Below are 55714 nucleotides of genomic sequence, written 5' to 3'. Positions count from 1 at the left end.
GGACGTCCTGGAGATGTCCGTCGACGAGCGCGCCCGCGCGGGCCTGTTCCTGGCGATGCAGTACCCGGTCGAGGTCCCCGGCGTCTCGGTCTCCAACTTCCTCCGTACGTCCGCCACCGCGATCCGCGGCGAGGCCCCCAAGCTGCGTACCTGGGTGAAGGAGGTCCGGGAGGCCATGGAGCGCCTCAACATGGACCCGGCCTTCGCCGAGCGCAACGTCAACGAGGGCTTCTCCGGCGGTGAGAAGAAGCGCCACGAGATCCTTCAGCTGGAGCTGCTCAAGCCGAAGATCGCGATCCTCGACGAGACCGACTCCGGCCTCGACGTGGACGCCCTGCGGGTCGTCTCCGAGGGCGTCAACCGGGTCCGTGAGAGCGGCGAGGTCGGCACCCTGCTGATCACCCACTACACGCGCATCCTGCGCTACATCAAGCCCGACCACGTCCACGTCTTCGCGGCCGGCCGGATCGCCGAGTCCGGCGGCCCCGAACTCGCCGACAAGCTGGAGAACGAGGGCTACGAGGCATACGTGAAGGGTGGCGCATCCGAGTGACTCAGCTGCCGGGCCTCCTCACTGTGCCCAATCTCCTGGGCGAGGCGCTCCGCAAGGACTTCCCCATCCTGGACCGCACGGTCCACGACGGCAAGAAGCTTGTGTACCTGGACAACGCGGCGACCTCGCAGAAGCCGCGCCAGGTGCTGGACGCCCTGAACGAGTACTACGAGCGCTACAACGCCAACGTCCACCGCGGTGTGCATGTGCTCGCCGAGGAGGCCACGGCGCTGTACGAGGGCGCGCGCGACAAGGTCGCCGAGTTCATCAACGCGCCCAGCCGCGACGAGGTGATCTTCACCAAGAACGCCTCGGAGTCGCTCAACCTCGTGGCCAACATGCTGGGCTGGGCCGACGAGCCCTACCGGGTGGACCACGAGACCGAGATCGTCATCACGGAGATGGAGCACCACTCCAACATCGTGCCGTGGCAGCTGCTCTCGCAGCGCACGGGCGCGAAGCTGAAGTGGTTCGGCCTGACCGACGACGGCCGCCTCGACCTGTCGAACATCGACGAGATCATCACCGAGAAGACGAAGATCGTCTCCTTCGTGCTGGTGTCGAACATCCTCGGCACGGTCAACCCGGTCGAGGCGATAGTGCGCCGTGCGCAGGAGGTCGGCGCGCTCGTCTGCATCGACGCCTCGCAGGCCGCGCCGCACATGCCGCTGGACGTGCAGTCGCTCCAGGCCGACTTCGTGGCCTTCACCGGCCACAAGATGTGCGGCCCGACCGGCATCGGCGTGCTCTGGGGCCGGCAGGAACTCCTTGAGGACCTGCCCCCGTTCCTGGGCGGCGGCGAGATGATCGAGACCGTGTCGATGCACTCGTCGACCTACGCTCCCGCGCCGCACAAGTTCGAGGCGGGCACCCCGCCGATCGCGCAGGCGGTCGGTCTGGGCGCGGCCATCGACTATCTGAGCGCGATCGGCATGGACAGGATCCTCGCCCACGAGCACGCGCTCACGGAGTACGCGGTCAAGCGTCTGACGGAGGTCCCGGACCTGCGGATCATCGGCCCGACCACGGCCGAGGACCGGGGCGCCGCTATCTCCTTCACGCTGGGCGACATCCACCCGCACGACGTGGGCCAGGTACTGGACGAGCAGGGCATCGCGGTCCGGGTCGGTCACCACTGCGCCCGTCCCGTCTGCCTGCGGTACGGAATTCCTGCGACCACACGAGCGTCGTTCTATCTGTACTCCACGCCGGCCGAGATCGACGCTCTGGTCGACGGTCTGGAGCACGTACGGAACTTCTTCGGCTGAGGGGCGTGCAAAAACGGTGAAGCTGGACTCGATGTACCAGGAAGTCATCCTGGACCACTACAAGCACCCTCACGGGCGTGGTCTGCGGGACGGCGATGCCGAGGTGCACCACGTGAACCCGACGTGCGGCGACGAGATCACTCTCCGGGTGAAGTACGACGGCTCGACGATCCAGGACGTGTCGTACGAGGGCCAGGGCTGCTCGATCAGCCAGGCGAGCGCCTCCGTGCTGAACGACCTGCTGGTCGGCAAGGACCTCGCGGACGCGCAGAAGATCCAGGAGACGTTCCTGGAGCTGATGCAGTCCAAGGGCAGGATCGAGCCCGACGACGCGATGGAGGAGGTGCTGGAGGACGCGGTCGCGTTCGCCGGTGTCTCCAAGTACCCGGCCCGGGTGAAGTGCGCGCTGCTGAGCTGGATGGCGTGGAAGGACGCGACGGCCCAGGCGCTGGGTTCCGAAGCCGCTGAGAGGAAGACGGCATGAGCGAGACCGTTGAGATGAAGCCGGCCTCGGAGGAAGAGGTCCGCGAGGCGCTGTACGACGTCGTCGACCCCGAGCTGGGCATCGACGTCGTCAACCTGGGCCTGATCTACGGCATCCACATCGACGACGCGAACATCGCGACGCTCGACATGACCCTGACGTCGGCGGCGTGTCCGCTCACCGACGTCATCGAGGACCAGGCCAAGTCCGCCACGGACGGCATCGTGAACGAGCTCCGCATCAACTGGGTGTGGATGCCGCCGTGGGGCCCGGACAAGATCACCGACGATGGGCGCGAGCAGCTGCGGGCGCTCGGCTTCAACGTCTGAGACCACCCGCTCCGCAGGATTTCGGCGGCCCCCGGCATTGTGCCGGGGGCCGCTTTCCGTTCTCCCGCCCTACCCCCGGCGTTGTGTACAACCGTACGCAACGATGTGTACTCTTGTACACATGGGATTTCTTCTGCTCGTGGGAGCCATCGTGGCCGAGGTCGGTGCCACCACCGCGATGAAGTACAGCCACGGTTTCACCCGGCTGTGGCCGTCGCTGATCACCGCGCTCGGCTACGTCGTGGCGTTCGCGCTGCTCGCGCAGACACTGAAGACGGTGTCCGTGGGGACGGCCTACGCGATCTGGTCCGGCGCCGGGACCGCCGCGATCGCGGTCATAGGACTGCTCTTCCTCGGTGAGGGGATGAGCATGACGAAGGCCGCCGGGATCGCACTGATCGTCGTCGGCGTGATCGTGCTCAACCTGGGAGGCGCACACTGATGGCCCGTCGCTACGACCCCGAGCGCCGCCAGCGGATCATCGACGCGGCGATCCGGGTGGTCGGGGCGAAGGGGATCGCCGGGCTGAGCCACCGTTCGGCGGCGGCCGAGGCGGATGTGCCGCTCGGGTCGACGACGTACCACTTCAAGACGCTGGACGAGCTGCTCGTCGCCGCGCTGCGCCAGGCCAACGAGGGCTTCGCCAAGGCGGTCGCCGAGCGCGGCGCGCTCGCCGACCCGGCGACCGACCTGGCCGCCGAACTCGCCGCGCTGCTCGGCGAGTGGCTGGCGGGCGAGCGGACGGGGGTGGAGCTGGAGTACGAGCTGTATCTGGCGGCCCTGCGTCGGCCCGCCCTGCGTCCGGTGGCCGCGGAATGGGGGGACGGGATCGCGGAGTTGCTCGCCCATCGCACGGACCCCGTCACGGCACGCGCGGTGGTGGCGCTGATGGACGGCATCTGCCTCCAGGTCCTGCTGACGGACGCCTCGTACGACGAGGAGTACGCGCGGGACGTGCTGGCGCGGGTGCTCGCCCCCGGGGTGGGCGTGACGGGCCGGCCGTGACCGGGTGGCGGCGGCGGGGCGGCGGTGGCGGAGTGGCTGTGATCGGGGTGGTGGCGGCGGAGTGGCCGTGACCGGGTGGCGGCGGCGGGGCGGCCGTGGCGGAGTGGCTGTGACCGGGTGGAGACGGCGGGGCGGCGGTGGCCGGGGGGCGTGACCGGGTGGCCGTCGCGCGTGCGCGCCCGGCACCTGAGACGCCCCGCCGCTGGTTGGCACCCGTGGGCGTGTGGCGGTTAGGTTGCCCTCATGACCGATACGACTGCTTCCCGTACCACCGGTGCCGTGGCCGCCGGCCTCGCCTCCATCGCCGCCGACGGCACCGTGCTCGACACCTGGTTCCCCGCGCCCGAACTCTCCGCCGAACCCGGACCGGCCGGTACCGAGCGGCTGGACGCCGACCGCACCCGCGCCCTGCTCGGCGAGCACGGAGTCGCCGCGCTGGTCAAGGACGGTGTGCGCAACGTGGAGATCGTCGCGGTCCGTACGGTCATCTCCTCGCTGGACGACAAGCCGCTCGACACCCACGACGCCTATCTGCGGCTGCACCTGCTCTCGCACCGCCTGGTGCGGCCCAACGGCCAGAACCTCGACGGCATCTTCGGCCTGCTGGCCAACGTCGCCTGGACCTCGCTCGGCCCGGTGCCGGTCGACACCCTGGAGACGGTCCGGCTCGCCGCGCGCGCCCGTGGTCTGCACGTGAGTGTGTTCGGCGTGGACAAGTTCCCCCGGATGACCGACTACGTGGCCCCGTCGGGCGTCCGGATCGCCGACGCCGACCGGGTACGGCTCGGCGCCCACCTCGCCGCCGGTACGACCGTCATGCACGAGGGCTTCGTCAACTTCAACGCCGGCACGCTCGGTACGTCGATGGTCGAGGGCCGTATCTCGCAGGGGGTGATCGTCGGCGACGGTTCGGACATCGGCGGCGGCGCCTCCACCATGGGCACGCTGTCCGGCGGCGGCAAGCAGCGGGTCGCCATCGGCGAGCGCTCACTGGTCGGCGCCGAGGCCGGCATCGGCATCGCGCTGGGCAACGACTGCGTGGTGGAGGCGGGCCTCTACCTCACCGCGGGCACCCGCGTGACCATGCCCGACGGACAGATCGTCAAGGCCCGCGACCTCTCCGGCGCCGACAACATCCTCTTCCGCCGCAACTCGGTCACCGGCACGGTGGAGGCCCGCCCGAACAACGCCGACTGGGGCGGCCTGAACGACATCCTGCACAGCCACAACTGACCCTCCCGGTCCCGGCCCGCGGCCCCTCGTCGCGTCTTTCCGCCGATCGTGACGATCACTTAAAAGGACTACCGTCCGTTACTTCCGGGCCCGTTCGGCCGATGAACCGGTGAACCGGTGTCACTGGGGCCGACCAGCCGCCCGACGGGTGGCGAGACGAGGGGCTGAGGAATGACGGACGAGCGGGCCAGGGGTGCGGCGCGGTGGGCGACGGGGACGGTCGCCGTCATGGCGGTGTGCTGGGGAGCGGCCGGGACCGCGCAGGCCGACGAGACCCACACGGGGTCCCACAACGGGCCGCGGATCGGGCTCGTCAACCTGCATCTCGGGCAGGTCGACGACCCGATGGAGGACGTGCTGGAGCACTTCCGGCTGACCGGTGACGAGCACGTCGAGGAACACACCACCGGATGAGCACGGTGAGGGGCCCCGTACCGCGGTTCGCGCGGTGCGAGGCCCCTCACCGATTTCCCGGTTCGTTCCGCCCGGCAGGCATAGTGGCGGGTGGCCGCGGGCGTCACCAGGGACGAGGGGGCCGGCAGGGGTCGGCCCCGGGGACGAGAAGGTGACGATGGATGCCGAAGCACAGGAGAACTTCCGGCGGTTCGTGGCGAACCGCTCCTCCGCCCTGCTGAAGACGGCCGTGCTGCTCAGCGGCGGCGACCGGCACGCGGGGGAGGACCTGCTTCAGAACGCGCTGATCAAGGCCGCCGGACGCTGGCAGCGGATCGACGAACCCGAGGCGTACGTACGGCAGATCCTGTACCGGCAGCAGATCGGCCGCTGGCGGCTGAAATGGCCGCGCAGGGAGCTGACCGTCGCCGAACCGCCCGAGCACGGGAGCTCCGCCGACGCCACCGCCGGTGCCGAACTGCGGCTGCTCGTGCGCGACGCCCTGGCCCGGCTCACCCCGCGCCAGCGGGCCGTGCTGGTCCTGCGGTACTTCGAGGATCTGCCCGAGGGCGAGGTCGCCCGGGTGCTGGGCTGTTCCGTCGGCACCGTGCGCTCCACCACCCATCGTTCCCTGGCCCGGCTGCGCACCCTCGCGCCCGAGCTGGGCGCCCTCGCCCCCGCCATGGGTCGGACGGCTACCCAACACCCGCGCCTGGAGGTGCAGCAGTGAACACCGAGCAGCTTGTGCGTGACGTGCTGCGGGAACAGGCCGACGGACAGGCCCCCGTGGGGCCCGGCTTCGCCGACCGGGTCCTCGCCGTGCGCCGGCGTCGCCGTGGCCGCCGCGCCGCCGGTGCCGCCGTCGCCACCGCGGTGGCGGTGGTTGTGGCGGTCGGCGTACCACTGCTCGACTCCGGCCGTGACGACGTACGGCCCGCCGGAGTCGTCCGGCAGAAGGACCTGCACGCGCATCCCGACCAGGCGCCGCCCCGTGAGCAGATCGCCGCCGGGCGGGCGGTCCTCGCCGCGTACTACACAACCGCGCCGGTCCCGCAGGCCGGCGGGACGGCCGTGCTCACCCATACGTACTGGCTGCTCGACCCCTCGACCGGCCGGTACGAGAAGGACGACCGGTGGGCCTTCGTCGCCGTCGCACCCGGTGCGCGGACGGCCGCCGTCCTGGAGCGGGGCCTTCCCGCCCGCCGGGTCGGGTTGCTGGACCTGGCGACGGGGGAGGTCGAGCGGTGGATCGCCGTGGAACGGGGTGTGGGAGGGCTGGCGTTCTCGCGCGACGGGAGCCGGCTGCTCGCCACCACCTACACCGGGCACCCCGACCTGCTCGACAAGCCCACCGTCGCGGGGCAGGACTGGACGCCGCGGTTCGGGCGGTCCAGCCGTACCGGGTTCCTCGTCCTCGGGCTGCGGGACGGTACGGCACGGTGGAGCGCGGTGCCTGCCGGGACGGACATCAACTCCCGGGAGGACTTCGCCTTCGCACGGGACGAGCGGCACGTGTACGGGCGGGTCGTGGGGGAGAAGGACGGGCTCCAGCAGTACTACGACCTCGCCGGGAACAAGGCCGCGCCGCCGCTCGGCGAGCGGTATCTGAGGTCGGACGTCGGGGCCCGGCTCTCCCCGGACGGCACGCTCGCCGCGGGCGGCCTGTTCCGGGAGCCGGCCGGGACGTCGTACTCCGAGATCCTCGACCCGGACACCGGCGAGCGGATCGCCGAAGTGCGCGGGGCCCAGCTGCTCGCCTGGGCCGACGAGCGGCGGCTCGTCGCGTGGGAGCGGGATCCGGCGTCCGAGGCGTACCGGGGGCGGCTGGTCCTCGTCACGGTCGGCAGCGGCAAGGTCGTGCCCCTCAGCGGCTACCGCGAGGAGACCGGGCTCTACCGGCAGGACTGGCAGCCGGTGTTCACCACCCGGTGAGGGGGCCGGTGTCCGACCGGCCCGCCGGGCTCAGGCGGACACCAGCTCCTCGTACACCCGCCGAAGGCCCTCCTGCGCCTCCTGACGGGCCGCCCGCAGTGGTGCCCGCACCGGACCCGCCGGCAGTCCCAGGTCGTTCAGGAGGGCCTTCGCCGTGACCGAACCGGGCAGCCCGGCGGACATCATCGCCTCGATCAGAGGGGTCGCCGCCCGCTGAAGCCGGGCCGCCTCCGCGGTGTTCCCCGCGTCGAAGGCGTCGAGGACCGCGCGGAGGTGGTCCGGGACGACGTTGGCGACCGTGCTGACAAAGCCCGCGCCGCCGACCGCGTACAGGGCGAGGTTGTGCTCGTCGCAGCCCGCGTAGTACGCCAACTCCGTGCGGGACAGCACCTTCTGGGTCGCGAGGAAGTCGTAGCCGCAGTCCTTGACGGCGACGATCCTCGGGTGCGCGGCGAGCCGGATCAGGGTGTCCGGCTCGATCCGGGTGCCGGTGCGGCCCGGGATGTCGTACAGCACGACCGGCAGTCCGCAGCCGTCGGCCACCTCCAGGAAGTGCGCCTCCACCGCGTCCTGCGGGGGCCGGCTGTAGTACGGCGTCACGACCAGCACCCCGTCGGCGCCCGCCTTCTCGGCGGCGACGGCCAGTTCCACCGTGTGCCGGGTGTCGGACGTGCCCACACCCGCCACCACCGTGCCCCGGCCGCCCACCGCCTCCCGTACGGCCCGCACCAGTTCCGCCTTCTCGGTGTCCGACGTGGTCGGCGACTCCCCGGTGGTCCCGGACAGGACGAGGCCGTCGCACCCCCGCGCCACCAGGTGGCCGGCGAGCCGCTGGGCGCCGTCCAGGTCCAGCGCGCCCGACTCGGTGAAGGGCGTGACCATCGCGCACAGGGCGCGGCCGAAGGGAGCGGAGTTCGTCATGGTGGGTAGTGTCGGCCCGACAACCGTGAAGCTCCACTTAAATCTTCTACGAGATACTCGTTATCTCTGCTACGAGGTGGTCGTTGGTCGGCCTCGGAGGCCCTATGTCCAGGTACCGCCCCGATGGGTCACCATGTCCCGGACGGACCACCAACCACCGGTCATGGGAGGCGTTATGAAGCTGGGCAGGGCACTCGCCACCGGAGTCGCGGAGGAGCGGCCGCCCGTCGCGGACGCGGAGCTCGAACTTCCCGACGGGATCAAGGAGTTGAAGGCCCCCGAAGAGGTGCCGGCCGAGCGATGAGACTGCGGCTTCCCGAGGAACGCCCGACGGAGCCGCCGACCGGATACAAGATCGCCCACCCGCTGCTGTCCCAGGACGGCACCCGGGCCGGGTTCACCGGCGTGTCGCTGGGCGGCGCGCTGCCGTACGGAGTGCTGGCCGACGCGTCCTGCGTCTACGGCCTGCGCCACGCGGCACCGCACCGCCGCTGCGACTGCGGCTTCCACTGCGTGCACGACCGCACCGTGGCCGAGGCGCTGCTGTGCACGGCCGAGCACCGGGCCGCCATGCTCCTCGAAGTCACCGTGCTCGGCCGGTACATCCGCTTCGAGCGCGGCTTCCGCTACGCCCGCCAGCGGGTGCGTACGGCGACCGTCGGGCCGTGCGCGTGCGGCGCGGTCGCCTCGGCGCTCGCCGACGCCGGCTGGGGCCGGCCCGGCTGGTACGCCCTGGCGCCCACCTGCGCGGGCTGTCTGCGCGGCCGTACGTCCGTCTCGCTCGCCGGGTTCGCGCGGCTGGCCGGCGAGCGGCTGCGGGTCGTCGCCGGGCGGGCGGGGGCGGTGGCGCGGGCCGGGGTCACGGAGTCGGGCGGTGAGTTCGACGTACCCGAACTCGCGGCGGAGGCCGCCCTGTTGCAGGCGCGGCTCGATTGGTTCCAGGCGCAGCTCGCCCGGCTCGGGGAGCGGCGCGACGGCAAGGGGGCTTGACCTGAAGTTTGGTTGAGGTCGGAGGGTGGTCGCTGTCCGCACGTGACAGCGACCAGGAGGCCCGTCATGACCCGCCGTACCGATGCCCACCCCGACCTCGTCCGGCCGGAGGCCGGGGCGCCCTTCTTCAGCACCTGGCGCCTGGGCGCACCCGAACGGCAGCGGCAGGCGGTCGAGGCCGTCGCCGCCGCCTGGGAGCGGCGCCCGTGGCCGACCGGGCGGCTGCTCTCGTACCACGTGTACACCGGGCACGACGGCAGCACGCTGATGCACCACTCGCAGTGGGCGGACGAGCGGGCCTACGAGGGGTTTGTGAAGACCCGGCGCCAGGAGACCGTCGACGAGATCGACACCGCGGTGCCCGGGATCGAGCGGCTGGGGCTCGACCGGTACCGCCGCTACCGCAGCCAGGAGCGCCCCGCCGGTGACCGCCGGGTGCCCGGTCTGATCGTCGCCGTGCGGATCGAGTTCGAGCAGGGTGCCGCCGCGCGCCGGCGGGAGTGGGTCGATCTGGTCCTGACGGCCCTCGCAGGTGACGAGGAGGGCCATCGCGGGCTGATCTCCGCCCACTTCCACCTCTCGCAGGACGGTACGCACGTCCTGAACTACGCCGAGTGGGAGGACGACGCGGCCTATGACGCCGCGCTCGCGGCGCCCGGCGACGGTGTCGCCTCACCGAACGAGCAGTGGGCGCGGGTGCAGTCGTATGCCGGGGTGAAGGGGTTCACGGCGGCGCGGTACCGGCATGCGCTGGGGCTTGTGCCGGAGTGACGGCCGGGGCCGAGACGGCCAGGAACCGAGACGGTCGGGAGCTGATCCGGCCTCCGGTCGGGAGCTGATCCGGCCGGGAGCCGGCCGAACACTTCAACCGTCTGGACAAAAAAAGTGTTCGGTGGGATGGTGGACCCATGCTGGACGTCACCGTGATCGAGGACCCCGAAGCAGCGGCCGTCAGCCTGGACCCCGTCCGGGCCCGGCTGCTGGCCGAGCTGGCGGCGGGACCCGCGTCGGCCGCCATGCTGGCCGGCCGGGTCGGACTGCCCCGCCAGAAGGTGAACTACCACCTCAAGGCGCTGGAGCGGCACGGCCTGGTCGAGTTGTCGGGCGAGCGCCGCAAGGGCAATGTCACCGAGCGGCTGATGCGGGCGACCGCCGCGTCGTACGTCATCTCGCCGCTCGCCCTGGCCGCCGTGCAGCCGGACCCGGACCGGTTCCGGGACCAGTTGTCGGCGCGCTGGATGCTGGCGCTCGGCGCTCGTCTGGTGCGCGACGTCGGCACGCTGATCACCGGCGCGGCCAGGGCCCGCAAGCGGCTCGCGACGTTCGCGCTCGACGGCGAGGTGCGGTTCGCCTCCGCCGCCGACCGGGCCGCGTTCGTCGAGGAGCTGACGGCGGGTGTCGGCGCGCTGATCCGGAAGTACGACGCGCCGGACGCCGAGGGCGGCCGGGAGCACCGGATCGTCGTGGCCGTCCATCCCAAGGTCAGGGACGAGCCCGTGCCGGAGACGGCCGGGGACCCGGCACCGTCGGAACCGGTCACGTCCCGGCCGGCGCCGGAACTCGGCCAGTAGCCCCGAGCTTCCGTGACCCCGTAACCCCACAACTCCGTAACCCCATAACCCCGCAAACCCGTGATCGGGTAGTCCTGAGGAGCCCACCATGTCCAAGGAATTCGAGATCGTCCGCGAGTACGAGGTCGACGCCACGCCCGAGCAGGTGTGGGAGGCGGCCACGACCGGTACCGGCGGCTGGCTCTGGCCCATGGACCCGCCCGAGCCGCGGGTCGGCGGCAAGGGGCCCTTCGGGTCCGAGATCGTCGCCTGGGACCCGCCGCACCGGTACACCAACCGCGTCGCGGACATCGACAGCAACGCCGGACAGACCCTCAACCAGCTCGACTACACGATCGAACCGCGCGACGAGGGCCGCCGCGCCTGGGTGCGGTACGTGCACAGCGGCATCTTCGTCGACGACTGGGACAACCAGTACGACGGCGCCGACAAGCACACCGACTTCTACCTGCACACCCTGCGCCAGTACCTGACCCGGTTCGGCGGCCGGCCCATCACCGCCTTCACCACCTTCGACGGCCCCGGGGCGGCCGGCGCGCCGGACGCCCTGGGCGCGGTGGAGCGGGCCCTCGGCCTCACCGCGGACACGGCCGAAGGCGCGCGCGTACAGGCCGAGGGCCCCGACGGCCGGCCCCTCGACGCGGTCGTCGACTACCACAACGAGTACTTCCTCGGGCTGCGCACCGAGGACGCCATGATCCGCGTCTTCGGCCGCAACCACTGGGGCCACGTGGTCGGCATGTCGATCCACGCCTTCGCGCCGGACGCCGACGCGAAGGCCCTCGAAACGGGCTGGCAGGGCTGGCTGAACGGGGTGTTCAGCCGGTCCTGAGATCTGAGCCCTGAGCCCTGAGACCTGAGCCCTGAGCCCTGGGACCCGCGTACTACGGGCGGAAGCGCAGGACCTGCGGGTCGTGGTCGCTGATCTGGTCGTTGAACTCCGCGTTGATGTGGACGCTGTCGTACTCGAAGTCGCAGTCGCGGCGGATCGACGGGCTGATCAGGATCTGGTCCAGGGTCTGGCTGTTGCCCTGGAAGACGTAGGAGTAACGCTCGCTCCTGGGCAGGGACTTGACCGCCGACCAGAGTTCGCCCCTGCCTTCGAGCAGGTCGACCGTGTCGGAGAACTCGAAGTCGTTGATGTCGCCGAGGGTGACGACGTCCGCGTTCTTCTGGATGGCGAGCAGGTCCTTGACGAAGGCGTTGACGGCCGTCGCCTGCTGGTGGCGCTGCGTCTCCGAGCTGCGCACCGGCGGCTGGGTCGCGGCCGTCAGACCCTGGTCGCCACCCTTGGACGCGAAGTGGTTCGCGATCACGAAGACCGTCTCGCCGCGGAAGACGAACTCGCCCGCCAGCGGCTTGCGGCTGTTCGTCCAGGCCGGGTTGGCCGGGTCGACTCGGCCGGGGGAGACGGTGAGGGCGGCCTTGCCGCGCACCTTCGTCACACCGACGGCGGTCGTCGCGTCGCCGCCCGCGCGGTCGGTGAAGGAGACCCGCTCCGGGTTGAAGAGGAACGCCTGGCGGATGTTGCCGCCCGGCTCACCGCCGTCGGCGTTGTTCACCGGGTCGATCGAGCGCCATTCGTAGGCCGGGCCGCCCGCCGCGACGATCGCGTCCGTCAGCTTCTTCAGCGTCTGCTCGGCGGATACCGTGCCGTCGTTCGTGGCGCCGTTGTCGTCCTGGATCTCCTCCAGGGACACGATGTCGGGCGACTGGAGGTTGTGCACGATCGCGGCGGCGTGCTCCTCGAACGTGGCGTCGGACGGGTCGAGGTTCTCCACGTTGTACGTGGCCACCGCCAGCTCGCCGCGCTGCTGCCGGTCCGTCGTCTCGCGCTCCAGGCCGCCCTGCTTCAGCGCGCCGAGCTGGTTCGCGACCAGCGTGTAGCCGCCGAACTGGTTGTAGTCCAGCGGGCCCGCCGTGGTGCCGGTGAGGGTGTCGCCGACGTTGGCCTTCGGGAAGTCGGCGGCCGCGCCGAGCGACTGGATCTGGATGCGGCCGGTGTTCTGGGCGTCGTAGGAGCCGTAGACCGAGCCGCCGGAAGCGCTGCGGTTCTCGTGCGGCTTCACCGTCACCCACAGCTCGGTGTACGGGTCCGTGGCGCCGACCACCCGGGTGTTGGCGACCCGGACGTTCATGCCCTCAAGGGACTCGTAGTAGTCCAGGGCGTACTTCGACGGGCGCAGGGTCAGGCCGTTGATCGAGCCGTTCGCCGCCGGGTCGCCGGCCGGCGCGTAGCGCGAGGGCACCGAGCGGCTGTCGATCACCTTCGCCGCCGGGACCGCGTTGCCGCTGGACAGCACGGTGACGACCGGGCGGGTGATTTCGGTCAGCGCCTGGTTGCCCGAGGACGTGCCGCCCGGGACGTACTCGCTCACCGTGCCGGAGACGGTCACCGCGTCACCGACGGCCACCTTCGGGACGGACGAGGTGAAGACGAAGATGCCCTCGCTGGTGGCCGGGTCCTTGTCGGCGTCCGGGTCCTGGATCCAGAAGCCTCTGGAGGAGCCGTAGCCGCGGACGCCGGTGACGATTCCGGTCACGTCCGTGACCTGCTGGCCGGCGTACGGCGAGGTGCGGGTCGAGCCCTGGATGTCGTGCACCCGCACCGAGTCCGCGTGGGCGGGCGACGTGAGGGCAACGGTGGACGCCGCCGAGCACACGGCGGCGACGGTGAGCGCGGCGAGGCGCGCGGAAGACTTGCTCGGCAAGGGAGATCCCTCCGGGGACATACGTGGGCGCCGGGACGTGGGGGAACGGAACAGACGTGATCACGACCGGTGGGGCGGACGTTGACGCGCGTAGAAACCGGTGGGCCGCCCCCGTCGGGGCACAGCTGTCCGCCCGGTTTCTACGCGCGTCAATCTCCTGCCTGGTCAGGGAAGTTGTCAAGGTTTCGGCCATGGACGGCAGCTGTCCGGGAGATGAACCGGGCGGCATGGGTCGATATCCGTCTAGGCTGAGCCGCGTGTCCGGGTGTCGTGTCCCAGTGGCGTACGGCCGTCGTGTGCCGCGTCCGAGCGGGCCACGGCCTTCGCAAGTGCCCTGCTAGGAGTACCCCCGATGTCAGACAGCTCCCCCCTGCCGCCGGTGCGGCCGACCCCCGAAGCGGAGCTGGCGCGCGACGCGCTGTCCACCCCCCTGTTGTCCCGGGCCGTCCGGCTCGCCCGCTGGGCCGGACCCGGCACCCGGGTGGACGCCGGCGGCGGACTCGTCGAGGCGCAGCTCCCCGCGGCGGCCGAGGCGCTGGCCCTGACCGGCGACGACGCGGCCGCCCTCGCGAGCGAGGCCTGGCGGGTCGCCGTGGACACCGGGCTCGTCGAGATCAACGACGAGGGCGAGGGCACCGACGAGGACGAGGGCGAGGGCACCGTCACCGCAGGCGAGGAACTCGCCCTGCTCACCTCCGGCGCCCCGCAGGACGTCCTCGGTGTCTGGCTGGCCGCCCTGGAGACGGTTCTCGCCGACGCCAGCGTCCCCGACCTCGACGACCTCGTCGGCGCCCTCGACGAGGGCGGCACCGTCGACCTCTCGCAGCTCGACTGGGACCCCGAGGCGGAGGCCGACTTCCTCGACGGCGTCCTCGGCAACCTCTACCTGCTCGCCGTCAGCGAGGAGGGCCCCGGCGACGAACCCGTCCCGCTGCCCGCCCTCGCCGCCTCCGTGATCGTCCCCAGCGACATGGGCGAACCCACCAACGACGTGCTGGAACAGGTCTCCGACGCGATGATGCGCCTCGACGACCAGTTCCGGCTCCTCGAACCCATCGGCCTCGTCGCCTACCGGCCCGTGGACGAGGCCCTGATGGCCGACGCCGACGAGGAGCCCGCCGCCCCCGTCGACGACACCGACGTCTCCCGCTACGGCATGGTCCGGCTCACCCCCCTCGGCCTCTACGGCCTGCGCGCACGGCTGCTGGAGAGCGGTGTCGACGCCCCGGCCGTCGGTGACCTCAGCGACAAGGGCGCCGACGCGCTGCTCGACGGCACCGCCGCGTTCGGGCCGCGCGCCGCCCGCGCCGAGACCGAGCAGTGGCTCGCCCGGCACGAACCCCTCGCCGCCGCACGGGAGTTGCTCGCCGCCGCCCGGGGCGGCGACGCCGGGGCACCCCTGCGCAGGCTGCGCTGCCAGCAGGCGCTCTCCCTCGTCGGGGGCCAGGCCGAACCCGCCCTGCGGGAGGTCCTCGACGACCCGGAGCTCGGCGGCCTCGCCCGGGTCTGGCTCACCGAGAACGGCGCCACCGACGTACCGCCGCCGTCCGAGGCGATGGTCTTCTGGCTGACCGTCGACACACTGGCCGCCCAGCTCGCCGCCGAGGGCAACTCCGAGGAACTGCGCGATCTGGTCGCCGGGCTCGCCGAGCAGCACAGCGGCTTCTTCGCCGCCGCCTGGCGTGTCGAGCACCCCGCCACCGCCGACGTACTGGAGGCGATGGGCCGGCTGCACCCGGACAAGCGGATCGCGAAGGAGGCCCGCAAGGCGGCGTTCAAGGCGAGGTCACAGCAAGGAGGCTGAGGTCAGCGCGTTGAAACCTGTGAACGGTGTGTTCCTGTCAACGGCGTCGGACGGATTACGGCAGGGGCCACGGGGACGTAACCTGCCGTTCAACTCCAGTTGAGCACTGGGGCGAACGGTGTCAACCGTCGACGTACGCCGGCCTCCGAACAGTCCCCCCACCCGTCACAGGAGACAGCATGTCGCTCACCCGCAGAGACTTCACCGCGACGTCCGCGATCACCGGCGCCGGTGTCGCGCTGGTAGGCACCGTCGGTGCCCTCGCCACCGCACCCGGCGCCCTCGCCGCCGAAGAGACCGCGGCGGGCGAGGAGGGCACCGAGGGCACGGAGGGTGCGGGCGGCGGGATCGGATACGGGCCGCTCGTTCCCGACCCGGACGGACTGCTCTCCCTGCCCAGGGGGTTCAGCTACCGGGTGGTCACCTACAGCGGCAGGACCACCCTGGAGACCGGCGAGACCACCCCCTCCAACCACGACGGCACCGCCGCCTTCCCGGGCCGCCGCGGTTCCACCCTTCTCGTCAACAACCACGAGATGAAGGGCCCCCGCACCGGCTGGGCACGCCCCGTACCGCTCACCGAGGGCCTGGTCTACGACCCGGCCGCGGCCGGCGGCTGCACGGTCGTCGAGGTGCACCGGGACAACGTCGCCGAGTGGGTCGGCATCGCCGGCACCTCGCAGAACTGCGCGGGTGGCAGCACCCCGTGGCACACCTGGCTGACCTGCGAGGAGACCGAGGACCTGGCCGGCCAGAACGGCATGACCAAGGACCACGGCTACGTCTTCGAGGTCGACCCCGCCGACACCCGTGCCAACCGCGACCCCAAGCCGGTCAAGGCCTTCGGCCGCTTCGCGCACGAGGCCGTCGTCATCGACCCCAGGTCCGGCCACGCCTACCTCACCGAGGACGCCGACACCCCCAACGGACTGCTGTTCCGCTGGACCCCGCCGCAGGGCTTCCGGCACGGCCGCGGCCGGCTGCGCACCCTGGCCGACACCGCGGGCGGGTTCCAGGCCGCCAAGTGCTTCGACTCCGGCGGCAAGTTCGTCGACGACCTGTCCCGCGCCACCAGGATCGGCACCGTCTACGGCGTCGACTGGATCGACGTCCCGGACCGCGACGCCCGGACCACGTCCATCCGCAAGCAGTTCACCGACAGCCAGGTCACCCGCGCCCGCAAACTCGAAGGCATGTGGTGGGGCGACGGCGGCGCCTACGTCGTCTCCTCCTACGCCCGCGCGGAGAGCCCGGTCCAGCACGACGGCCAGGTCTGGTTCTACGACCCCAAGCGCCGCACCCTGACCCTGAAGATCCGCTTCGGCGTCAACCCGGACCCGGCCGCCGGCGGCCACGACGCCCCCGACAACATCACCGTCTCGCCCTACGGCGGCGTCATCCTCGCCGAGGACGGCGAAGGCCTCCAGCACCTGATCGGCGCCACCGACAGCGGCCGCACCTACCCGATCGCCCGCAGCGAACTGAACCTCGGTACCGAGGAGGCCCCGCAGTACAGCGAGTTCGCCGGCGTCACGTTCTCGCCCGACGGCAAAACCCTCTTCGCCAGCATTCAGACGCCCGGAGTCATGTTCGCCATCACCGGCCCCTGGAAGCGGCAGCGCCGGTAACTAATTCACTCGCCCGGCCTCGGCCGCGCCTCCTACAGTGAGATCAGAACGTCACGCACCTCCCGGTGCGATGGCGGCGGTTACTTCTTTTGCAGAGAATCCGACACCGCCGCCGACCTGATCTCGGGAGGCGCAGCTGTGGGGTGGGTGCCCGGTGCGAAGGCAGCGGTTACTTCATTGGATCGAACGGTTGCGGGTTCAAATCCCGTCATCCACTTCTGGTGGATGTAGCTCAATCCGGAAGAGCATTCGGATAGTCCGCCGCCGATCCCTGATCTCGGGCACCCACCCTTTGCTGTGTCTTCCTCCGTAATGTTTCTGAATTCGGGGGGAATTCACCATGGCGCGATTCAACACGCGTGCGGCGCGGGCCCGTCCCACGTCCCGCGTCACCTCCACCGGCCAGGTCCTGCGCACCTACGAGGGCGGCCTCGGCCACGCCCGCGACGCGCGCTCCGAACTTTTCCTGCTCGCCGTCGCCAACTTCGTCTCCCAGCAGACCTTCTACGAGACCGGCCACGACCGCGACGACCGGTTCGCGCGGCTCGTCCGCGAGCTCGCCGTGACCGACCCGGCGTGGACGGCCGGCCTGCTCGGCTGGCTGCGCGGCGCGGGCAACCTGCGCACGGCCTCGGTCGTGGGCGCCGCCGAGTACGTGAAGGCGCGCCTCGACGCGAGTGCGACCGAGGGCCCCTCGAACCGGCGGGTCGTCGACTCCGTACTCCAGCGGCCCGACGAGCCCGGCGAACTGCTCGCGTACTGGACCGCGCTGTACGGCCGCAACGTGCCCAAGCCCGTCAAGCGCGGCATCGCCGACGCCGCGCGCCGGCTGTACGGCTCCAAGTCGCTGCTCAAGTACGACACGGCGTCGAAGGGTTACCGCTTCGGCGACATCCTCAACCTGGTGCACGCGTCGCCGGACCCCGACAAGGCCTGGCAGGGCGAGCTGTTCCGGTACGCGCTGGACCGCCGGCACCACCCGGACACCGCCGTGCCGCCCGCGTCGGACCGGGTGCTGAGCGCACACCGCGAGCTGATGGCACTGCCCGTCGGCGAGCGGCGTGCCGTCGTTACCTCGGAGGGCGGCGCCGAGCGGCTCGCGGCGGCCGGGATGACCTGGGAGGCGCTGGCGGGCTGGTTGCAGGGTCCGATGGACCGGGCGGCCTGGGAGGCCGTCATCCCGTCCATGGGCTCCATGGCCCTCGTCCGCAACCTGCGCAACTTCGACGAGGCCGGGGTCTCGGACGAGGTGGCCGCGCGGGTCGCGGCGCGGATCGCGGACCCGGCGGAGGTGGCACGGTCGCGGCAGTTCCCGTTCCGCTACCTCGCCGCGTACCAGCACGCCCCGTCGCTGCGCTGGGCGTACTCGCTGGAGCAGGCGCTCGGCCACTCGCTGGCCAACGTGCCCGCGCTGCCCGGCCGGACCCTCGTCCTGGTCGACCGCTCGGGCTCGATGTGGTCGCGGCTGTCCGACCGCTCGGAGCTCAACCGGGCCGACGCGGCGGCGATCTTCGGTACGGCGCTCGCGCTGCGGGCGGCGGACGCGGATCTCGTCGAGTTCGGCACCACGAGCCGGCGCCTCGACTTCGGCCGGGGCGAGTCGGTGCTGAAGATCCTGGGCCGCTTCGGCGACCTGGGCGGCACCGACACCACCAGCGCGGTCCGCGCGCACTACCGGGGGCAGGACCGGGTGCTGATCGTCACCGACGAGCAGTACGCGTTCAGCCACCACGGCGACCCGACCGAGCAGGTCCCGCAGAACGTGCCGGTGTACACGTGGAACCTGGCCGGCTACCGCGCGGGCCACGGCCCGTCCGGAACGGGGAACAGGCACACGTTCGGCGGTCTCTCGGACGCGGCGTTCCGCATGGTGCCCCTGCTGGAGGCCGCCCGCGACGCCGACTGGCCGTGGGAGCACTGACGGCGTTCGGCCAATGGCCGGGGCCCACGGCCCGCACCTCACGGGGGTGCGGGCCGTGCTCCTGTCGAGGGCGGGTATCTGTTCCGCGTCTTCCTGTTCCGCGTCCGCGCGGTCGGTCATGCGGTCCAGAAGCGGACCACGTCATCGGTGACCTGCACGAACTGCCGTGCACCCGGGTGGTAGTGCGTGGGGGAGAAGTCGGGAACGGTGCCCAGAGGCTTTCCCTCGGTCGGGTCCCAGATCGCCAGCTCGGTGTCACCAGAGCTGAAGAGGCGGGTGCCGTCGCTGAAGAAGTGCCCGGCCGGACCCTCGAAGGAAAGGAGTTCCAGGACGACGGGCGCTTGCGGCGGTTCGCTCTGGCCGGTTCGACTGATATCGAAGATCCGTGCCCCGGGTCGCATGTCACGCTCGTCGTGGCCGAGGACCCCGACGGCGATCCGGGTCGAGTCGATCCAGGTCATGGCGTGATTCCAGTAGTCCCCACGGTCGCAGACACTGACCCGGCTCGGACCGTCCTCGGACTCCCAGACGTTGCCCTCGATCCACCGGTCGAGATCCCACACCACGGGGATTCCGATCGGATGCCATGCCCAGCCGTCGTCCAGGATGCGCTTTCCGTCGGGGCTCACGTACAGCGCACCGTGGAAGTAGTCGAGGTAGTGCTCCGGCGGCGCGCTTTTCGCGTCCAGGTACTCGGGGGACGGGCGATCCGTCAGCAACGCCCCGGTCTGCGGGTCCGACACATCCAGCCGGTTGCAGGCCGTGCGGTGGATCACGACGCAACGCCCACGACTCCGCGTGAACTGGAGCGAGAACGGAACGGTCTCTTCCTCCTCGCCGTCGTTGTCCAGCTCCAGAGTGATCGCGCCGGTCCGGAGGTCCACCACCTGGCCATAGCGGCCGTGGTCGTTGACCACCGCGGCGAACATGCCGTCGTGGGAGGCATGCAGATGCCTGCGGACCCCGAAGGAATCGGTCCATGGCTCGCGATGGGACTCGTCCCAAGCCGTGGTGGCCCCGACGGCCTCGTGACTACCGGCTGCCATGTCCCACCGGGTGATCGTGTCATCCTCGCCCAGCGCCAGCCACACGGGCCGATCACTGTCACGCACCGGCGCCAGATCGGCGACAGCACCCAAATCGGATGGCACCTGGATCTCACCGACGACGTGCTGGTCACCGAACACCGCTTCCCCCGCTCCTCCAACAACCGAACTGCGAGCCTATCCAGGCTGGTTCACGGCCCGCCTCCACTATTTGACGTGTGGCGCCCCGCCCTGGTGGGTGTCCGCTCCCCGGTAGGGTGCGGGGACGGTCCCCGGTTGTGAGGAGTGGCTGGATGGCGCAGGTCAGGTCCATGCGCGCGGACGCCCGGCGCAATCACGAGCGGTTGCTGAAGGTGGCGGCAGAGGTCTTCGCCGAGCAGGGCGAGCGCGCTTCGCTGGACGAGATCGCCAAGCGCGCCGGGGTCGGCTCCGGGACCCTCTATCGCCATTTCCCCACCCGGCACGCGCTGCTGGAGGCCGCGTACGTGGGGCGGATCCAGGCGCTGGGGGCGCGGGCCGACGAGATCGCGGTGGAACTGCCGCCCGGTGAGGCGCTGGTGGCCTGGCTGGGGGAGATCGGGCTGGGGATGATCCAGGTCGGGGGGTTGAAGGCGTTGCTGGGGTCGGCCGTGACGGACGGGGACTCGTTCGCGGCGACGGTGTGTGGGGTGACGGTGCAGGCGGCTGCGGAGAAGTTGGTGCGGGCGGCTGTCGCCGAGGGGAGTCTGCGGGGGGATGTGTCGGGGGTGGAGGTGCTCCGCCTCGCCCATGGGCTCGCCACGGCGTCGGAGCTCGGGGGCGGCCGTGACCTGGCGCGATACCTGCGCCTACTGATGGAGGGCCTACACCCGGGGTAACCCCCGACACCCCGCACCGTCACAACGGCGCCCACCCCCCAAGGCGCGCGAGCACCTGCCCGCCCGGCCCCCACCGGCACGACGGCAGACCCCCCTCCAGGGGCGCGGGGAACTGCGCGCCAAGCCCCCACCGGCCCGCACCGGCACGACGACGGACGCCCCTCCAGGGGCGCGGGGAACTGCGCGAACGACCACGACGACGCCGCACCGTCACGACAACCGTCACCCCCAGGGGCGCGGGGAACTGCGCGACAAGCCACGACGGCGCCGCACCCGACACACTTCCCGGCGTGGGGGCTGGACCGCGGGGCGTTGCGCAGCCCGGCGCGACGGGGTGCCGCCGCGCCCACCCGTGCCGCCCCAGCGGCACAACTGCCCGCGGCGGCGGTGGGTGAGCGGGAACCGCCTCCGGTCGGCACCGCCCCAGCGGCACAACTGCCCGCGGCTACGCGAATACGGCTGCCCGCGGCGGCGGTGGGTGAGCGGGAACGGCCTCCGCGGCACAGCTGCCCGCGGGTGCGGCTGCCCGCGGCGGCGGTGGGTGGGCATCGCCCTTGTGCGCGGCTGTCCGGAGTGGTGGGGTCAGGTCACAGCGCCTGGGCCGCCGGCTTGACCATGTTTCGGACCGTGCGGGCCTTCACGAAGTCGCCGATCGCCGTCATCTCCCACTCGCCGGTGAACTGACGGATGAGCTTGGCCATCAGCACCCCGGTCTGCGCCTCCGCGTTGGTGAGGTCGAACCGGACCAGCTCCTCACCGCTCGCCGCGTCGATCAGCCGGCAGTACGCCTTCGCGACCTCCGTGAACTTCTGCCCGGTGAAGGAGTTCACGGTGAAGACCAGACCGGTCACCTCCTGCGGCAGCCGCCCGAGATCCACGGTGATCACCTCGTCGTCGCCCCCGCCCTCACCGGTGAGGTTGTCGCCGGAGTGCCGGATCGAGCCGCCCACGATCTGGAGCTTGCCGAAGTAGCAGCTGTCGATGTGATTGCGCTGCGGCCCGTACGCGATGACCGAGGCGTCCAGGTCGATGTCCTTGCCGCGGTACGCCGGCTCCCAGCCGAGGCCCATCTGGACCTGGGAGAGCAGCGGGCGCCCGCCCTTGACCAGGGACACGGTCTGGTTCTTCTGGAGGCTGACGCGGCCCTTGTCGAGGTTGATCTTCCCTGCGCCGGGCGCGGCGGCCGGCGGGGCCGGGGGCGCGGCGGGCGCCGGCGGAGCGGCCAGCCGCGGGTCCACCGCAGGGGCGGGCGGCGCGACGGGCGTCTGGAGCGTGGGCGTGGGCGCGGCGACCGGCTGCGGCGGCGCGACCGGCGCGGCCGGTTCCTCGACCGTGACGCCGAAGTCGGTGGCGATGCCGGCCAGGCCGTTGGCGTAGCCCTGGCCGACCGCGCGGGCCTTCCAGGCGCCGTTGCGCAGATAGATCTCCACCACGACCAGTGCCGTCTCGCTGCCGAGCTGCGGAGGCGTGAAGGTGGCCAGCACGCTGTTGTCGCCGGCGTCGCGGATGGTGGCCGTGGGCTCGACGCCCTGGAACGTCTGGCCTGCCGCGTCGGGGCTGGCGGTGACGACGATCTTCTCGATGCCCGGCGGAAGCGCGGCCGTGTCGACGGTGATCGCGTCGGGGGCGCTGCCGCCGCCCGAGCGATAGGTCACGCCGGGGCCGTTGGGCTGGTTGTAGAAGATGAAGTCGTCGTCGGAGCGCACCTTGCCGTCGGCGGTGAGCAGCAGGCCCGAAACGTCGAGCCGCACCGGGGCGGCGACGTCCACCGTCACGCGCGCGGCGGGAAGAGGGATGTTCGAGCCGGGGGTCATAGCTGTCATGACCCGTGAACGAGCGAGTGCGTTTTACCGTTCCCTTACCAGACGGCCGATCGGGTCATCCCCGGTCGCGGCGCGCGCACCGCGTCCGCCGGGCCGTCGCCTCCCCGATCGGCAACGGGGAGGCGGCGGCCCGGAACCCGGGGTGTGCCCTACGGCACGACCACGATCTTCCGGCCGATGCCGGACGCGAACTGGTTCAGTGCCTGCGGGTACTGCTCCAGGGGCAGCCGGTCGCTGATGAAGACGTCCGGGTCCAGGACCCCGTTCGCGAACAGCTCCGCCGCGCGCTCGAAGCTGTGCAGCACGGCCATGGAGCCGGTGATGGTGATCTCCTGGTTGTAGATCCGGTACGGGTCGATGGTGACCCGGGTCGCGTAGTCGGCGACGCCGAACTGGAGGAACGTACCGGCCTTGGCGACCCGGTCCAGGCCGTCCTGGATCGCCGCCGCGTTGCCGGTGGCGTCGACCACGACGTCCCAGCCCTGCGGTCGCTCCAGTTCGTCGGCGCTGGTCGCCGCCGCCGAGACACCCAGCTGCTTGGCCGTCTCCAGCCGCCCGGGGTTGAGGTCCACGACGTCCACGCTTGCCGCGCCGGTGCGCTTGGCGAGCTCCAGCATCATCAGGCCCATGGTGCCGGAGCCGTAGATCAGCACATGGGCGCCGAGGCGGGACTGGAGGACGTCGTAGCCGCGTACCGCGCAGGACAGCGGCTCCACGAGGGCCGCGTCCGCGGTGCGGATGTGCTCGGGGAGCTTCACGCAGTTGGCCACGGGGGCGACGGCGTACTGGGCGGCGCCGCCCGCGGTGGTGACGCCGATCGCCGCCCACCGTTCGCACAGGTTGTTGTGGCCGGAGCGGCAGTAGCGGCACTCGTAGCAGTACAGGGAGGGGTCGACCGCGACCTGGTCGCCGGGGGAGACCTCGGTGACCTGGGTGCCGACGGCGACCACCTCGCCCGCGAACTCGTGCCCCGGCACGATCGGCAGCTTGGGTGCGAACTCGCCCTGGAGGATGTGCAGGTCGGTGCCGCACAGGCCGCACGCGGCGACCTCCACGACGACCTCGCGCGGTCCCGGCGTCGGGTCCGGGACCTCGGCGACGACGGCCCGGCCCACGGACTCGATGACGGCGGCCTTCATTTCACGGCTCCCAACGACAGGCCCTGGACCAGTTTGTCCTGGGCGGCGAACCCCGCGGCGAGCACCGGCAGGGAGATCACGAGGGACGCGGCGCACACCTTCGCCAGGAACAGGCCCTGGCTGGTGATGAAGCCGGTCAGGAAGACGGGTGCCGTCTCGGCGACCACTCCGGTCAGCACCCGGGCGAACAGCAGCTCGTTCCAGCTGAAGATGAAGCAGATCAGGGAGGTCGCGGCGATTCCGGGGAGGGCGATGGGCGCCACGACACGTACGAGGATGGTCGGCAGGTTCGCCCCGTCGACCCGCGCGGCCTCGATCACCGCGATCGGCACCTCGGACAGGAACGAGTGCATCATCCAGACCGCGATCGGCAGGTTCATCGAGGTGTAGAGGATGACCAGCAGCCAGATGTTGTCGAGCATGTCGGTGTTCTTCGCGAACAGGTAGATCGGCAGCAGGCCCGCCACGACCGGCAGCATCTTCGTCGACAGGAAGAAGAACAGGACGTCCGTCCACTTCTTCACCGGCCGGATGGACAGGGCGTACGCCGCCGGGAGGGCCAGCAGCAGGACGAAGAGCGTCGACGCCAGCGAGGCCACGGTCGAGTTGATCAGCGAGGGCCAGGGGCTGGCGCCGCCGCCGGCGCCGAAGAACTCCCGGTAGCCGTCCAGCGTGAGGGCGGCGCCGAAGGACGGCGGGTTGGTCGCGGCGTCGGTCTCCGAGTGGAAGGACGTCAGCGCCATCCAGGCGATGGGCAGGAAGAACAGGATGCCGATCACCCAGGCCACCAGGCCCAGGCCGATGCCCTTGCGCTTGCGGACGCGTACGGCGACGGAGCTCATGCGCGGCCCACCTCCTCGCGGAACAGGGACGACACCACGCGCAGGGCGAAGGTCGCGATGATGATGGAGCCGATGACCACCAGGACGCCCGCGGCCGAGGCGAGGCCGTTCTCGTGGGCCTGGTAGAAGCTCTGGTAGACGGTGTAGGGCAGGTTCGCGGTGCCCAGGCCGCCGGACGTGATGGTGAAGACCGCGTCGAAGTTCTGCACGATGTAGATCGAGCCGAGCAGGGCGCCCAGTTCGAGGTAGCGGCGCAGGTGCGGGAGCGTCAGGTAGCGGAAGATCTGCCAGTCGCTGGCGCCGTCGACGCGGGCCGCCTCCATCTGCTGCTGGTCGCGGCTCTGAAGGCCGGCCAGCAGGATCAGCATCATGAACGGCGTCCACTGCCAGACCAGGGCCGCCTCGACCGCGAGCAGCGGGGTGTTGGAGATCCAGTCCGGCTGGGGCCCGCCGACGTAGTGCAACAGGCCGTTGAACAGGCCGTATTCGGGGTTGTACAGGACGTGCTTCCACAGCAGCGCCGCCGCCACCGGGACCACCAGGAACGGGGCGATGAGCAGGGTGCGGACCACCCCCCGGCCCTTGAACTTCCGGTCGAGGAGCAGCGCGAGGACCAGACCGAGGACCAGGCTGGCCAGGACGACCGCGACGGTGAGCAGGACCGTGGTCCACACCGACTGGCGCAGGTCGGAGTCCGTGAGGACCTGGGAGTAGTTGTCGAAGCCCGTGAAGCTGCGGGCGTCCGGGTACAGCGAGTTCCAGTCGAAGAACGAGATGACCAGGGTCGCCACGAACGGCAGCTGGGTCACCACGATCATGAAGACCAGGGCCGGCATGAGCGGGGCGCGGGTCGCCCAGGCGCGCATGCGGTTCGACTGCGGGGGTTTGCTCGTACGCACGGAGGGTGCGGCCACGGGGGCCGTGGTGGTGGCGCTCATCGTCCCTCGTACTCCTCGGAGATCTGCTCGGCGAGCTGCTGGGAACGGTCGAGGGCCGCGTCGACGGACTGGCGTCCGGCGATGGCCGCGCTGATCTCCTGCGAGACCTTGGTACCGAGGTCGGTGAATTCGGGGATGCCGACGAACTGGATGCCGGGCGCGGGGCGCGGCTGCACACCGGGGTCGTCCGGGCGGGCGCCCTCGATGGCCTCCTTCGTCATCTCCTGGAAGGCGGCGGCCTCCTGGCGGTAGTCCGCGTTCTCGTACGTCGAGGCGCGCTTGCCGGCGGGCACGTTGGACCAGCCGATCTCGTCGCCGACCAGCTGTTCGTACTCCTTGCTGGACGCCCAGGAGACGAACTGCCAGGCCTTGTCGGGGTTGCGGGAGGCGTTCTGGATGCCCCAGGCCCAGGTGTAGAGCCAGCCGGAGGACTCGGTCTCCTCGACGGGGGCGGGCGCGTAGCCCATCCTGCCCTTCACGGGGGAGCCCTCGGCCTCCAGGGAGCCGGCCGCGGAGGTGGCGTCGTACCACATGGCGACCTTGCTCTGGGTGGTGTTGTTCAGGCACTCGGCGAAGCCGGCCTGCGGGGCGCCGGACTCGCCGTGGTCGCGGACCAGGTCGACGTAGAACTTCACGGCCTTCTCCCACTCGGGGGAGTCGAGCCGGGCCTTCCAGTCCTGGTCGAACCAGGTGCCGCCGAAGGTGTTCACGACGGTGGTGAGGGGGGCCATGACCTCGCCCCAGCCGGGCAGTCCGCGCAGGCAGATGCCCTTCATCCCGGACTCGGCGCCGTCGAGCCGGGCGGCGAGGTCGGCGACCTGCGTCCAGGTGGGGTTGGCGGGCATCGTCAGGCCCTCCTTCTCGAAGATGTCCTTGCGGTACATCAGGAAGGACGACTCGCCGTAGAAGGGCTGGCCGTAGAGCTTGCCGTCGTCGCCGGTCAGGGACTGGCGCATCGGCTTGAGGATGTCCTGCTCGTCGTAGCCCGGGTCGTCGGCGACGTAGGAGTCCATCTCCTTGAGCCACTCGTTGCGGGCGTAGATCGGTATCTCGTAGTTGGACAGGGTGGCCACGTCGTACTGGCCGGCCTGGTTGGCGAAGTCCTGGCTGATCTTGTCCCGGACGTCGTTCTCCGGCAGGACGGTGAAGTTCACCTTGATGCCGGTGTCCTTCGTGAAGTGGTCGGCGGTGAGCTTCTGCAACTCCACCATCTGCGGGTTGTTCACCATCAGTACGTTGATGGCGTTGCCGCCGGAGCCGGATCCGCCCGCTCCAGCCCAGCAGCCGGAGAGCAGCGGGGCGGCGAGCAGCGTCCCTGCGGCGGCCATGGCGAGCGATGCTCGCGGCCTCCGTCGGCTCTGGGTTCGCATGGTTCGCTCCTGAGGATATGGGGACATAAGGGGCGCTGCGGGGGATGGGGTGGCGCCCCTCGGGGAGGGAGGGTGAGTCGGGACGGTGGATGTGCGGGGCTCAGACCCGGATGACCTGTGGGCCGAGCAACGAGTAGCGGTGTGCCTCGGTGGTCGGCAGCAGCGTGCTGGTCACGATCGCCTCCAGGGAGCCGACCTCGGCGAACCGGCAGAAGCTGACCGCGCCGAACTTGGTGTGGACCCCCGCGAAGACCACCCGCCGCGAGGCCCGCACCGCCTGTGCCTTGACCTCGCTGACGGCCGGGTCGGGGGTGGTCAGGCCGTGCTCGCGGGAGATGCCGTTGGCGCCGATGTAGGCGAGGTCGACGACAAAGCCGGCCAGCATCTTCGTCGTCCAGTGGTCCACGGTGGCCAGCGTCCCGGAGCGGACCCGGCCGCCGAGCAGCAGCACGGAGAAGCCCTCGGCCTCGGCGAGCGCGCCCGCGACCGGCAGGGACGCGGTGACCACGGTCAGTGGCCGGTCCCGCGGCAGCGCCTCCGCGATGAGCTGGGGGGTGAAGCCCTCGTCGACGAAGACGGTCTCGGCGTCCCCGAGCAGCTCCGCCGCGGCCGACGCGATCCGGCGCTTCTCGGGCACATGGCTGGTGGCGCGGAAGGCGAGGGTGGTCTCGAAGCCGGCGCTCTCCACGGGGTAGGCGCCGCCGTGGGTGCGGCGGACCAGGCCGTGGTCCTCCAGGGCGCGCAGATCCCGCCGTACGGTCTCCTTGGCCACGCCCAGTTCGTCGGCCAGCGCGGTGACGTCGACCGAGCCGGCCCGGCGCGCCGCGAGCACGATCTCGCGCTGGCGCTCCTCCGCCGTCCTCGCCGTCATTGGCGACACCTGCCTCTGGTCGAACCGGTCCTGCCCGTTCGGGCCCGGTGGAGCCCTTGGAGGATGTTCTACAGCGGCCGTGCGACACTCACCAGGTCTGTTGGCGGCCCGATACTGCCCGTATACGCCCGGTTGCCGCCGCGTGTGCCCGTCTCGGACCTGGGCCGTTGCCCCGCGTGGTGTGAGATCGGGCGGCTCGCGCGCCCGAATACGCCGGAAGGCGGGCCCGTTCGGTGCCCGCCTGCCGTTGATGGTGCTCCGAGGGGTGCCGCCGTCAGTACGGCCAGATCGGCGGGTCCGTCACGAAGTGGCCGCCCAGGTAGGCGTGCGCCTCGTTCTCCGGGTCCAGCTCGCCCTGGTCGGCGACCAGCTTCGCGGCGAACGGCTCGGAGTCGTCCTGCGGCTCGTAACCCAGCTCCCGCGCGGAGGTCAGGTCCCACCACAGCCGGGTGTTGGCGGAGGAGCCGTAGACGACCGTGTGGCCGACGTTCTCCGCGGTCAGGGCCGCGTGGAAGAGCCGGGCGCCGTCGGCGGGGCTCATCCACACCGAGAGCATCCGCACACTGGCCGGCTCGGGGAAGCAGGAGCCGATCCGGACCGAGACGGTCTCCAGGGCGAACTTGTCCCAGTAGAACTGCGCCAGGTCCTCGCCGAAGGACTTGGACAGGCCGTAGAGGGTGTCCGGGCGGCGCGGTGTGTCGATCGGGATCAGCGTCTCCTGCGCGTGCGGCGCGGGGCCGTGCGGGCGGGGTGTGTAGCCGACCGCGTGGTTCGAGGAGGCGAAGACGATCCGGGGGACGCCCTCCTCGCGGGCGGCCTCGTAGAGGTTGTAGGTGCCTTCGAGGTTGGCCCTGAGGATCTTGTCGAAGGAGGATTCCAGGGAGATCCCGGCGAGGTGGATGATCGCGTCGACACCCCGTACGGCCTCGCGCAGGGCGTCCTTGTCGGCGAGGTCGGCGGTGATCGCGTCCGGCTCGCCCTCCACGGGCCGCACGTCGAGCAGGCGCAGTGTGTAGCCGTGGGCGGGGAGCAGGCCCCGCATCAGGGTGCCGAGTCCGCCGGCTGCGCCGGTGAGCAGAACGGTGCGGGGAGCGGGCATCCTCGGGTCTCCTCGATTTCATCGAACGCATGCGTAGACAGCATTCACATTCATGGACACGCTAAAGATCTGTGGTGCTCTCCGTCAAGTGTCACGCGCGCTCGGCGAATCCGCTGGTGTGTTGGGGGTTGACGACCTTGACCGGCCCCGGTGGGTCGCTTTAGCGTGAACTTGTTCAGAACCATGGACGCAGATCATGAATATGGACTTGGGAGAGTGCCCGTGACGACAGCGCCCCTCGCCGCCCGCCTCAGTGCCCCCAGCGGGCCGCTGTTCTTCCCCGTCACGGCCTACGGCCCCGACGGCACGCTCGACCTCGACGTGTACCGCACCCATGTGCGGCGCGGCGTCGAGGCCGGGGCCGCCGCCGTCTTCGCCTGCTGCGGCACCGGTGAGTTCCACGCGCTCACCCCGGAGGAGTTCGAGACCTGTGTACGGGCGGCGGTGGAGGAGACGGCCGGACGGGTGCCGGTCGTGGCGGGCGCCGGCTACGGCACCGCCCTCGCCGTGCGCTACGCCCGGCTCGCCGCCGGCGCCGGCGCGGACGGGCTGCTCGCCATGCCGCCCTACCTCGTCGTCGCCGGGCAGGAGGGACTGCTGCGGCACTACCGGGAGATCGCCGCGGCCACCGACCTGCCCGTCGTCGTCTACCAGCGCGACAACGCCGTCTTCACCCCCGAGTCGGCCGTCGAACTGGCCCGCACCGACGGGATCATCGGCTTCAAGGACGGGCTCGGCGACCTGGACCTGATGCAGCGGATCGTCAGCGCCGTACGCCTGGAGGTCCCCGGCGAGTTCCTCTACTTCAACGGCCTGCCGACCGCCGAGCAGACCCAGCTCGCCTACCGCGGCATCGGCATCGACCTCTACTCGTCGGCCGTCTTCTGCTTCGCCCCCGAGATCGCGCTCGGCTTCTACCGCGCCCTCGAAACCGGCGACCTCGGTACCGCCCACCGCATCCTGGACGGCTTCTACAAGCCGTTCGTCGAACTGCGTGCCCAGGGCCGCGGCTACGCCGTCTCCCTGGTCAAGGCGGGCGTCCGGCTGCGCGGCCTGGACGTCGGCGAGGTGCGGCCGCCGTTGCACGAGCCGACCGAGGAGCACATCAAGCAGCTCGCCGAGATCATCGAGCGCGGCCACGCACTCCTTGAGGAGGGCGAGTGACGGCGTCCGCCTTCGTCTACCCCTGGGACGTCAACGGCGACCCCGGGGCCGCGCCGGCCATCGCCGGCCTCGGCGTACACCGGGCGACCCTCGCCTCCGCCTACCACTCCACCCGCGCGCTGACCCCCCGCCACCCGCGCCACCGCGTCGTCACCGCCGCCCACGCGGCCGTGCTCTACCCGCCGGGTGACCAGTGGGCGGGCCGCGAGCTGCGCCCGTACACCGCCGGCGACTGGGCCCCCGGCGACGCCTTCGGCGAGGCCGCGCAGGCCCTCACCGGCGCCGGTCTGGAGGTGTACACCTGGGTCGTCCTCGCGCACAACTCCCGCCTCGGCGCCGAACACCCGCACACCTCGGTCGTCAACGCCTACGGCGACCGCTACCCCTGGGCGCCCTGCATCGCCCAGCCCGCCACCCGCGCCTACCTCGTCGACCTCGCCGCCGAGGCCGCCGTACGGCCCGGCGCGCAGGGCACCGAACTGGAGTCCCTCGGCTGGTACGGCCTCGCCCATCTGCACGCCCACGACAAGATCGGCGGGGTCGGGCTCGGGGACGCGGGCCAGTACCTGATGTCCCTGTGCTTCTGCGCCGCCTGCCGCGCGGGCTACGGCGAGGAGGGCCTGGACGCCGACGAGCTGGCCGCCGCCGTGCGTGCCGGGCTGGAGCCGGTCTGGCGGGGCGCGCCCTCGGACGGGGCCTGGGCGGGTGTCGAGAAGCTGCTCGGCGGGGCCCCGGCGACCGCCACGCGCGCGTGGCGCGACCGCACCGCCCGCACCCTCCAGGAGGCGGCCGTCGCGGCCGTCCGCGCCGCCGCCCCGGCCGGCTTCCGGATCCTGCTGCACGCGGACCCGGTATCCTACCACTGCGGCGCCAACGTCGGCGTGGACCCCGCGCACATCCTCTCCGTCGCCGACGGTGTGGTCGTGCCCTGCACGGGCGGTGCGGGCCTGCTCACCCCGTTCGCGGAGCACGCGGGACCGGACACCGTCCTCGCCGCGAACTTCACGGTCGTCTCCGGCATGGGCGGCCACCCCGCCCACCTCGCCGAGGACGCGGCCCGCGCCCGGGACCTGGGCGCGACGGAACTGCGGCTCTACCACGCCGGACTGGCATCGGACGCAGACCTGACGGCGGTACGGGAGGCCCTGCGGGCGGGCTGAGGCGACGGCGGGGCGGAGGCACTGCGCGCCGGGGACTTGGCGACGCGTTGAGGCCGGTCGCTTGCGGGTGGGTGGGAGCGGTTTGCGCAGTTCCCCGCGCCCCCTAGAGGGGCAGCGTGCGTCCGCATGCCGGGTGCGGTCCGGTGAGGGCTGGTCGCGCAGTTCCCCGCGCCCCTGGGGGGTCCGCCGTGTGCCACTGCGGGCCCGGCGGATCGTCGGCTGTGGGTGTGGCGCTGCGGGTGGGCTGAGGGGGTGGCGGGCTGTTCGGGGCGTGGCGGGTCGGCCGGGGGTCGTGCGGGAGGCGTTGCGGGCCCGCTGAGACACCGGCGGCCGCGGGGCTGCTCGCGTCACGCCGGAACGCCGGCCGGGGGCGTGCCGCTTCGGCTCAGCCGGAGTGCCGTCGCCAGTAGGGCCGGGCCGAGGATCAGCAGCAGCGTGGCGTACGGCACGGACTCCACCAGGGCGGCGCCGGCGGCCAGGCCGAGGACGTTCGGGGCGAAGAGCAGGGTGCTCGCGGTCGCGGCCGTACGGCCGAGGAGCGCGTCCGGCACCGTGCGCTGCACCGCCGTGAGCGCGGCGATCAGCACACACGGCAGCCCCGCCCCGATCGCCGCGCTCGACACCAGCGCCACCACGTCGTACGGCACCGCCCGCAGCGCCACCGCCACGCCGGTCAGCGCGATGCCCGCCGCCGCGAACCGGACCTCGCCCAGCCGCCGCAGCCCCGCCCCCGACGCGAGACCCACCGCCACCGAACCGGCGCCCTGCACCGCCGCCAGCACCCCGGCGAACGCGGGAGCCCGGCCGAGCCCCTCGACGACGGCGTACACCAGCGCCCCGTTCACCCCCGCGCACAGCATCGTCGTACCGCCCGCCAGGACCAGCGGCCGCAGCCGCGGATGGGACCACACCCGGCGCGCGCCCTTTACCGTCCGCGGCCACCAGCCCGCCGCGGGCCGCTCCGGGCGCCCCTCGGGCACCCGCAGCCCCGCGCACAGGACCGCCGCGACGGCGAACGTCACCGCGTCCAGCACGGCCACCCCCGCCCCGCCGTACACCGCGTACAGGCCCGCTCCCGCGAGCGGCGCCGTGAGTTTCATGCCCTCCGTGGCGGTCATCCGCAGCCCGTTGAAGTCGCCGAGCAGCTCCGGCCGGACCACCCCGGCGACCAGGGCCGCCTCGGCCGCGTCATGGACGACACCGGCGGCGCCGTACGCGAACAGGACCGCGAGGACCAGCCACACCTCCGCCGCCGAGTCGACCGTGACTAGGACCGGCAGCAGGCCTGCCATCAGCAGGTTCACCCCGATCAGCAGGGGCCGGCGGCGGACCCGGTCGGCGAGTGTGCCGAGCAGCGGGCCCACGAGCGTCGGCGCCCACATCGCCAGCAGGCACAGCGCCGCGAGACCGTCCGAGCCGGTCAGCTCCTTCACCCACACCCCGGCCGCCAGCCACAGCGCCGACGTGCCGAAACCGGAGACCACCACCGCGGCGAGATACCGGCGCGCGTTGCCGTCCCGCAGGACGCGCGGCGCCGTCCAAGTCGTCGTCATGCCTGGTCATGCTGGTGCTAAGGCGGGGGCGCGGGGATCGGGCAGATGCCCTACGGCGGGTGGGAGGTGCGGGCCCCGAGGGCGCGCGGTCTGAGGTCCGCCCACGTGTGTGATCGGCGTATCCGCAGGACGATGGGAGAGCGGGCGGGGTCACCCAGGGAGGCTGTGCGATGGACTGGACCCTTGAGCTGATCGTCGTGCCGGTGACCGACGTGGACCGGGCCAAGCGGTTCTACGCCGAGCAGTGCGGTTTCCGCGCCGAGATCGACGCGGAGTTCAAAGGCGGGCGGTTCGTGCAGCTCACCCCGCCCGGCTCGCGGTGTTCCGTGGTGCTGGAGAGCGGGATGCCCGCGTCGCCGGGGCAGCCGGCCATGGCGCCGGGTTCCCTCCGGGGCCTCCAGCTGTGCGTCACGGACATCGAGGCGGCCCGCGCGTTCCTGATCGGCCGGGGTGTCGAGGCCGGGCCGGTCCGGCACGTCGGCGACTCCGGCTGGGCGGAGGGCCGCGGCGAGGACGTCTGGAACTCCTTCCTCTTCTTCAGCGACCCGGACGGGAACGGGTGGGTGGTGCAGGAGGCGCCCACGCCCCTCGCCGAGCGCTGAGGGCCAAGCGACGGGGGCTGGGCCCCGAGGGCTGGGCCCCGAGATCTGGGCGCTGGACGCTGGACGCTGGACGCCGGGCGCGACGCCTGCGATGAGTTCCGGCGCCCGCGCCGGTCCACCCTCCGGACGAGAAATCCCGTGCCGGAAACCAGGAGGACCAGCCATGCCCGAGCCCACCCTCGACCTCGGCCCGCAGACCCGGATCGTGGCCCGCCTGGTGGCCGGCGTCCGCGACGACCAGCTCGCCGACGTCACCCCCTGCCCCGGCAGCGCGGTGCGCAACATACTCGGCCATGTCGCCGGGCTGTCCCTGGCCTTCCGCGACGCCGGGCGCAAGGACCTGGGCGTCACCACCGACACCGACCCCGGCACCACCGAACCGGACATCGCGCCCGGCTGGCGCGAGGAACTGCCGGTGGTCCTCGACGAACTCGCCGAGGCCTGGCGCGATCCCGCCGCCTGGACCGGCATGACCCGCGCGGGCGGCCTCGACCTGCCGGGCCACATCGCCGGGACCGTCGCCGTCGACGAACTGGTCATCCACGCCTGGGACCTGGCCCGCGCCACCGGCCAGCCCTACGAGCCCGACCCGGCCGCCCTGCGCGCCGCGCACCTCTTCCTGCTCGCCGCCGCCGACGAACCCGACCGCGGCGAGGGGCTGTTCGGCCCGGTGGTGCCGGTACCGGAGGACGCGCCGCTGCTGGACCGCGCGGTGGGCCTGAGCGGCCGCGACCCGGCCTGGAAGCCCTAGGGGGCGGGCGTTTCGACGGTCCCGTGCGGTGCCCGGTTCGGGTCGTTACCCGGGGAAAACCTGAACGTGTCATGACAGCGGAAGAATTCAGCCGGCATCTGGTCATCGATCGTCCGGCACCCAGGAGTTCCCGCCATGTCCGATTCACAGAAGGTGGCCGACCGGCCAAGTCCCGTACCGACGCCGGGGAACGGAGTCGACCGGTTCTTCCGGATCTCCGAGCGGGGATCCACCTTCGGCCGTGAGATTCGCGGCGGCTTCGCCACCTTCTTCACCATGGCCTACATCCTCGTGCTGAACCCGATCATCCTGGGCAGCGCCGAGGACAAGTACGGTGCCCACCTCGACGCCGTCCAACTCAGCACCGCCACCGCCCTGGTCGCCGCCGTGATGACCGTCATCATGGGCGTCGGCGGCAATCTGCCGCTCGCGCTCGCCGCCGGACTCGGTCTCAACGCGGTCGTCGCCTTCCAGATCGCCCCGCTGATGAGCTGGGACGACGCGATGGGCCTGATCGTCCTCGAAGGACTGCTGATCTGCGTCCTCGTCGTCACCGGCCTGCGCGAGGCGGTGATGCACGCCATCCCGCAGCCGCTCAAGCAGGCGATCAGCGTGGGCATCGGCCTCTTCATCGCCTTCATCGGCTTTGTCGACGCGGGATTCGTCACCCGGATCCCGGACGCCGCCAACACCACCGTGCCCGTACAGCTCGGCGGTTCCGGATCCCTCGCCGGGTGGCCGGTCCTCGTCTTCTGCCTCGGCGTGCTGCTGACCGTCGCGCTGCTCGCCCGCAAGGTCAAGGGCGCGATCCTGATCAGCATCGTCGCCATGACGGTCGTGGCGCTCATCATCAACTCGGCCGCCGACGTGAAGAGCTGGGGTCTCACCACCCCCGAGTGGCCCGACAAGCTCGTCGACACCCCCGACTTCGGGCTGATCGGCGACTTCAGTCTGTTCGGCGCCTTCGACGAGCCGGGCGTCGGCATCATCACCGTCGTCCTGCTGATCTTCACGCTGATCCTGTCCGACTTCTTCGACACCATGGGCACCGTCGTCGGCATCAGCGCGGAGGCGGGCCTCCTCGACGAGGACGGCAAGGTCCCGAACCTCGGCCGCGTCCTGCTCATCGACGGCGCCGCGGCCGTCGCCGGCGGCGCCGCCTCGTCGTCCTCCGCCACGTCCTACATCGAGTCGGCGGCCGGAGTCGGCGAGGGCTCACGCACCGGGTTCTCCAACCTGGTCACCGGCGGTCTCTTCGCCCTCGCCCTGTTCCTCACGCCGCTGCTCACCATCGTCCCGCTCCAGGCCGCGGCCCCCGCCCTGGTCGCGGTGGGCTTCCTGATGATGACCCAGGTCAAGCACATCGACTGGGACCGGTACGAGGTCGCGATCCCGGCCTTCCTGACCATCGCCGTCATGCCGTTCACGTACTCCATCACCAACGGCATCGGTGCCGGCTTCCTCGCCTACGTCGTCATCAAGACGGTCCTCGGCAAGGCCCGCGAGATCCACTGGCTCCTGTGGGGCACGTCGGCCCTGTTCCTGGTCTACTTCGCGATCGACCCGGTCGAACAGCTCCTGGGCGTCCGCTAGAAACGGTCACAGAGAACCGCCGTCGACGTCACGCCGGTAAGGGGCGCGGGGAGCTGCGCGACCAGCCCCCGCGACCCGCACCCGAAGACGCTCAGTCCGCCAACGCCGCTTCCATCGTCGCCTTGGCCACCGGCGCCGCCAACCCGTTTCCGCTGACCTCGGACCGCGCGGCGTCCGACTGCTCGACGACCACGGCGACAGCCACCTCCTTGTCATTGGAGTCCGACTTCGCATAGGACGTGAACCACGCGTACGGCGTCTGGCTGTTGTTCTCACCGTGCTGCGCCGTACCGGTCTTGCCACCCACCGTCGCCCCGTCGATCTGCGCGTTCGTGCCGGTCCCGTCGTCGACGACGGTCTGCATCGCCGACTCCAGCTGCTCGGCGGTGGAGGAGCTGACGATCTCCTTGGACGACGGGTCGTCGTAGCTCTCCAACGTGTCGCCGTTGCTGTCGGTGATCTGCGAGACCATGTGCGGCGACACCAGCTTGCCGCCGTTAGCAATGGCCGCGGACACCATGGCCATCTGGAGCGGCGTGGCGGTGACGTCGAACTGGCCGATACCGCTCAGCGCGGTCTGCGGCGCGTCCATGTCCTTCGGGTAGACGCTCTCGTAGGCGCGCACCGGCACGTCCTGCTCGGCGTCGTTGAAGCCGAACTTCTCGGCCATCTCCCGCACCTTGTCCTGGCCCAGGTCGACGGCCATCTTGCCGAAGACGTTGTTGCAGGAGTACTGGAGGGCGACCCGGATCGAGGCGTTCTCACAGGGCGCCGAGGGGTTCTCGTTGGTCAGCTCGTCGCTGGACTGGGGCAGGGGGTACGGGTCCGGGCTGTCGGTCTTCTCGTCCACCGACGGATACAGCCCGTCCTCCAGCGCCGCCGCCGCGACGACCAGCTTGAACGTCGAACCGGGCGGCAGCGGCTGCCGCAGCGCGCGGTTCGTCATCGGCTTCTCCTCGGACTTGGTCAGTTCGTTCCAGACCTCGGAGTTGCCCGTGGTGATCTCGTCGGGGTTGTACGACGGCGTGGAGACGACCGCGAGGATCCGGCCGGTCGTCGGGTCGATGGCGACGGCGGCACCCCGCTTGTCGCCCAGCGCCTCGTACGCCGCCTTCTGCACGTCCGGGTCGATCGTCGTGACCACGTCACCGGGGCTGGCGCGCTTGTTCGTGATGGTGTCCATCACGTTCTTCAGCCGGTTGTCGGTGCCGTCCAGCAGGTCCTGGTAGATGCCCTCCAGCTGGGTGGCGCCGTAGACCTGAGAGCTGTAGCCGGTCACCGCGGCGTAGAGCGCGCCGTCCTCGTACGTCCGCTTGTACGCGAGGTCGCCGCTGGTGGTCTTCGCCGAGCCGGTGACCGCGTCACCGCCCACGATGATGTTGCCGAGCGGCTCGCTGTACAGCTCGATCGCGTTCCGCCGGTTGTCCTTGTCGTCCGCGAGGGCCTGTCCGTCGTAGAACTGCACCCAGGTCGCCCTCACCAGCAGAGCGAGCACGAGGAGCAGCGAGAACACGGAGGCTCGCCTGATCGTCTTGTTCATCCCACTCTCCAGGACGAGCGAAAGCGCGCGGAACGTTCCCTTCCCACCGTTTTCTCATCCAGCGCTCATGATCGCCACGGTCCCTCCGGGGTGTCCTTCAGAAACCCCGCCTCGTACGCCGCGATGACCGCCTGGACCCGGTCCCGGGCGCCCGTCTTCGCCAGGACCCCCGCGACATGCGACTTCACGGTGGCCGCGCCGACGGCCAGTTCCCCGGCGATCTCGGCGTTGGTGAGCCCGGCCGCCATGAGCCGCAGCACGTCCCGCTCACGTCCCGTGAGCCGTGTCACCCAGGCCGGCGGTGTGCCGCTCCCGCGCGCGTGCTCCAGCGCCAGCGCGCGTACCGCCGACGGGAACAGTAGGGTGTCGCTGCCCGCGACCAGCCGTACCGCCTGGACGAGGGAGTCGGCGTCCGCCCGCTTGAGCAGGAAACCGGCGGCGCCCGCGCGCAGCGCCTCGTAGACGTAGGAGTCGTTCTCGAAGGTGGTCACGACGACGATCCGCGGGGGCGGGTCCTGCCGGGCGAGGATCTGCTCGGTGGCCCGGATCCCGTCCGTCTCGGGCATGCGTACGTCCATGAGGACCACGTCCGGCTGCCGCTCCCGTACGACGGACACCGCCTCCGCGCCGGTCGCCGCCTCGCCGACCACCTCCAGATCGGGCTCGGCGGAGAGGATCGCGCGCAGGGCGGTGCGGACCATACGCTCGTCGTCGGCGAGGACGATCCGGATCATGCGGGTCCCTTCCCGGGGAGCATCGGTGCGATCTGCTCGTACGTCGTGGATGTGCGCGGCGGCAGGGGAAGCCGCACCCGCAGCCGCCATGTCCCGTCCACCGCCCCCGCCGACACCGTGCCGCCCAGCAGCCGGGCCCGGTCGCTGACGCCCCGCAGGCCGTGACCGCCGCCCGGGCGGGTGGGGGAGCCGCGGAGGGGATTGGTGACGGTGATGTCGAGCCGCTCCCCGGCCGCCGTGATCCCCAGCGTCACCGTCCCCCGCTCCGCCCCGTGCCGCAGCGCGTTGCTCAGCCCCTCCTGCACGATGCGGTACGCCTCGCGGGACACCACCGGCGGCAGGGCGCGCGGGTCGGCCGCGAGGTGTGACGTCAGCCGGGTGCCGCCCGCGCGCGTGCGGTGCAGCAGACCGTCCAGGTCGTCGGCGAGGGTGGGCGCCGGAGCCGTCCCGGCGGGTGGGTCGCCCTCGCGCAGCACACCGAGTACGGCGTCCAGTTCGCCGACCGTACGGCGGGTGGTGTCCTCGATCGCGGCGAGCGCCTCGCGGACGAACTCCGGGTCGCTGTCCAGGACCCGGCGGGCCGCGCTCGCCTGGAGGGTGACCGCGCTGAGGGCGTGGCCGACGGAGTCGTGCAGCTCGCGCGCGAGCCGGTTGCGTACGGCGAGGTCGGCGGCGCGTGCCTCGGCCGCCGCCAGCCGGTCCTCCGGGCCGGGACCGAGCAGCCGCGGCGCCCAGCGGGCGAGCAGCGCCCCGCAGCCGGCCGCGCAGGCCGCCAGCGCGACGAGCAGCAGCGCGCCGGCGACCGGCGCGAGCGCCAACGCCCAGGTCCCGTCGAACACCTCGGGCAGCCCCAGCCGGGAGTCGCGCAGTCCGGCGACGAGCGGCAGCACGATCAGGACGACCGCGAACGGCGGCACGGCCAGCGACATCCCGGCGACGATCCCGCCGAACCCGAGATGCAGCACGTACCACAGGGCCGTGCGGCCCCTCGCGGCCCGGGTCCTGGCGGGCGCCTGCGACAGCAGGTCCGCGTCGATGCCGCACAGGGCGCGGGCCATGCCGGACGCCAGTGGGCGGGTCACCGGGAACACCGAGGTGAGCGCGGCGAGCGGCAGCCCGGCGGCGAACGCGGAGAGCTGGAGACCGAACGAGCCGAAGCCCTCCTGGTTCTCGGTGAGCGGCCCGACGAACGCCTCGCCGACGAAGACGTACGGCATGGCGAGCGCGCCGCCGAGGATCAGATGGACCCAGCGCAGCCGGGCCCGCCGCCCCCACAGGAACCGGCCGGCGCGGGCGGCGGGCACGCGCGCGAGGGCGGACGTCATGAGTGCGCGGCGGGGGCAGGGGTCATGGGTGCACGCTGCCACGCGGGACGCGGTCGGCGCGTCCTGCGCGACGACGATCCGCATCCGCCGCGCGGGGGAGACCCGGTGGCGCCGGTCGTCCCTCCGAAGCGCGGTGACGTCGTCATCCCTCCGAAGCCCGGTGCCCTCGTCATCCCTCCAGCGTCAGCACGACCTCGTCGATCTCCTCGCCGCGCGCCTGCGCGAAACCCCGCTCGTGGGCCGTGATCCGGAACCCGCACTTCTCCAGGACCCGCACCGAACCGGCGTTGTCCGCCGCCGCGCGGGCGAACAGCGGCCGCTCCACCACCTCGGCGAGCAGCAGCCGCAGCGCGGCCGTCGCGATGCCCTTGCCCCAGTACGCGCGGTCGATCCAGTACGTCACCTCGCGCGCCGCGAGTTCGCCGTACACAGCGGCGCTCCCCACGACGTCGCCGTCCACCAGGACCGTGCGGTTCACGATGCCCTCGTCCGCGCGGATCCGCCGCCAGTGCGCGTCGAAGGCGTCCCGGTCGGTGGGGTCCTTCGCGGTGAAGGCGGCCATCCGCAGCGACTCGGGGTCATTGGTCTGCCGGAAGAACACGTGCAGGTCGCTGTCGTGCACCGGGCGCAGTGCCACGTCCATCGGTCAGAGCCTCCGGGTCGCGAGGGTGAGCCGGTCGCGCGCGTCGAACAGCGCGTCCTTCACCATCTGTTCGTGCGCCGGGGTCAGCCGGGCCACCGGAATCGAGCAGCTGATCGCGTCCCGCGCGGGAGTGCGGTACGGGATCGCCACGCCGAAGCAGCGCAGGCCCAGCGTGTTCTCCTCGCGGTCGACCGCGTACCCCTGGTCGCGGACCAGGTGCAGCTCCTCGATGAGCTTCTCCCGGTCGGTGATGGTGTGCTCGGTCAGCGCCGGCAGGGTCTCGGGCAGCATCTTGCGGACCTGCTCGTCGGAGTAGGTGCTCAGCAACGCCTTGCCCAGGGACGTGGAGTGCGCGGGCAGCCGGCGGCCGACGCGGGTGAAGGGCCGCAGGTAGTGCTGGGACTGCCGGGTCGCCAGATAGACCACGTTGGTGCCGTCCAGGCGCGCCAGGTGGATGGTCTCCGTCGTGTCGTCGGAGAGCCGGTCCAGCGTCGGCCGGGCCACCGCGACCACCTCGTCGCCGTCGATGTACGACGTGCCGACCAGCAGCGCGCGCACCCCGATGCCGTACCGCGTGCCCGTCGCGTCCGTCTCCACCCAGCCGAGCTCCACCAGGGTGCGCAGCAGCATGTAGAGGCTCGACTTGGGATAGCCGACGGCCTCCTGGACCGCCGCGAGGGAGTGCATGCCGGGGCGCCCGGCGAAGTACTCCAGCAATTCCACCGTCCGTACCGCGGACTTGACCTGTGCCCCGCCGCCCGTCTCGCCTGCCGACATCGCCCTTGACCCCTTCGTTCGACGGGAAATAGTCTCCGAGGACCGGTTCATCATCAGAGACAGCGTTCAGTATATCGAACGCCCTGGTGGATGGCGTACGTAACTGTGGCATTGCGATGCGGCTACACATCTGGAGGGACCCGCGGTGGCAGCAGCACCAGTCTGGAGTGTCGACCCCCGTACCGGGAAGCAGCGGGAGCAGGTTGCGGTCGAGGCGACCGCGCAGGAGGTGGACACGACCGTCCGCGCCGCGCACGCCGCCCGGGCCTCCCTCACCGACCGCACCGTCCGGGCGGCCTTCCTGCGCACCGCCGCCGACCGGCTCCAGGCCGCGAAGGACACGCTGGTCGAGGCCGCCGACGCGGAGACCGCGCTGGGCCCGGTCCGGCTGACCGGCGAACTCACCCGCACCTCCTTCCAGTTGCGGGCCTTCGCCGACATCGTCGACGAGGGCGCCTTCCTCGACGTCGTCATCAACCACCCCGACGCCACCGCGACCCCGCCCATCCCCGACCTGCGCCGGTACAAGGTCCCGCTGGGTGTCGTCGCCGTCTACTCGGCGTCCAACTTCCCCTTCGCCTTCTCCGTCGCCGGCGGCGACACCGCCAGCGCCCTCGCCGCCGGCTGCCCCGTCGTCGTCAAGGCCCACCCCGACCACCCGGCCCTGTCCGAACTGGTCGCCAAGGTGCTGCGTACGGCCGCCGCCCAGCACGGCATCCCCGAGGGCGTCGTCGGCCTGGTGCACGGCTTCGAGGCCGGCCTCGAACTCATCAGGCACCCGCTGGTCGCGGCGGCCGGCTTCACCGGTTCCGTACGGGGTGGCCGCGCGCTCTTCGACGCGGCGGCGGCCCGTCCGGTCCCGATCCCCTTCCACGGCGAACTGGGTTCGCTCAACCCCGTCGTCATCACCGAGGCCGCCGCCGCCGAGCGCGCGGAGGAGATCGGCAACGGGCTCGCGGGCTCCATGACCCTGGGCGTCGGGCAGTTCTGCGTGAAGCCGGGCCTGGTGCTCGCCCCGCAGGGCGCGGCCGGCGACCAGCTCGTCAAGACCCTCACGGACGCCGTCAGCAACGTCGACGCCGGGGTGCTCCTCGACCACCGGATGCGGGACAACTTCGTCGCCGGGGTCGCCGAGCGGGCCCAGCTGCCCGACGTCGAGTCGCCGGTGACGCCGGGCTCGGGCGGCGAGCACACCGTCGGCGCGGGGTTCCTCACGGTGCCGGCGGTCCGGCTGGCGTCCTCGGGCGAGCACGATCTGCTTCTTGAGGAGTGCTTCGGGCCCGTCACCGTCGTGGCGCGCTATGCGGACGACGCCGAGGTGACGGCCGTGCTTTCGCGGCTGCCGGGGAATCTCACGGCGACGGTCCAGCTGTCCGCCGGGGAGGCTGCCGGGGAGGGTGTGGGGGCGTCCATTCTTGCCGAGTTGACGCCACTGGCCGGGCGTGTGCTCGTGAACGGGTGGCCCACGGGGGTCGCCGTGGCGGCGGCTCAGCATCACGGAGGGCCGTATCCGGCTACCACGTCGACGTCCACGTCGGTGGGGGGGACCGCGATCGAGCGGTGGTTGCGGCCTGTGGCTTATCAGGGGGCGCCTGAGGCGCTGCTTCCTGTGGAGCTTCGGGACGAGAACGCGCTGGGGCTGCCTCGGCGGTTCAACGGGGTGTTGCAGAGGTAGGCGTTCTCGGGGTGGTGGGGAGCCGCGGGTTCGTTGTGGCTTGTCGCGCAGTTCCCCGCGCCCCTCAGCGGTATCCCGGTTGACCGGCGACTGGATGTGCCCTGGGAGAATCCTCCCCATGGATCTCGAACTTCCCCTGCTGCCGTTTCCGCTGCGCACCTATGGGCCCGATGGGCACTGGTTGTTTGACGACGGGGTGCTTTCCGGGTGGGCCGGGGCTCGGCAGGATCGGTTTGTCTCGCCCACGGGGGAGGGGCTGGAGCCGGCCGCTGACGCGCCCCGGCTGCTGGGGGCGCCCGTCGGGGACTTCCAGCTGATCGCGCGGGTCACCGTCGGCTTCGCGGCCACCTTCGACGCCGGGGTGCTGTACGTGCATGTCGGTGAGCGGGCCTGGGCGAAGCTGTGCCTGGAGTACTCGCCGGACGTGCCCACCGTGTGCACGGTCGTCACCCGGGGCCACTCCGACGACGCCAACTCCTTCACGGTGGAGGGGAGTTCGGTGTGGCTCCGGGTGAGCCGGACCGGGCGGTCCTTCGCCTTCCACGCGTCCCGCGACGGCAAGCGCTGGACCTTCGTGCGGCTGTTCACGCTGGGCGACACCGAGGAGACCGGGGCCGCGCTGGTCGGCTTCATGACGCAGTCGCCGATGGGCGAGGGCTGTGTGGTGACGTTCGACCACATCGAGTTCAGGCCGAGCTGGCCGAGCGACCTGCGAGACGGCAGCTGAGCAGGAAGGTCACCGCGAGCAGGGCCGCGCTGATCAGCAGACAGACCCGCATGCCCGCCACGAAGTCGTCGGCGACCAGGGAGCCGAACAGGGCGATGCCCAGGCCACCGGCCACCTGGCGGGCGGAGTTGAGCACACCCGCCGCGAGCCCGGCCCGTTCGGCGGGTACGGCGTCCATCATCGCGGCGGTCAGCGGCGGCACCGTCAGCGCGCAGCCCAGCGCCATCGGCACCAGCAGTGCCGCCACCACCCCGGTCGGGGTGTCCGCGTCCAGGGTCAGCAGGAGGAGCAGCCCCAGCACCGCCACCGCCTGCCCGACCAGCATCGGCAGCCGGGGGCCGTACCGTCCGGCGAGCTTGCCCGCCACCACGTTCGTCACCGCGATCAGACCGGTCATGGGCAGGAACATCAGGCCCGCCACCAGCGCGGAGCGGCCCTGGACCTGCTGGAAGAAGAGCGAGAAGACGAACACCAGGCTGTAGAAGGCGACACTGACCGCCGCCCCCGACGCGACGGCCGCCGTCACCGTCCGGTCGCGGAACAGGCCCAGCGGCACCACCGGATGGGCCCCGCGCGACTCGATCCGCACAAACGCGGCCACGGCGACGACCGCCACCGCGAGCGCCGCCCAGCCGGCCGTGCCGCCCTCGATCACCGCGAACGTCAAGGCCACCAGCGCCACCACCGCGCTCACCTGGCCGGGCACGTCCAGCGGTGCGGGCCGGGGCAGCGAGCGCGGCGCCCGCAGCAGCAGGACCAGGGTCAGCGCGCCCACCGGCAGGTTGACGAAGAAGATGCCGCGCCAGTCCCAGGCCGTGGCCAGCACCCCGCCCACCACCGGACCGAGGGCCACCGCCACCGAACCCCCCGCCGCCCACACCGCCACCGCGCGGGTGCGCCGGACCGGGTCGGGGTACGCCTGCCGCACCAGCGCCAGCGAGGCGGGCAGCACCACGGCCGCCGCCACACCCTGCACGACCCGCGCGCCGATCAGCGTCGGCAGGGTCGGCGCGAGTCCGCACACGGCCGAGGCGACCGTGAACACGGTGATGCCGATCGCGTACGCCCGCCCCGCTCCGGCCCGGTCGGAGAAGGCGCCGGTGGAGAGCATCAGCGCGGCGAAGGCCAGCGTGTAGGCGTCCACCACCCACTGCTGTCCCGCCATGCCCCCGCCGAGATCGGCGCCGATCGCGGGCAGCGCCACGTTGACGACGGAGGCGTCGAGGCAGATCAGGAAGAAGCCGAGGAGGCCCGCGGTGAGGGTGAGGGCGGCGGAGGACTTCCGCGGCCGAGGTGTCAACTCGCCCTGTGTCAGGGCTGGTTGATGATTCCTGAGCTTCTCGTTCGTCGGCATGGACCCATCCTGTGCGGCACGGCGTGCGTACAGTAGTGGCCGGAATGCCATGCACCCGGAGGTTCTGGCCATGCCTGACGTGTCGATGCCCGGCGCTTTTGTCCCGTACCGGATCGCTGTCGTCGCGCCCTCGCCGGTGTCGATGTTCAACCTCGCCATCCCTGAGCTGATGTTCGGGAAGGTCGAGGTGGACGGGCGGCCCGGGTACGAGGTGGTGATCTGCGCCGCCGAGCCGGGTGCGCTGCCCACCACCGGCGGGCTCGACCTGCACGTGGCGCACGGCCTGGACGCCGTGGACGACGCGGACACGGTGTTGGTCGCGGGGACGGGGGAGCCGTTCGAACCCGACCCGCGGATCGTCGCCGCGGTCCGTTCGGCCGCCGCCGCGGGCAAGCGGATCGCGTCCCTGTGCACGGGGGCGTTCCAACTGGCCGAGGCGGGACTGCTGGACGGGCGCAGGGCGACGACGTACTGGAAGTACGCCGGCGAGATGCGCCGCCGGTACCCCGACGTCGACCTGCGCGGCGACGTGCTCTACGTCCAGGACGGGCCGTACGTCACCGCGTCCGGCTACGCCGCCGGCATCGATCTGTGCCTGCACATCATCCGCACCGACCACGGGGCCGCCGTCGCCAACGAGGTCGCCCGCGGCACCCTGGTCGCGCCGGTCAGGCCCGGCGGCCAGACCCAGTTCACGCACACCCCGCTGCCGCCCGAGCGCGGTACCGGCTGCGCCGACACCCGGGGCTGGGCCATGCGCAACCTCGACCAGCCGCTCACCCTCACCGACCTGGCCCGGCACGCGGGCGTCAGCGTCCGCACGCTCACCCGCAGGTTCCACGCGGAGAGCGGGGTCAGTCCCCTTCAGTGGCTGCTGCACCAGCGCGTCGAGCGGGCCAGGGAACTGCTGGAGAGCACCACCCTGCCCATGGACCAGGTGGCCCGCGCCAGCGGACTGGGCACGGCCGACTCGCTGCGCGGGCACATCGTGCGCCGCACCGGTCTCACGCCGAGCGCCTACCGCGCCCAGTTCAGCCGGCTCGACTCCGCGGGAATGAACGCGGTCGTTTGAACGTTCACACACTCCGGCGGAGGGTGTGCCTTCGCGGCCGCAGCGGTACGACCTGGAGAGAGAATGCGCGTCGAGATCTGGAGCGACATTGCCTGCCCGTGGTGCTACGTGGGCAAGGCCCGCTTCGAGAAGGCGCTCGCGGCGTTTCCGCACGCCGACCGGGTCGAGGTGGTGCACCGGTCCTTCGAGCTGGACCCGGGGCGCGCCAAGGGCGACGTACAGCCCGTCATCACCATGCTGACCAAGAAGTACGGCATGAGCCGGGAGCAGGCCGAGGCCGGCGAGGACAACCTGGCCGCGCAGGCCGCCGCGGAGGGGCTCGCGTACCGGACCCGTGGCCGGGACCACGGCAGCACCTTCGACATGCACCGGCTGCTGCACCACGCGAAGGAGTTCGGGCGTCAGGGGGAGCTGATCCAGGCGCTGTACGAGGCGAACTTCGCCGAGGAGCGGTCCGTCTTCGACGACTCGGAGCGGCTTGTGGAGATCGCGGTGTCGGCGGGGCTCGACGCCGATTGCGTCCGCAAGGTGCTGGCGGATCCCACGGTCCATGCGGACGACGTCCGTGCGGACGAGCGGGAGGCGGCGGAACTCGGTGCGAACGGGGTGCCGTTCTTCGTCCTGGACCGCAAGTACGGAGTCTCCGGGGCCCAGCCCACAGAGACCTTCACCCAGGCCCTCACCCAGGCCTGGACCACCCACGCCCCCCTGAAGCTGCTGCAAACAGACACAGACACCTGCGGCCCAGCAGGCTGCGCAGCCCCCTGACGGGGTCGAGAGAAAAGGTGCGGCGCCACCGTGGCTTGTCGCGCAGTTCCCCGCGCCCCTAGGTGGGTGCCCTGAACGGCGTCCGCAACACAACCCCACTCAAACCAACCCCCTCAGGGGCGCGGGGAACAGCGCGAGCAACCACAACGGCGCCACACCCGAAACGCAACCCCTCAGGGGCGCGGGGAACTGCGCGAATGGCCACGACGGTGCCGCGGACGAAATCCGACCCCTTCAGGGGCGCGGGGAACTGCGCGACAAGCCACGACGGCGCCGCAGCCGGGAGGCATCCATAAGCACCGCTTAGGGCTACCCGGCAGAATTTCGTAATGGACTTCGACATCCACGCACCGCACAGTGGATCCATGGAGACCTTCGAGACCCTCGCCCGCACCGAGTTCGCCCCGAAGCACACCTACCTCAACACCGCCAGCAACGGCCTCCTCCCCACCCGCACCCTCACCGCCCTCGACAGGGCGGCCCGCATGCGCGCGGAAGGCATCCCGCTGGGCCCCCTCTACGACGACGTCGAAGCCGTACGCGCCGCCATCGCCAGGCTGACCGGCACCCCCGTGGAGCGCGTCGCGTCCGGCGCCTCCGTCGCGGAGTTCGGCGCCCTGATCGCCGCGTCACTGCCCCCCGGCGCCGAGGTCCTCACCGCGGAGGCGGACTTCGCGTCCCTCGTGAACCCCTTCCACGTCCGCGGCGACCTCAAGGTCCGTGCCGTCCCGCTGGAGCGCCTCGCCGAGTCCGTCCGCCCGGAGACCGACCTCGTCGCGGTCAGCGTCGTCCAGTCCGCCGACGGCCGTATCGCCGACCTGCCCGCCGTACGCGAGGCGTCCCGCGCGCACGACGCCCGTGTCTACGTCGACGCCTCCCAGTCGACCGGCTGGCTGCCGCTGGACCCCGGCACCTACGACTTCCTCGCCACGGTCACCTTCAAGTGGCTCATGGGCCCGCACGGCGCCGCGTTCTTCGTCGTCCCGGAGGACCTCGGCGGACTCCCGCCGCTGCTGGCCGGCTGGGTCGCCGGCGAGGTCCCCTGGGACAGCTGCTACGGCCCGGTCGAGGAACTGGCCCACTCCGCGCGGCGCTACGACATCAGCCCCGCCCTCTTCGCCCACACCGGACTGCGCGCCTCCCTCGAACTCGTCGAGGAACTCGGCGTCCCCGCCGTCCACGCCCACAACACCGCCCTGGCCGACCGCTTCCGCGCGGGCCTGCACTCCCTCGGCCACGAGCCCGTCCCGGCCCCCGGCTCGGCGATCGTCTCCGTCCCCGGCCTCGGCGGCCACCAGCCGGGGCTCAGCGCCGCGGGCATCGAGGTCTCCGACCGCGCGGGCAACCTCCGTGCCGCCTTCCACCTCTACAACACCCCGGCCGACGTCGACCGCCTCCTCGACGCCCTCTCCGCCTGAACACCCGCCCGAACCGCGCTCCCGGCACCGCAGGGCCTTGGCCGAGTCTTTGGCCGACCCACCGGATCCGACGCTCGAAAGAGGCGCATGATGGGCCGGAGGGAAGCGCACGGAAGGGAGACCGGCCGGTGACCGACGAGCACGAGAACACACCGGACCTGCCGGCCGCCCGGGCCGCCGCCGGCGATCCACCCACCGGTGCTCTCGGCGCCCCCGCGTCCGCCGTCGCCCCGCACGCCGCCCCCTACGCCGGCGCCGTCGCCGCCCTGAAGGCGCTGCTCCCGGAGATCGAGGGGCGCTGGACCACCCCGGTCGTGCACGACTGGGACGTCCACGCCACGTTCGCCCATCTGCTCGCCGCCGACGAGGCACTCGCCGTACGCCTCGGCATCGCGCCGCGGGTGCCGGGCGGCGCGGGGGAGCAGGGCCCGCACTGGCGGGACGACTGGCACCGGCGGACCAACGAGGTGATCGCCCACGAGCGGGACCGTACCCCCGCCGAGACCGTCGCCGACTGGTCCGCGCAGGCCGCCGCGCTGCTCGCCACCCCCGAGTCCCGCGACCGCGAACTGGCCGCACGGGCCACGGAGTTGATGGGACTGCGGCTGCCCGTCGCCGAACACTTCCTGGTGCGCGCCTTCGAGCTGTGGATCCACACCGGCGACATCGGTCGCGCGCTGGGCCTGACCGTGCCACCGCCCCCGGAGGACCAGTTGTGGCGGATCGTGCGGCTGGGTGTACGCATCCTCGGCGCCGCGCTCGGACCGACCGCGCCGCCGGTGCTGTTCGTGGTGACCGGTGGCGACGAGTGGGTGCTGGGCTCGGCCGACGATCCCGTACGGGCCGAACTCACCCTGGAACCGGTCGACTTCTGCCTGCTGGTCGGCGGCCGTCACCGCCCCGACGACATGCCGTACGGCGCCGACGGGGACGCCGACACCGTACGGAACGTGCTGGAGCGGGCGGCGTCACTGTCCTGGCTGTGACACCACCCGCTCAAACACCCGACGGCGGACTCACCGCACCGGGGTGAAGTCCCGCGCGCCGATGAACTCCGGTCGTCGCACGGGGGCCGCGAACGGCTCCACCGCCTCGTTCTCCACGCTGTTGAACACGATGAAGACGTTGCTGCGCGGGAACGGCGTGATGTTGTCGCCGGAGCCGTGCATGCAGTTGCAGTCGAACCAGGTCGCCGAGCCGGCCTTGCCGGTGAACAGCCGGATGCCGTACTCCCCGGCCATCTTGGTCAGCGCCTCGTCCGAGGGCGTGCCCGCGTCCTGCATCTGGAGCGACTTCTTGTAGTTGTCCGCGGGCGTCTCACCCGCACAGCCCAGGAACGTGTGGTGCGAGCCCGGCATGATCATGAGCCCGCCGTTGGTCGCGAAGTTCTCGGTCAGCGCGATCGACACCGACACGGTCCGCATGTTCGGCAGGCCGTCCTCGGCGTGCCAGGTCTCGAAGTCGGAGTGCCAGTAGAAGCCGCTCGCGCCGAAGCCGGGCTTGACGTTGATCCGGGACTGGTGGACGTACACGTCCGAGCCCAGGATCTGCCGGGCCCGGCCGACGACCCGCTCGTCACGGACCAGGTTCGCGAAGACCTGGCTGAGCCGGTGCACCTCGAAGACCGAGCGGATCTCCTGCGACTTCGGCTCGACGATGGAGCGCTCGTCGGCCCGGGTCGCCGGGTCCGCGATGATCCGGTCCAGCTCCTGCCGGTAGACGGCCACCTCGTCCTCGGTGATCAGCTCCTCCACCGGGAGGAAGCCGTCCCGCTCGTAGCCCTGGAGCTCGGCGGGCGTGATCGGGCCCCGGGTCTCGGGGGAGCCCCAGAAGACCGGGTCCTGGCGCGGGACGGCCACCTCGGTGGCGCCGCGGCTGGGGTACAGGTCGGTGATCGTGGTCATGGCGGTCACACCTCCTCGGGTTCGGGATCGGGTTCGGGATCGGGTTCGGTGAGCAGCGGATACACGCCGTTCTCGTCGTGGTCCTCCCGGCCGGTCACCGGCGGGTTGAACACGCAGATGCAGCGGAAGTCCTCCTTGACCCTGAGCGAGTGCCGCTCGTGGCCGTCGAGGAGGTACATGGTCCCGGGCGTGATCGTGTGGGTCAGCCCGGACTCGTGGTCGGTGAGCTCCGCCTCGCCCTCGACGCAGACCACGGCCTCGATGTGGTTGGCGTACCACATCGACGTCTCGGTGCCGGCGTAGAGGATCGTCTCGTGCAGCGAGAAGCCGACCCGCTCCTTGGCGAGCACGATCCGCTTGCTCTCCCAGGTGCCGGACGCGGCCTTCACATGACGGTCGGTGCCCTCGATCTCCTTGAACGATCGGACGATCACGGTGGTGCGATGCCTCCTTGGTCGGAATGGACGGTGCCGGTCGGAATGGACGGTGCGGGTCTGAATGGACGGTGCCCGTCGGAATGGACGGTGCCGGGCGGGAGGGACGGTCAGACGGTCTCGCGGACAGCGCGCGCGAGCGTCTTGAGGCCCTCGTCCAGCTCTTCGGGGGTGATGGTCAGGGCGGGCAGCAGCTTGACGACCTCGCTCTCGGGCCCGGACGTCTCGATCAGCAGCCCGAGTTCGAAGGCGCGCGCCGCGATCCGGCCGGCCCGCTCCTTCTCGTGGAACTCCAGGCCCCAGACCAGGCCGCGCCCGCGGTACTCCTTGACGTCGGCGAGGTTCTCCTCGGTGATGGAGATCAGCTCGCGCTCGATCTGCTCGCCGCGCTCACGGGTCTGCTTCTCCATCGCGGACCCGTCGGTCCAGTACGTCTCCAGCGCGGCCGTGGCCGTGACGAACGCCGGGTTGTTGCCGCGGAAGGTGCCGTTGTGCTCGCCCGGCTCCCAGATGTCCAGCTCGGGCTTGAACAGGCACAGCGACATCGGCAGCCCGTAGCCGCTGATGGACTTGGACACGGTGACGATGTCCGGGGTGATCCCGGCCTCCTCGAACGAGAAGAACGCGCCGGTGCGCCCGCAGCCCATCTGGATGTCGTCGACGATCAGCAGCATGTCCTGGCGCTCGCACAGCTCGGCCAGCGCCCGCAGCCACTCCGGGCGGGCCGCGTTGATGCCGCCCTCGCCCTGCACGGTCTCGACGATCACGGCGGCGGGCTTGTTCAGCCCGGAGCCCTGGTCCTCCAGCAGTCGCTCGAACCAGAGGAAGTCGGGGATCTGGCCCTCGAAGTAGTTGTCGAACGGCATCGGCGTGCCGTGCACCAGCGGGATACCGGCACCGGCCCGTTTGAACGCGTTGCCGGTCACGGCGAGCGAACCGAGCGACATCCCGTGGAAGGCGTTGGTGAACGACACGATCGCCTCGCGCCCCTTCACCTTCCGCGCCAGCTTCAGCGCGGACTCCACGGCGTTGGTGCCCGTCGGGCCCGGGAACATCACCTTGTACGGCAGATCCCGTGGCCGCAGCACCAGATCCTGGAACGTCTGGAGGAAACTTCGTTTGGCCGTCGTCGACATGTCCAGACCGTGCGTGACCCCGTCCCGCATCAGGTAGTCGATCAACGCCCGTTTCAGTACGGGGTTGTTGTGGCCGTAGTTGAGTGAGCCCGCGCCGGCGAAGAAGTCCAGGTACCGGTGGCCGTCCTCGTCGTACATCAGGCTGCCCTGCGCACGGTCGAACACGGTGGGCCAGCCGCGGCAGTAGCTGCGCACCTCGGACTCCAGGGTCTCGAAGACGCTCAGGTCGGGCTGGGTGATGGTCACGATGGATCGCTCCTCAATGCGAAGGGACGGTCAACGGGCCGATGCGGTACAGGACTTCGGAGTCGTGCGGGCCGTCCGGGAACAGGCCCGTGCCGAACAGCACCTCGCGCTCCACCCGGGCGCCGTGGCGTTCGGCGAACGAGGCGAACAGCCGCTCGGAGGCGGTGTTGCCCGGCGTGATCGTGGTCTCGACGTCGGTCAGCGGCAGCTCGGCGCCGATCCGGGCGGTCAGCCCGTCCAGCAGCCGGGCGGCCACTCCGTGCCCCCGGTAGGCGGCGTCCACGGCCACCTGCCACACCAGCAGCGTGCCGGGGCGGTCGGGCCGCAGGTATCCGGTGACGAAACCGACGGGTGTGCCGTCGTCCGCTCGCGCCACCGCCGAGGTGGCCGCGAAGTCCCGGCACCACAGGAGATAGGCGTACGAGGAGTTCAGGTCGAGATTTCCGGATTCCTTTGCGAGTCGCCATAGCGCGGCCCCGTCCGCCACCGACGGGCGGTCGATCAGCAGGTCTGCTTGTGCGGCAGTCATGCGAAATGAATTTACCCAGGGAAATTCGAAATTGCATGTCCGGAGGGGGTTGGGTCGCGCGGCCCGATGTGTTATCACGCGGGCGCGGGGTCACGTTATATCGCCTGGTTTGACCAGGTCAAAAGGTGACAGATGGGGCTGCCTGTGGACCGCGTCACAATCAAGTAACCTGACTGACGCGCGCCCGAATTAGGCCGCTTGGTGTTCGCGAAACTTTAGTGTTTAGGGTGAAGGAAAGCGGGCAGAAGAATACGGGAAGCTGTTCTCTTTGAATTCCGTTAAATCTCGGGGAAAGTAACCCAATAAATCCGGCCGGCCGCCCCTGAGGGTGACCGGCCGGATTGTGTTTTTCGGTTGTCAGGAGATGCGCTTGATCCCCTGCCAGCCACCGCCGCCGACCACCGTCGGCGGCCCGGCGAGGCCGGTCCGCCGGCCCGGGACGAACTCCAGGCCCGCCGTGGTGTTCGCCGTCGTGGTCCACAGGTCCGGGACGCCGTCGCCGTCGCTGTCGCCGGAGGCGGTGAACTGCGGCCGGGCGGTCGTGGTCCAGCCGGTCGCGTACGCCGTGCGGTTGGCCGGTGCTCCCAGGGAGGCTGGGTCGGTGCCGCCGTCGGAGACACCGTCGCCGTCGGCGTCACCCGGGCTCTTGCCGTGGTAGATCCACAGATCGCCGGTGGAGGTGTTGCGGGCGATCAGATCGGCGAACCCGTCACCGTCCACGTCACCGGGGGAGGCGAACTGCATGGTGCCCCAGCCTGCGCCGCCGATCAGATAGCCGGAGCCGGCCATGCCGTTGGCGTAGCTTGGCAGGAACCACAGCTGGTCGCCGACGACGGCGATGAAGTCCGGGTTGTTCGACTCGCCGTCCGGGGTGATGTCACCGACCGAGACGATCTGTTTGATCGTCTTCGGGTCGAAGGCCACGTCGGTCTCCGGGTCGGGGAAGAAGTACACCTCTTCCTTGGTGTCGTCGGTGAACTCGCCCTGTCCGTTGTTCGGGTAGAGCCAGAGCTTGTCGTCCGAGCGACGGGCCACCAGATCCTCGTAGAAGTCGCCGGTCCAGTCGCCGCGATGGGTGAGCAAGGCGCCGCTCCAGCCGCCTCCGGACGACAGCGGAATCATGGTGGCGACCCGGCCGCCGCCGGTTCCTCCGTACAGTCTCAGGTTGTCACTGCCGTCGACGGCGAAGAAGTCCGGATTGCCGTCGCCGTTGACGTCACCCGGCTTGTCGGGGATGCCGGGGCTCTTGACGTAGAACCGGTAGGGATAGATGGGGCCGGGGTTACCCGCGCCGTCGACCAGACGCACGTACAGGGTGTGCGGTCCTGGTGTGAGCGGGGTGACGTCCCCTGTCGCAGGTCCGCCCTTGCTCTCCGGCTTGGCCGGCCTGGTCGGCGGGGTGCGGTCGAGGTCGTAGAGGTAGTTGGCCGTGTCCCCCACTCCGTTGGCGCCGAAGTCGAAGAAGCCCTGGGTCCGGGCCAGGGCACCCTCGACGGGCTCCATGTCGGCGGTGGTCTCGGGGTAGAGATTGCCCTGGGACGTGACTGTCGGCATCACGGTCGGCGCCTTCGGGTCGAACCCGAAGCGGCAGCCCGCTGCGCCCTGGGTGGGTGTCCAGTCGGAGGCGAAGTTGGCGTCGGCGGAGTCCTCGGCCTGTGCCTTCCAGGAGAACTGTCCGCCACTGGCGGTCAGGTGTTTTTCCAGCAGCGCTTTCGGCACCTTGGTGCGTGCCTGGGCGCCCTTGGAGTCGCTCGCCTTGACGGTGACCTTCACCCGTTGGTCGAAGATGATGCCGGGTGCGGTGTCGTGCTTGCCGGTGGCCCAGAGGTGGAACTGGACGTTGACGCTGCCGCCGTCGGGGTCCCATACCTGTGAGGTGAGGGTCACGTCGGTGTTGCCGAGGGTGACGTAGGTGGAGCCGTTGCCGCATTCGTTGGCGCCGACCTTGGTGCTGGGGATGGTGTCCAGTGCCCAGGGGGCCTTGGGCGGGCGGTTGTACTCGACGATGAGTTTGGCGTCCGGCTTGAACTTCTTCCAGCTGAACTCGTCTTTGTTGTCCTCGGCGCTCTGCGGGGCGCGCAGTCCGAAGGTGACGTTCGCCCACTTGTTGGCGGCGGCCTTGACGGCGGCGTCCTTGGCGGTGAAGTCGACGGGGGCGTTGGGGCAGCCCCAGGTCTCGTTGCCGTGGGCGTAGTTGCGGCTGTCCTGGCGTGCGGTCCAGGGGGGTTGTGCGCTCCAGGTTGTCTTGGAGGTGATGGGGCCGGTCAGCCACAGTTCGACCGGTTTGGGGGTGCAGGACCAGGAGTGGGTCTCGGTGATCTGGAACTGTGCGTCGATCACCTTGACGCCGGCCAGGAACTTGGAGCCGACGCGGAAGAAGGAGCGGGCGGTGCCGCCGGTGGAGGACTCGTAGCCGACGCGGGCCTCGCTGGTCGTGCCGCCGTCCCAGCCCGTGCCGTTCCAGTAACTGTCCTTGGGGTGCGGCTTGTACGCGATCGTCCAGGCCTCGCGGGTACCGGTCATCCGCGGGTCGATATAGACCGGGAACTCGGTGTCGGGTGCGTCCAGCAGCTTCTGATCGGGCGTCAGGACGATCGACTCGCCGGTCACTTCGACGCCGACCTTGCTGCTCTTGGTGCCGGGGGTGAGCGGGGAGGGGTCGGCGGGGGCAGCCGTGGCCGCCTTCTGCGAGGTCTTCAGTGACGGGCCCGTGCTGGTCGACTCGTCCTGCTCCGTGCCCGAGGAGTCCCACATCCGGGCCGTGGAGGAGGCGAACACCGTCTGGCCGGCGGCGTTGGTGGCGCGCAGGGTGCTGGTTTCGGCGTCCTTGTGCACGTCGAGGTTCTGGGTGCGCAGGCCGAAGCCGATCTCCGCGAGTTCGGGCCGGTCGGCGGCCTCGGGGGTCTTCACGATGAGCGCCTGGCTGAACCCGTCCAGACTGGCCTGCACTGCCAGGTCGATGCCAGGGAAGACCTCGCGGTAGGTGGCGGTGGAGCCGTCAAGTACCGGCTTGGGCAGGGGAGTCGGCCAGGTGAGGGCGAGTTCGCCGCCCTGGTCTGTGAGTGTCACCAATGGGGCGTCGCCGCCGGCGGAGAAGGTGACACGGCCGGGGGCGGCCTTGGGCTGGATGCGGCCCGCCGCCTCGGCGAGCGTGGTGTCCACGTCGGCCCAACGGCCCTCGCGCTTCACGCGTACGGGCAGGGTGTGTTGTGTCGTGCGCAGGTTGCCGTTGGGCAGGGCGTGCGTCTCGCTGGTCTCGGAACGGGCCGAGACCACCTCGACGGGTTCCCCACTCTCGGCGGCCTTCTGGAGCGCGTGCTCTTCGGCGGTCGGGGCGACCGCGCTCGGGGCCGGTTCGGCGGACGCGGTCGCCAGCGGAGTCAGCCCCAGCGACCCGCCAGTCAGTACCGCGACGAGCGCGGCTCTGCTCCAGCGCCGCGGACGACGCTGTCTTCCGGATTTTTCGGGCATGGGCGATTCCCCCCGGAGTCGTTGCCGGGCGAACTCTCCCGGAGTTCGCCGCGAGCCCCTTCACGCGGGCCGCAGCGCCGAACAGTCCACATCATCAGGGGATTTCTTTATCAATTTATGGCCAAAGTGGGGGTTGTCGTATGGCTCGATCATTGCTTGCGAGGAAGATCTTCACAGCCTAACGTCGCGTTGTTCACCACTCGATCACAGATAGTGAGTTAAGGGGGAGGTCCGTTAGTGGACCAAGTGCTGAGACAGCTGCGCTACTTCGCTCACTGGCACAGATCCGTGTCCCTTTTTGTGGGACTCGTTCTCTTCGTGGGGCTGATACCCGACGACGCCAGTGCTGCGGATGGCAGTTCCCGACGCGGGGGCGTGCAGCGCGAAAAGTCGGTCCCGGGACGGGACTT

At 71.2% G+C, this 55714-nt stretch carries 52 protein-coding genes (1 of these 52 cut by a window edge); 30 read left to right on the top strand and 22 right to left on the bottom strand.

The window, feature by feature from the left end; all coding sequences use genetic code 11:
• From sufC to ACIQAC_RS00215, 10 genes are all read left to right on the top strand, one after another.
• Positions 1–553: the 3' portion of a Fe-S cluster assembly ATPase SufC gene (gene sufC, locus ACIQAC_RS00260; RefSeq protein ID WP_402185601.1), read on the top strand. It extends 212 nt beyond the left edge of the window; only the last 553 of its 765 coding nucleotides appear in the window; its start codon lies beyond the left edge, outside the window; it ends in the stop codon at positions 551–553.
• Positions 550–1821, top strand: coding sequence for a cysteine desulfurase (locus tag ACIQAC_RS00255; RefSeq protein WP_402185600.1), 1272 nt, complete (start codon positions 550–552; stop codon positions 1819–1821). The genes sufC and ACIQAC_RS00255 overlap by 4 nt, the downstream gene beginning before the upstream one ends.
• Positions 1822–1837: 16 nt before the next feature.
• Positions 1838–2305, top strand: a complete 468-nt coding sequence (gene sufU / locus ACIQAC_RS00250) for a Fe-S cluster assembly sulfur transfer protein SufU (protein WP_402185598.1) — start codon at positions 1838–1840, stop codon at positions 2303–2305.
• Positions 2302–2634, top strand: coding sequence for a metal-sulfur cluster assembly factor (locus ACIQAC_RS00245; protein ID WP_402185596.1), 333 nt, complete (start codon positions 2302–2304; stop codon positions 2632–2634). The genes sufU and ACIQAC_RS00245 overlap by 4 nt, the downstream gene beginning before the upstream one ends.
• Positions 2635–2755: 121 nt before the next feature.
• Positions 2756–3076, top strand: coding sequence for a DMT family transporter (locus ACIQAC_RS00240; protein WP_402185595.1), 321 nt, complete (start codon positions 2756–2758; stop codon positions 3074–3076).
• A complete protein-coding gene (locus ACIQAC_RS00235; RefSeq protein WP_402185593.1) occupies positions 3076–3639 on the top strand; it encodes a TetR/AcrR family transcriptional regulator in 564 nt (187 codons plus the stop codon). The genes ACIQAC_RS00240 and ACIQAC_RS00235 overlap by 1 nt, the downstream gene beginning before the upstream one ends.
• Positions 3640–3882: 243 nt before the next feature.
• Positions 3883–4872, top strand: coding sequence for a 2,3,4,5-tetrahydropyridine-2,6-dicarboxylate N-succinyltransferase (dapD, locus tag ACIQAC_RS00230; protein WP_402185591.1), 990 nt, complete (start codon positions 3883–3885; stop codon positions 4870–4872).
• Between the two features lie 171 nt (positions 4873–5043).
• Positions 5044–5286 (top strand): hypothetical protein, encoded by a 243-nt coding sequence (locus ACIQAC_RS00225; protein WP_402185590.1) that lies wholly within the window; start codon positions 5044–5046, stop codon positions 5284–5286.
• Between the two features lie 157 nt (positions 5287–5443).
• Positions 5444–5995: a SigE family RNA polymerase sigma factor gene (locus tag ACIQAC_RS00220; RefSeq protein ID WP_402185588.1), complete on the top strand. Its 552-nt coding sequence runs from the start codon at positions 5444–5446 to the stop codon at positions 5993–5995.
• A complete protein-coding gene (locus tag ACIQAC_RS00215; protein ID WP_402185586.1) occupies positions 5992–7197 on the top strand; it encodes a WD40 repeat domain-containing protein in 1206 nt (401 codons plus the stop codon). Before ACIQAC_RS00220 ends, ACIQAC_RS00215 begins: the two co-directional genes overlap by 4 nt.
• Positions 7198–7227: 30 nt before the next feature.
• Here ACIQAC_RS00215 and dapA read toward each other — a convergent pair whose 3' ends face one another.
• Positions 7228–8118, bottom strand: coding sequence for a 4-hydroxy-tetrahydrodipicolinate synthase (dapA, locus tag ACIQAC_RS00210; RefSeq protein ID WP_402185584.1), 891 nt, complete (start codon positions 8116–8118; stop codon positions 7228–7230).
• 175 nt (positions 8119–8293) lie between these two features.
• Between dapA and ACIQAC_RS00205 the strand changes: the two genes are divergently transcribed.
• From ACIQAC_RS00205 to ACIQAC_RS00185, 5 genes are all read left to right on the top strand, one after another.
• The gene (locus ACIQAC_RS00205; protein ID WP_402185583.1) at positions 8294–8422 is read left to right on the top strand and encodes a hypothetical protein; all 129 of its coding nucleotides are present in this window, start codon (positions 8294–8296) and stop codon (positions 8420–8422) included.
• Positions 8419–9108 (top strand): hypothetical protein, encoded by a 690-nt coding sequence (locus ACIQAC_RS00200; protein ID WP_402185581.1) that lies wholly within the window; start codon positions 8419–8421, stop codon positions 9106–9108. Before ACIQAC_RS00205 ends, ACIQAC_RS00200 begins: the two co-directional genes overlap by 4 nt.
• Before the next feature lie 66 nt (positions 9109–9174).
• On the top strand, positions 9175–9879 hold the full coding sequence (locus ACIQAC_RS00195) for an antibiotic biosynthesis monooxygenase (protein WP_402185580.1): 705 nt from the start codon (positions 9175–9177) through the stop codon (positions 9877–9879).
• Between the two features lie 137 nt (positions 9880–10016).
• On the top strand, positions 10017–10679 hold the full coding sequence (locus tag ACIQAC_RS00190) for an ArsR/SmtB family transcription factor (protein ID WP_402185579.1): 663 nt from the start codon (positions 10017–10019) through the stop codon (positions 10677–10679).
• Positions 10680–10767: 88 nt separating this feature from the next.
• The gene (locus tag ACIQAC_RS00185) at positions 10768–11511 is read left to right on the top strand and encodes an SRPBCC domain-containing protein (protein WP_402185578.1); all 744 of its coding nucleotides are present in this window, start codon (positions 10768–10770) and stop codon (positions 11509–11511) included.
• A 52-nt stretch (positions 11512–11563) separates the two neighbouring features.
• Here the strand turns inward: ACIQAC_RS00185 and ACIQAC_RS00180 are convergent, their stop codons facing one another.
• Positions 11564–13390, bottom strand: coding sequence for an endonuclease/exonuclease/phosphatase family protein (locus tag ACIQAC_RS00180; RefSeq protein WP_402185577.1), 1827 nt, complete (start codon positions 13388–13390; stop codon positions 11564–11566).
• A gap of 352 nt (positions 13391–13742) precedes the next feature.
• Here ACIQAC_RS00180 and ACIQAC_RS00175 point away from each other — a divergent pair, with 352 nt between their 5' ends.
• The 3 genes from ACIQAC_RS00175 to ACIQAC_RS00165 all read left to right on the top strand — a co-directional run bounded on the left by ACIQAC_RS00175 (position 13743) and on the right by ACIQAC_RS00165 (position 18743).
• Positions 13743–15194 carry a hypothetical protein gene (locus ACIQAC_RS00175; protein ID WP_402185576.1) on the top strand — a complete coding sequence of 484 codons (1452 nt, stop codon included), beginning with the start codon at positions 13743–13745 and terminating at the stop codon, positions 15192–15194.
• Positions 15195–15373: 179 nt separating this feature from the next.
• Positions 15374–16822, top strand: coding sequence for an alkaline phosphatase PhoX (locus tag ACIQAC_RS00170; protein WP_402185574.1), 1449 nt, complete (start codon positions 15374–15376; stop codon positions 16820–16822).
• 340 nt (positions 16823–17162) lie between these two features.
• Positions 17163–18743: a TROVE domain-containing protein gene (locus tag ACIQAC_RS00165; protein WP_402185573.1), complete on the top strand. Its 1581-nt coding sequence runs from the start codon at positions 17163–17165 to the stop codon at positions 18741–18743.
• A 116-nt stretch (positions 18744–18859) separates the two neighbouring features.
• Here ACIQAC_RS00165 and ACIQAC_RS00160 read toward each other — a convergent pair whose 3' ends face one another.
• Complete coding sequence (locus ACIQAC_RS00160) at positions 18860–19930, bottom strand: hypothetical protein (protein ID WP_402185572.1); 1071 nt, start codon at positions 19928–19930, stop codon at positions 18860–18862.
• Between the two features lie 152 nt (positions 19931–20082).
• Between ACIQAC_RS00160 and ACIQAC_RS00155 the strand changes: the two genes are divergently transcribed.
• Positions 20083–20646, top strand: coding sequence for a TetR/AcrR family transcriptional regulator (locus tag ACIQAC_RS00155; protein ID WP_402185570.1), 564 nt, complete (start codon positions 20083–20085; stop codon positions 20644–20646).
• 587 nt (positions 20647–21233) lie between these two features.
• On the opposite strand, the gene ACIQAC_RS00150 is transcribed toward ACIQAC_RS00155, so the two are convergent.
• The 7 genes from ACIQAC_RS00150 to ACIQAC_RS00120 form a co-directional block, all read right to left on the bottom strand.
• The gene (locus ACIQAC_RS00150) at positions 21234–22460 is read right to left on the bottom strand and encodes a TerD family protein (RefSeq protein ID WP_402185568.1); all 1227 of its coding nucleotides are present in this window, start codon (positions 22458–22460) and stop codon (positions 21234–21236) included.
• A gap of 158 nt (positions 22461–22618) precedes the next feature.
• A complete protein-coding gene (locus ACIQAC_RS00145; protein ID WP_402185567.1) occupies positions 22619–23608 on the bottom strand; it encodes a zinc-dependent alcohol dehydrogenase family protein in 990 nt (329 codons plus the stop codon).
• On the bottom strand, positions 23605–24450 hold the full coding sequence (locus tag ACIQAC_RS00140; RefSeq protein WP_402185566.1) for a carbohydrate ABC transporter permease: 846 nt from the start codon (positions 24448–24450) through the stop codon (positions 23605–23607). Before ACIQAC_RS00140 ends, ACIQAC_RS00145 begins: the two co-directional genes overlap by 4 nt.
• On the bottom strand, positions 24447–25388 hold the full coding sequence (locus tag ACIQAC_RS00135) for a carbohydrate ABC transporter permease (protein ID WP_402185564.1): 942 nt from the start codon (positions 25386–25388) through the stop codon (positions 24447–24449). Before ACIQAC_RS00135 ends, ACIQAC_RS00140 begins: the two co-directional genes overlap by 4 nt.
• A complete protein-coding gene (locus ACIQAC_RS00130) occupies positions 25385–26758 on the bottom strand; it encodes an ABC transporter substrate-binding protein (protein ID WP_402185563.1) in 1374 nt (457 codons plus the stop codon). Before ACIQAC_RS00130 ends, ACIQAC_RS00135 begins: the two co-directional genes overlap by 4 nt.
• Positions 26759–26858: 100 nt before the next feature.
• Entirely contained in the window at positions 26859–27629 is a 771-nt protein-coding gene (locus ACIQAC_RS00125) for a DeoR/GlpR family DNA-binding transcription regulator (RefSeq protein ID WP_402185561.1), read from the bottom strand.
• A 274-nt stretch (positions 27630–27903) separates the two neighbouring features.
• Entirely contained in the window at positions 27904–28728 is an 825-nt protein-coding gene (locus ACIQAC_RS00120; protein WP_402185560.1) for an NAD-dependent epimerase/dehydratase family protein, read from the bottom strand.
• 222 nt (positions 28729–28950) lie between these two features.
• On the opposite strand from ACIQAC_RS00120, the gene ACIQAC_RS00115 reads away from it, so the two are divergent.
• Both ACIQAC_RS00115 and ACIQAC_RS00110 read left to right on the top strand, forming a co-directional pair.
• Positions 28951–29892, top strand: coding sequence for a 5-dehydro-4-deoxyglucarate dehydratase (locus tag ACIQAC_RS00115; protein ID WP_402185558.1), 942 nt, complete (start codon positions 28951–28953; stop codon positions 29890–29892).
• Entirely contained in the window at positions 29889–31052 is a 1164-nt protein-coding gene (locus ACIQAC_RS00110; RefSeq protein ID WP_402185557.1) for a hypothetical protein, read from the top strand. The genes ACIQAC_RS00115 and ACIQAC_RS00110 overlap by 4 nt, the downstream gene beginning before the upstream one ends.
• A gap of 347 nt (positions 31053–31399) precedes the next feature.
• Here ACIQAC_RS00110 and ACIQAC_RS00105 read toward each other — a convergent pair whose 3' ends face one another.
• Positions 31400–32605: an MFS transporter gene (locus tag ACIQAC_RS00105; RefSeq protein ID WP_402185555.1), complete on the bottom strand. Its 1206-nt coding sequence runs from the start codon at positions 32603–32605 to the stop codon at positions 31400–31402.
• Between the two features lie 170 nt (positions 32606–32775).
• Between ACIQAC_RS00105 and ACIQAC_RS00100 the strand changes: the two genes are divergently transcribed.
• From ACIQAC_RS00100 to ACIQAC_RS00090, 3 genes are all read left to right on the top strand, one after another.
• The gene (locus ACIQAC_RS00100) at positions 32776–33207 is read left to right on the top strand and encodes a VOC family protein (protein WP_402185553.1); all 432 of its coding nucleotides are present in this window, start codon (positions 32776–32778) and stop codon (positions 33205–33207) included.
• Positions 33208–33370: 163 nt separating this feature from the next.
• Complete coding sequence (locus ACIQAC_RS00095) at positions 33371–33958, top strand: TIGR03086 family metal-binding protein (RefSeq protein ID WP_402185552.1); 588 nt, start codon at positions 33371–33373, stop codon at positions 33956–33958.
• 135 nt (positions 33959–34093) lie between these two features.
• Complete coding sequence (locus ACIQAC_RS00090) at positions 34094–35551, top strand: NCS2 family permease (protein ID WP_402185551.1); 1458 nt, start codon at positions 34094–34096, stop codon at positions 35549–35551.
• A 91-nt stretch (positions 35552–35642) separates the two neighbouring features.
• Here the strand turns inward: ACIQAC_RS00090 and ACIQAC_RS00085 are convergent, their stop codons facing one another.
• The 5 genes from ACIQAC_RS00085 to ACIQAC_RS00065 all read right to left on the bottom strand — a co-directional run bounded on the left by ACIQAC_RS00085 (position 35643) and on the right by ACIQAC_RS00065 (position 40570).
• The gene (locus tag ACIQAC_RS00085; RefSeq protein ID WP_402185549.1) at positions 35643–37091 is read right to left on the bottom strand and encodes a peptidoglycan D,D-transpeptidase FtsI family protein; all 1449 of its coding nucleotides are present in this window, start codon (positions 37089–37091) and stop codon (positions 35643–35645) included.
• A gap of 65 nt (positions 37092–37156) precedes the next feature.
• Positions 37157–37825, bottom strand: coding sequence for a response regulator (locus ACIQAC_RS00080; RefSeq protein ID WP_402185548.1), 669 nt, complete (start codon positions 37823–37825; stop codon positions 37157–37159).
• A complete protein-coding gene (locus ACIQAC_RS00075) occupies positions 37822–39150 on the bottom strand; it encodes a sensor histidine kinase (protein ID WP_402185547.1) in 1329 nt (442 codons plus the stop codon). Before ACIQAC_RS00075 ends, ACIQAC_RS00080 begins: the two co-directional genes overlap by 4 nt.
• Positions 39151–39319: 169 nt before the next feature.
• On the bottom strand, positions 39320–39793 hold the full coding sequence (locus tag ACIQAC_RS00070) for a GNAT family N-acetyltransferase (protein ID WP_402185545.1): 474 nt from the start codon (positions 39791–39793) through the stop codon (positions 39320–39322).
• A gap of 3 nt (positions 39794–39796) precedes the next feature.
• Positions 39797–40570 (bottom strand): IclR family transcriptional regulator, encoded by a 774-nt coding sequence (locus ACIQAC_RS00065; protein WP_402185543.1) that lies wholly within the window; start codon positions 40568–40570, stop codon positions 39797–39799.
• A gap of 145 nt (positions 40571–40715) precedes the next feature.
• Here ACIQAC_RS00065 and ACIQAC_RS00060 point away from each other — a divergent pair, with 145 nt between their 5' ends.
• Both ACIQAC_RS00060 and ACIQAC_RS00055 read left to right on the top strand, forming a co-directional pair.
• Positions 40716–42245 (top strand): aldehyde dehydrogenase (NADP(+)), encoded by a 1530-nt coding sequence (locus tag ACIQAC_RS00060; protein ID WP_402185542.1) that lies wholly within the window; start codon positions 40716–40718, stop codon positions 42243–42245.
• A 118-nt stretch (positions 42246–42363) separates the two neighbouring features.
• On the top strand, positions 42364–42972 hold the full coding sequence (locus ACIQAC_RS00055; RefSeq protein ID WP_402185541.1) for a DUF1349 domain-containing protein: 609 nt from the start codon (positions 42364–42366) through the stop codon (positions 42970–42972).
• On the opposite strand, the gene ACIQAC_RS00050 is transcribed toward ACIQAC_RS00055, so the two are convergent.
• The gene (locus tag ACIQAC_RS00050) at positions 42932–44326 is read right to left on the bottom strand and encodes an MFS transporter (protein ID WP_402185540.1); all 1395 of its coding nucleotides are present in this window, start codon (positions 44324–44326) and stop codon (positions 42932–42934) included. The two genes, ACIQAC_RS00055 and ACIQAC_RS00050, sit on opposite strands and share 41 nt — an antisense overlap.
• 85 nt (positions 44327–44411) lie before the next feature.
• On the opposite strand from ACIQAC_RS00050, the gene ACIQAC_RS00045 reads away from it, so the two are divergent.
• From ACIQAC_RS00045 to ACIQAC_RS00030, 4 genes are all read left to right on the top strand, one after another.
• A complete protein-coding gene (locus ACIQAC_RS00045; protein WP_402186905.1) occupies positions 44412–45398 on the top strand; it encodes a GlxA family transcriptional regulator in 987 nt (328 codons plus the stop codon).
• 63 nt (positions 45399–45461) lie between these two features.
• Positions 45462–46166 carry a DsbA family oxidoreductase gene (locus ACIQAC_RS00040; protein ID WP_402185538.1) on the top strand — a complete coding sequence of 235 codons (705 nt, stop codon included), beginning with the start codon at positions 45462–45464 and terminating at the stop codon, positions 46164–46166.
• A gap of 365 nt (positions 46167–46531) precedes the next feature.
• Entirely contained in the window at positions 46532–47584 is a 1053-nt protein-coding gene (locus ACIQAC_RS00035) for an aminotransferase class V-fold PLP-dependent enzyme (protein WP_402186903.1), read from the top strand.
• A 128-nt stretch (positions 47585–47712) separates the two neighbouring features.
• A complete protein-coding gene (locus ACIQAC_RS00030; protein ID WP_402185536.1) occupies positions 47713–48570 on the top strand; it encodes a maleylpyruvate isomerase family mycothiol-dependent enzyme in 858 nt (285 codons plus the stop codon).
• 30 nt (positions 48571–48600) lie between these two features.
• Here the strand turns inward: ACIQAC_RS00030 and thpD are convergent, their stop codons facing one another.
• The 5 genes from thpD to ACIQAC_RS00005 all read right to left on the bottom strand — a co-directional run bounded on the left by thpD (position 48601) and on the right by ACIQAC_RS00005 (position 55304).
• The gene (gene thpD / locus ACIQAC_RS00025) at positions 48601–49488 is read right to left on the bottom strand and encodes an ectoine hydroxylase (RefSeq protein WP_402185534.1); all 888 of its coding nucleotides are present in this window, start codon (positions 49486–49488) and stop codon (positions 48601–48603) included.
• A 5-nt stretch (positions 49489–49493) separates the two neighbouring features.
• Complete coding sequence (locus ACIQAC_RS00020) at positions 49494–49922, bottom strand: ectoine synthase (RefSeq protein ID WP_402185533.1); 429 nt, start codon at positions 49920–49922, stop codon at positions 49494–49496.
• Positions 49923–50032: 110 nt separating this feature from the next.
• Positions 50033–51304 carry a diaminobutyrate--2-oxoglutarate transaminase gene (ectB, locus tag ACIQAC_RS00015; RefSeq protein ID WP_402185532.1) on the bottom strand — a complete coding sequence of 424 codons (1272 nt, stop codon included), beginning with the start codon at positions 51302–51304 and terminating at the stop codon, positions 50033–50035.
• A 13-nt stretch (positions 51305–51317) separates the two neighbouring features.
• The gene (gene ectA, locus ACIQAC_RS00010; RefSeq protein ID WP_402185530.1) at positions 51318–51833 is read right to left on the bottom strand and encodes a diaminobutyrate acetyltransferase; all 516 of its coding nucleotides are present in this window, start codon (positions 51831–51833) and stop codon (positions 51318–51320) included.
• A 357-nt stretch (positions 51834–52190) separates the two neighbouring features.
• On the bottom strand, positions 52191–55304 hold the full coding sequence (locus ACIQAC_RS00005; RefSeq protein WP_402185528.1) for an FG-GAP repeat domain-containing protein: 3114 nt from the start codon (positions 55302–55304) through the stop codon (positions 52191–52193).
• Positions 55305–55714 lie beyond the last annotated feature (410 nt).

The organism is Streptomyces sp. NPDC088387 (genome assembly GCF_044753385.1).
Lineage (GTDB): Bacteria > Actinomycetota > Actinomycetes > Streptomycetales > Streptomycetaceae > Streptomyces.
The sequence above is the reverse complement of the archived record's forward strand: the minus strand, read 5'-3'. Positions and strand labels throughout refer to the sequence as shown.

Excerpts from the sequence above, each read along its gene's own strand:
- ACIQAC_RS00240 (WP_402185595.1), top strand. The coding sequence starts at position 2,756 with ATGGGATTTCTTCTGCTCGTGGGAGCCATCGTGGCCGAGGTCGGTGCC.
- ACIQAC_RS00070 (WP_402185545.1), bottom strand. The coding sequence starts at position 39,793 with ATGGACGTGGCACTGCGCCCGGTGCACGACAGCGACCTGCACGTGTTC.
- ACIQAC_RS00245 (WP_402185596.1), top strand. The coding sequence starts at position 2,302 with ATGAGCGAGACCGTTGAGATGAAGCCGGCCTCGGAGGAAGAGGTCCGC.
- ACIQAC_RS00190 (WP_402185579.1), top strand. The coding sequence starts at position 10,017 with ATGCTGGACGTCACCGTGATCGAGGACCCCGAAGCAGCGGCCGTCAGC.
- ACIQAC_RS00095 (WP_402185552.1), top strand. The coding sequence starts at position 33,371 with ATGCCCGAGCCCACCCTCGACCTCGGCCCGCAGACCCGGATCGTGGCC.
- ACIQAC_RS00200 (WP_402185581.1), top strand. The coding sequence starts at position 8,419 with ATGAGACTGCGGCTTCCCGAGGAACGCCCGACGGAGCCGCCGACCGGA.
- ACIQAC_RS00185 (WP_402185578.1), top strand. The coding sequence starts at position 10,768 with ATGTCCAAGGAATTCGAGATCGTCCGCGAGTACGAGGTCGACGCCACG.
- ACIQAC_RS00235 (WP_402185593.1), top strand. The coding sequence starts at position 3,076 with ATGGCCCGTCGCTACGACCCCGAGCGCCGCCAGCGGATCATCGACGCG.
- ACIQAC_RS00050 (WP_402185540.1), bottom strand. The coding sequence starts at position 44,326 with ATGCCGACGAACGAGAAGCTCAGGAATCATCAACCAGCCCTGACACAG.
- ACIQAC_RS00040 (WP_402185538.1), top strand. The coding sequence starts at position 45,462 with ATGCGCGTCGAGATCTGGAGCGACATTGCCTGCCCGTGGTGCTACGTG.
- ACIQAC_RS00220 (WP_402185588.1), top strand. The coding sequence starts at position 5,444 with ATGGATGCCGAAGCACAGGAGAACTTCCGGCGGTTCGTGGCGAACCGC.
- ACIQAC_RS00165 (WP_402185573.1), top strand. The coding sequence starts at position 17,163 with ATGGCGCGATTCAACACGCGTGCGGCGCGGGCCCGTCCCACGTCCCGC.
- ACIQAC_RS00100 (WP_402185553.1), top strand. The coding sequence starts at position 32,776 with ATGGACTGGACCCTTGAGCTGATCGTCGTGCCGGTGACCGACGTGGAC.
- ACIQAC_RS00085 (WP_402185549.1), bottom strand. The coding sequence starts at position 37,091 with ATGAACAAGACGATCAGGCGAGCCTCCGTGTTCTCGCTGCTCCTCGTG.
- ACIQAC_RS00195 (WP_402185580.1), top strand. The coding sequence starts at position 9,175 with ATGACCCGCCGTACCGATGCCCACCCCGACCTCGTCCGGCCGGAGGCC.
- ACIQAC_RS00120 (WP_402185560.1), bottom strand. The coding sequence starts at position 28,728 with ATGCCCGCTCCCCGCACCGTTCTGCTCACCGGCGCAGCCGGCGGACTC.
- ACIQAC_RS00145 (WP_402185567.1), bottom strand. The coding sequence starts at position 23,608 with ATGAAGGCCGCCGTCATCGAGTCCGTGGGCCGGGCCGTCGTCGCCGAG.
- ACIQAC_RS00035 (WP_402186903.1), top strand. The coding sequence starts at position 46,532 with ATGGAGACCTTCGAGACCCTCGCCCGCACCGAGTTCGCCCCGAAGCAC.
- dapA (WP_402185584.1), bottom strand. The coding sequence starts at position 8,118 with ATGACGAACTCCGCTCCCTTCGGCCGCGCCCTGTGCGCGATGGTCACG.
- ACIQAC_RS00125 (WP_402185561.1), bottom strand. The coding sequence starts at position 27,629 with ATGACGGCGAGGACGGCGGAGGAGCGCCAGCGCGAGATCGTGCTCGCG.
- ACIQAC_RS00155 (WP_402185570.1), top strand. The coding sequence starts at position 20,083 with ATGGCGCAGGTCAGGTCCATGCGCGCGGACGCCCGGCGCAATCACGAG.
- ACIQAC_RS00140 (WP_402185566.1), bottom strand. The coding sequence starts at position 24,450 with ATGAGCTCCGTCGCCGTACGCGTCCGCAAGCGCAAGGGCATCGGCCTG.
- thpD (WP_402185534.1), bottom strand. The coding sequence starts at position 49,488 with ATGACCACGATCACCGACCTGTACCCCAGCCGCGGCGCCACCGAGGTG.
- ACIQAC_RS00065 (WP_402185543.1), bottom strand. The coding sequence starts at position 40,570 with ATGTCGGCAGGCGAGACGGGCGGCGGGGCACAGGTCAAGTCCGCGGTA.
- ACIQAC_RS00175 (WP_402185576.1), top strand. The coding sequence starts at position 13,743 with ATGTCAGACAGCTCCCCCCTGCCGCCGGTGCGGCCGACCCCCGAAGCG.
- ACIQAC_RS00205 (WP_402185583.1), top strand. The coding sequence starts at position 8,294 with ATGAAGCTGGGCAGGGCACTCGCCACCGGAGTCGCGGAGGAGCGGCCG.
- ACIQAC_RS00075 (WP_402185547.1), bottom strand. The coding sequence starts at position 39,150 with ATGACGTCCGCCCTCGCGCGCGTGCCCGCCGCCCGCGCCGGCCGGTTC.
- ACIQAC_RS00150 (WP_402185568.1), bottom strand. The coding sequence starts at position 22,460 with ATGACCCCCGGCTCGAACATCCCTCTTCCCGCCGCGCGCGTGACGGTG.
- ACIQAC_RS00005 (WP_402185528.1), bottom strand. The coding sequence starts at position 55,304 with ATGCCCGAAAAATCCGGAAGACAGCGTCGTCCGCGGCGCTGGAGCAGA.
- dapD (WP_402185591.1), top strand. The coding sequence starts at position 3,883 with ATGACCGATACGACTGCTTCCCGTACCACCGGTGCCGTGGCCGCCGGC.
- ACIQAC_RS00045 (WP_402186905.1), top strand. The coding sequence starts at position 44,412 with ATGCCCGGCGCTTTTGTCCCGTACCGGATCGCTGTCGTCGCGCCCTCG.
- ACIQAC_RS00055 (WP_402185541.1), top strand. The coding sequence starts at position 42,364 with ATGGATCTCGAACTTCCCCTGCTGCCGTTTCCGCTGCGCACCTATGGG.
- ACIQAC_RS00105 (WP_402185555.1), bottom strand. The coding sequence starts at position 32,605 with ATGACGACGACTTGGACGGCGCCGCGCGTCCTGCGGGACGGCAACGCG.
- ACIQAC_RS00090 (WP_402185551.1), top strand. The coding sequence starts at position 34,094 with ATGTCCGATTCACAGAAGGTGGCCGACCGGCCAAGTCCCGTACCGACG.
- ACIQAC_RS00080 (WP_402185548.1), bottom strand. The coding sequence starts at position 37,825 with ATGATCCGGATCGTCCTCGCCGACGACGAGCGTATGGTCCGCACCGCC.
- ACIQAC_RS00225 (WP_402185590.1), top strand. The coding sequence starts at position 5,044 with ATGACGGACGAGCGGGCCAGGGGTGCGGCGCGGTGGGCGACGGGGACG.
- ectA (WP_402185530.1), bottom strand. The coding sequence starts at position 51,833 with ATGACTGCCGCACAAGCAGACCTGCTGATCGACCGCCCGTCGGTGGCG.
- ACIQAC_RS00135 (WP_402185564.1), bottom strand. The coding sequence starts at position 25,388 with ATGAGCGCCACCACCACGGCCCCCGTGGCCGCACCCTCCGTGCGTACG.
- ACIQAC_RS00130 (WP_402185563.1), bottom strand. The coding sequence starts at position 26,758 with ATGCGAACCCAGAGCCGACGGAGGCCGCGAGCATCGCTCGCCATGGCC.
- ACIQAC_RS00170 (WP_402185574.1), top strand. The coding sequence starts at position 15,374 with ATGTCGCTCACCCGCAGAGACTTCACCGCGACGTCCGCGATCACCGGC.